The sequence below is a fragment of the Desulfatitalea tepidiphila genome (assembly GCF_001293685.1).
GTDB lineage: Bacteria > Desulfobacterota > Desulfobacteria > Desulfobacterales > Desulfosarcinaceae > Desulfatitalea > Desulfatitalea tepidiphila.
Map to the genome: position 1 here is coordinate 346,029 of NZ_BCAG01000005.1, position 57,671 is coordinate 403,699.

43 protein-coding genes (2 of these 43 cut by a window edge) are annotated in these 57,671 nt (G+C 58.9%); 24 read left to right on the top strand and 19 right to left on the bottom strand.

What is annotated here, in order from left to right; translation table 11 throughout:
• The 8 genes from asnB to glnE form a co-directional block, all read right to left on the bottom strand.
• A protein-coding gene (gene asnB, locus DFT_RS19285) for an asparagine synthase (glutamine-hydrolyzing) (protein ID WP_054032893.1) crosses the window boundary here: on the bottom strand, positions 1–67 show its 5' portion. It extends 1,922 nt beyond the left edge of the window; only the first 67 of its 1,989 coding nucleotides appear in the window; its start codon is at positions 65–67; the stop codon falls past the left edge of the window.
• 332 nt (positions 68–399) lie between these two features.
• Positions 400–1,812: a type I glutamate--ammonia ligase gene (glnA, locus tag DFT_RS19290; protein WP_054032894.1), complete on the bottom strand. Its 1,413-nt coding sequence runs from the start codon at positions 1,810–1,812 to the stop codon at positions 400–402.
• A gap of 134 nt (positions 1,813–1,946) precedes the next feature.
• The gene (locus tag DFT_RS19295) at positions 1,947–2,285 is read right to left on the bottom strand and encodes a P-II family nitrogen regulator (RefSeq protein WP_054032895.1); all 339 of its coding nucleotides are present in this window, start codon (positions 2,283–2,285) and stop codon (positions 1,947–1,949) included.
• 42 nt (positions 2,286–2,327) lie between these two features.
• Entirely contained in the window at positions 2,328–3,620 is a 1,293-nt protein-coding gene (locus DFT_RS19300) for an ammonium transporter (protein WP_054032896.1), read from the bottom strand.
• A 60-nt stretch (positions 3,621–3,680) separates the two neighbouring features.
• The gene (gene glnD / locus DFT_RS19305; RefSeq protein ID WP_161807209.1) at positions 3,681–6,320 is read right to left on the bottom strand and encodes a [protein-PII] uridylyltransferase; all 2,640 of its coding nucleotides are present in this window, start codon (positions 6,318–6,320) and stop codon (positions 3,681–3,683) included.
• A 361-nt stretch (positions 6,321–6,681) separates the two neighbouring features.
• Positions 6,682–8,085: an ammonium transporter gene (locus tag DFT_RS19310; protein ID WP_439950915.1), complete on the bottom strand. Its 1,404-nt coding sequence runs from the start codon at positions 8,083–8,085 to the stop codon at positions 6,682–6,684.
• A 102-nt stretch (positions 8,086–8,187) separates the two neighbouring features.
• Entirely contained in the window at positions 8,188–8,526 is a 339-nt protein-coding gene (locus DFT_RS19315; RefSeq protein ID WP_054032897.1) for a P-II family nitrogen regulator, read from the bottom strand.
• Between the two features lie 444 nt (positions 8,527–8,970).
• Positions 8,971–11,934, bottom strand: coding sequence for a bifunctional [glutamate--ammonia ligase]-adenylyl-L-tyrosine phosphorylase/[glutamate--ammonia-ligase] adenylyltransferase (gene glnE, locus DFT_RS19320; protein WP_054032898.1), 2,964 nt, complete (start codon positions 11,932–11,934; stop codon positions 8,971–8,973).
• A 337-nt stretch (positions 11,935–12,271) separates the two neighbouring features.
• Here glnE and DFT_RS19325 point away from each other — a divergent pair, with 337 nt between their 5' ends.
• The 12 genes from DFT_RS19325 to DFT_RS19380 all read left to right on the top strand — a co-directional run bounded on the left by DFT_RS19325 (position 12,272) and on the right by DFT_RS19380 (position 27,172).
• The gene (locus DFT_RS19325; RefSeq protein WP_054032899.1) at positions 12,272–13,402 is read left to right on the top strand and encodes a class II glutamine amidotransferase domain-containing protein; all 1,131 of its coding nucleotides are present in this window, start codon (positions 12,272–12,274) and stop codon (positions 13,400–13,402) included.
• Entirely contained in the window at positions 13,366–15,000 is a 1,635-nt protein-coding gene (locus DFT_RS19330; RefSeq protein ID WP_054032900.1) for a glutamate synthase-related protein, read from the top strand. Before DFT_RS19325 ends, DFT_RS19330 begins: the two co-directional genes overlap by 37 nt.
• Positions 15,001–15,184: 184 nt before the next feature.
• A complete protein-coding gene (locus DFT_RS19335; protein WP_054032901.1) occupies positions 15,185–17,527 on the top strand; it encodes an FAD-dependent oxidoreductase in 2,343 nt (780 codons plus the stop codon).
• 129 nt (positions 17,528–17,656) lie between these two features.
• Positions 17,657–18,826 carry a glutamine-hydrolyzing carbamoyl-phosphate synthase small subunit gene (gene carA, locus DFT_RS19340; protein ID WP_054032902.1) on the top strand — a complete coding sequence of 390 codons (1,170 nt, stop codon included), beginning with the start codon at positions 17,657–17,659 and terminating at the stop codon, positions 18,824–18,826.
• Positions 18,827–18,853: 27 nt separating this feature from the next.
• Positions 18,854–22,132, top strand: coding sequence for a carbamoyl-phosphate synthase large subunit (gene carB / locus DFT_RS19345; protein ID WP_054032903.1), 3,279 nt, complete (start codon positions 18,854–18,856; stop codon positions 22,130–22,132).
• Positions 22,132–23,604, top strand: a complete 1,473-nt coding sequence (gene purF, locus DFT_RS19350; RefSeq protein ID WP_439950916.1) for an amidophosphoribosyltransferase — start codon at positions 22,132–22,134, stop codon at positions 23,602–23,604. Before carB ends, purF begins: the two co-directional genes overlap by 1 nt.
• 227 nt (positions 23,605–23,831) lie before the next feature.
• Positions 23,832–24,404: a cyclic nucleotide-binding domain-containing protein gene (locus DFT_RS19355; RefSeq protein WP_054032904.1), complete on the top strand. Its 573-nt coding sequence runs from the start codon at positions 23,832–23,834 to the stop codon at positions 24,402–24,404.
• Positions 24,404–25,405: a radical SAM protein gene (locus DFT_RS19360; protein WP_054032905.1), complete on the top strand. Its 1,002-nt coding sequence runs from the start codon at positions 24,404–24,406 to the stop codon at positions 25,403–25,405. The genes DFT_RS19355 and DFT_RS19360 overlap by 1 nt, the downstream gene beginning before the upstream one ends.
• Before the next feature lie 331 nt (positions 25,406–25,736).
• The gene (locus tag DFT_RS19365) at positions 25,737–26,024 is read left to right on the top strand and encodes a hypothetical protein (protein ID WP_152972088.1); all 288 of its coding nucleotides are present in this window, start codon (positions 25,737–25,739) and stop codon (positions 26,022–26,024) included.
• A 119-nt stretch (positions 26,025–26,143) separates the two neighbouring features.
• On the top strand, positions 26,144–26,398 hold the full coding sequence (locus DFT_RS19370; protein WP_054032907.1) for a hypothetical protein: 255 nt from the start codon (positions 26,144–26,146) through the stop codon (positions 26,396–26,398).
• Positions 26,399–26,474: 76 nt separating this feature from the next.
• Positions 26,475–26,846, top strand: a complete 372-nt coding sequence (gene dksA, locus DFT_RS19375) for an RNA polymerase-binding protein DksA (protein WP_054032908.1) — start codon at positions 26,475–26,477, stop codon at positions 26,844–26,846.
• 56 nt (positions 26,847–26,902) lie between these two features.
• Positions 26,903–27,172, top strand: a complete 270-nt coding sequence (locus DFT_RS19380; RefSeq protein ID WP_054032909.1) for an HU family DNA-binding protein — start codon at positions 26,903–26,905, stop codon at positions 27,170–27,172.
• Between the two features lie 76 nt (positions 27,173–27,248).
• Here the strand turns inward: DFT_RS19380 and DFT_RS19385 are convergent, their stop codons facing one another.
• A complete protein-coding gene (locus tag DFT_RS19385; RefSeq protein ID WP_054032910.1) occupies positions 27,249–28,043 on the bottom strand; it encodes a thioesterase family protein in 795 nt (264 codons plus the stop codon).
• A 148-nt stretch (positions 28,044–28,191) separates the two neighbouring features.
• Here DFT_RS19385 and DFT_RS19390 point away from each other — a divergent pair, with 148 nt between their 5' ends.
• Together DFT_RS19390 and DFT_RS19395 are read left to right on the top strand one after the other, a co-directional pair.
• Positions 28,192–28,515: a cupin domain-containing protein gene (locus tag DFT_RS19390; RefSeq protein WP_054032911.1), complete on the top strand. Its 324-nt coding sequence runs from the start codon at positions 28,192–28,194 to the stop codon at positions 28,513–28,515.
• Between the two features lie 589 nt (positions 28,516–29,104).
• A complete protein-coding gene (locus tag DFT_RS19395; protein ID WP_054032912.1) occupies positions 29,105–29,380 on the top strand; it encodes a DUF5818 domain-containing protein in 276 nt (91 codons plus the stop codon).
• A gap of 192 nt (positions 29,381–29,572) precedes the next feature.
• On the opposite strand, the gene amrA is transcribed toward DFT_RS19395, so the two are convergent.
• Positions 29,573–30,181, bottom strand: a complete 609-nt coding sequence (gene amrA, locus DFT_RS19400) for an AmmeMemoRadiSam system protein A (RefSeq protein ID WP_054032913.1) — start codon at positions 30,179–30,181, stop codon at positions 29,573–29,575.
• A gap of 50 nt (positions 30,182–30,231) precedes the next feature.
• Positions 30,232–32,199: an LOG family protein gene (locus DFT_RS19405; protein ID WP_054032914.1), complete on the bottom strand. Its 1,968-nt coding sequence runs from the start codon at positions 32,197–32,199 to the stop codon at positions 30,232–30,234.
• Between the two features lie 263 nt (positions 32,200–32,462).
• Here DFT_RS19405 and DFT_RS19410 point away from each other — a divergent pair, with 263 nt between their 5' ends.
• Positions 32,463–33,572, top strand: coding sequence for a hypothetical protein (locus tag DFT_RS19410; RefSeq protein ID WP_152972089.1), 1,110 nt, complete (start codon positions 32,463–32,465; stop codon positions 33,570–33,572).
• Between the two features lie 237 nt (positions 33,573–33,809).
• Positions 33,810–38,189 (top strand): acyl-CoA dehydratase activase, encoded by a 4,380-nt coding sequence (locus tag DFT_RS19415; RefSeq protein WP_076750795.1) that lies wholly within the window; start codon positions 33,810–33,812, stop codon positions 38,187–38,189.
• Between the two features lies 1 nt (position 38,190).
• On the opposite strand, the gene DFT_RS19420 is transcribed toward DFT_RS19415, so the two are convergent.
• Complete coding sequence (locus DFT_RS19420; RefSeq protein WP_054032917.1) at positions 38,191–38,418, bottom strand: hypothetical protein; 228 nt, start codon at positions 38,416–38,418, stop codon at positions 38,191–38,193.
• Positions 38,419–38,612: 194 nt separating this feature from the next.
• On the opposite strand from DFT_RS19420, the gene DFT_RS19425 reads away from it, so the two are divergent.
• Positions 38,613–39,764, top strand: a complete 1,152-nt coding sequence (locus DFT_RS19425; protein ID WP_054032918.1) for an inositol-3-phosphate synthase — start codon at positions 38,613–38,615, stop codon at positions 39,762–39,764.
• Between the two features lie 388 nt (positions 39,765–40,152).
• On the opposite strand, the gene DFT_RS19430 is transcribed toward DFT_RS19425, so the two are convergent.
• From DFT_RS19430 to DFT_RS26340, 3 genes are all read right to left on the bottom strand, one after another.
• A complete protein-coding gene (locus tag DFT_RS19430) occupies positions 40,153–41,592 on the bottom strand; it encodes a diadenylate cyclase (RefSeq protein ID WP_054032919.1) in 1,440 nt (479 codons plus the stop codon).
• A 25-nt stretch (positions 41,593–41,617) separates the two neighbouring features.
• The gene (locus DFT_RS19435; RefSeq protein ID WP_083453656.1) at positions 41,618–42,043 is read right to left on the bottom strand and encodes a DUF2914 domain-containing protein; all 426 of its coding nucleotides are present in this window, start codon (positions 42,041–42,043) and stop codon (positions 41,618–41,620) included.
• A 197-nt stretch (positions 42,044–42,240) separates the two neighbouring features.
• Positions 42,241–42,387: a hypothetical protein gene (locus DFT_RS26340; RefSeq protein ID WP_161807210.1), complete on the bottom strand. Its 147-nt coding sequence runs from the start codon at positions 42,385–42,387 to the stop codon at positions 42,241–42,243.
• Between the two features lie 337 nt (positions 42,388–42,724).
• On the opposite strand from DFT_RS26340, the gene DFT_RS19440 reads away from it, so the two are divergent.
• Complete coding sequence (locus DFT_RS19440; protein ID WP_054032920.1) at positions 42,725–44,089, top strand: MFS transporter; 1,365 nt, start codon at positions 42,725–42,727, stop codon at positions 44,087–44,089.
• A gap of 185 nt (positions 44,090–44,274) precedes the next feature.
• Positions 44,275–46,539 carry a hypothetical protein gene (locus tag DFT_RS19445; RefSeq protein WP_054032921.1) on the top strand — a complete coding sequence of 755 codons (2,265 nt, stop codon included), beginning with the start codon at positions 44,275–44,277 and terminating at the stop codon, positions 46,537–46,539.
• Between the two features lie 55 nt (positions 46,540–46,594).
• Here the strand turns inward: DFT_RS19445 and DFT_RS19450 are convergent, their stop codons facing one another.
• A complete protein-coding gene (locus tag DFT_RS19450; RefSeq protein WP_054032922.1) occupies positions 46,595–48,568 on the bottom strand; it encodes an ASKHA domain-containing protein in 1,974 nt (657 codons plus the stop codon).
• Between the two features lie 174 nt (positions 48,569–48,742).
• Between DFT_RS19450 and DFT_RS19455 the strand changes: the two genes are divergently transcribed.
• Positions 48,743–49,570: a 4Fe-4S dicluster domain-containing protein gene (locus DFT_RS19455; protein WP_054032923.1), complete on the top strand. Its 828-nt coding sequence runs from the start codon at positions 48,743–48,745 to the stop codon at positions 49,568–49,570.
• A 19-nt stretch (positions 49,571–49,589) separates the two neighbouring features.
• On the opposite strand, the gene DFT_RS19460 is transcribed toward DFT_RS19455, so the two are convergent.
• On the bottom strand, positions 49,590–50,441 hold the full coding sequence (locus tag DFT_RS19460; protein ID WP_054032924.1) for a histidinol-phosphatase: 852 nt from the start codon (positions 50,439–50,441) through the stop codon (positions 49,590–49,592).
• 624 nt (positions 50,442–51,065) lie between these two features.
• On the opposite strand from DFT_RS19460, the gene DFT_RS19465 reads away from it, so the two are divergent.
• The 4 genes from DFT_RS19465 to proB all read left to right on the top strand — a co-directional run bounded on the left by DFT_RS19465 (position 51,066) and on the right by proB (position 56,627).
• The gene (locus DFT_RS19465; protein ID WP_076750796.1) at positions 51,066–52,418 is read left to right on the top strand and encodes a 4Fe-4S dicluster domain-containing protein; all 1,353 of its coding nucleotides are present in this window, start codon (positions 51,066–51,068) and stop codon (positions 52,416–52,418) included.
• Positions 52,400–53,743 (top strand): acyl-CoA dehydrogenase family protein, encoded by a 1,344-nt coding sequence (locus tag DFT_RS19470; RefSeq protein WP_054032925.1) that lies wholly within the window; start codon positions 52,400–52,402, stop codon positions 53,741–53,743. The genes DFT_RS19465 and DFT_RS19470 overlap by 19 nt, the downstream gene beginning before the upstream one ends.
• Positions 53,744–54,123: 380 nt before the next feature.
• Positions 54,124–55,422: a glutamate-5-semialdehyde dehydrogenase gene (locus tag DFT_RS19475; protein WP_054032926.1), complete on the top strand. Its 1,299-nt coding sequence runs from the start codon at positions 54,124–54,126 to the stop codon at positions 55,420–55,422.
• A 74-nt stretch (positions 55,423–55,496) separates the two neighbouring features.
• Positions 55,497–56,627, top strand: a complete 1,131-nt coding sequence (gene proB, locus DFT_RS19480) for a glutamate 5-kinase (RefSeq protein ID WP_054032927.1) — start codon at positions 55,497–55,499, stop codon at positions 56,625–56,627.
• Positions 56,628–56,642: 15 nt separating this feature from the next.
• Here the strand turns inward: proB and DFT_RS19485 are convergent, their stop codons facing one another.
• Entirely contained in the window at positions 56,643–57,371 is a 729-nt protein-coding gene (locus DFT_RS19485; protein WP_054032928.1) for a phosphate ABC transporter ATP-binding protein, read from the bottom strand.
• Positions 57,368–57,671, bottom strand: the 3' end of a protein-coding gene (locus DFT_RS19490) for a PstA family ABC transporter permease (protein WP_235506279.1). Its footprint extends 578 nt past the window's final position; only the last 304 of its 882 coding nucleotides appear in the window; its start codon lies off the right edge, out of view — the gene reads right to left on this strand; the stop codon is at positions 57,368–57,370. Before DFT_RS19490 ends, DFT_RS19485 begins: the two co-directional genes overlap by 4 nt.

The following is a 57,671-nucleotide window of genomic DNA, read 5'->3' on the forward strand; positions in this document are numbered from 1 at the left end:
TGCGATCGAGCAGGGGCACCCGATCTTCGCGCGCGCTAAAATTGACGATGCCGGCAATGCCACACATGAATCACCTCTGGACGATGTCGATCACAACCCCCATTTGAGTAACAATTACAGGGTAAGGTGCCATTTTTCCCAGTCAAACGCAACATGGGAATGGGAAGAACAGGGACTCTAACTGAATGCGATTCATTAAACTCGGCGCGGGAGGGGCAGGCGGCCGATGCCACACACCCCGCCCACGCCTGCCGAGATGAAATACTTTCAGTCCGAAATGCAGTGGCAACCGGAGCCGTCGAAGCGTTTCGGGGTCTCCGAAGTGAAAGACCGGGCCGGCACGAAGCCGGACCCGGCCAGGAATTGCACAGGTGCCCACCGAAACTATCGGCGGCGGTACTATATGTCGAAGTAGAGGGCGAACTCGTGGGGATGCGGCCGCAGTTTGACCGGGTTGACCTCTTTCTCGGTCTTGTACTTGACCCACATGTCCAGAGCGTCCTCGGTGAAGACGTCGCCCTTGGTCAGGAACTCCTTGTCCTCGGCCAGGGACTGCAGGGCCTCTTCCAGGGAGCCGGGGGCGTTGGGAATCAAGGCCAGTTCCTCGGGCGGCAGGCCGTAGATGTCCTTGTCCAGCGGATCGCCCGGATCGATCTTGTTCTCGATGCCGTCGATCACCGCCATCAGCAGGGCCGAGAAGGCCAGGTAGCCGTTGCACGAGGGATCCGGGGTGCGGAACTCGAGGCGTTTGGCCTTGGGCGAAGCAGAGTACATGGGGATGCGCACGGCCGCGCTGCGGTTGCGGCTGGAGTAGGCCAGGTTCACCGGTGCCTCGAAGCCGGGCACGAGCCGTTTGTAGGAGTTGGTGGTCGGATTGCTGAAAGCGCAGATCGCTCGGGCGTGTTTGAGGATGCCGCCGATCGCGTGCAGGCCCATCTCGCTCAACCCGGCATACTTGTCGCCGGCGAACAGGGGGTTTCCGTCCCTCCAGATGCTGATGTGGGTGTGCATGCCGGTGCCGTTGTCCTCGAAGAGCGGCTTGGGCATGAAGGTGACCGTGTGGCCGTTGCGATAGGCGACGTTCTTGAGCACATACTTGAACCACTGCAGCTGGTCGGCCATCTGCAGCAGGGGCTTGAAGCGCATGTCGATTTCGCACTGGCCGGCGGTGGCCACCTCGTGATGCTGGGCCTCGATGTCGATGCCCAGATCGATCAGGGTCAGGGCCATTTCGGCACGCAGATCCTGGAACTTGTCCATAGGCGGCACCGGGAAGTAGCCCTCTTTCTGGCGCGGCTTGTAGCCCAGGTTGGGGCACTCGTCGCGGCCGGTATTCCAGACGCCCTCGATGGAATCTATTTCGTAGAAGGCGTGGTTGCGTCCCGAATCGAAACGAATGTCATCGAAGATGAAGAATTCGGCTTCCGGACCGATGAAGGCGGTGTCTCCGATGCCGCTGCTCTTCAGATACGCCTCGGCCTTGGCGGCGATGTGGCGCGGATCACGGCTGTAAGGCTCACGGGTGATAGGATCGGCGATATTGCAGATCATCACCAGGGTCGGATCCTTGAAAAAAGGGTCCATCTTGGCGGTTTCCGGCACCGGGATCACCAGCATATCGCTGGCGTTGATCGGCTGCCAGCCGCGAATACTGGAACCGTCGAAGCCGAAGCCCTCTTCGAAGCTGCCTTCGTCCAGTTGCGAAGACGGCACCGAAAAATGCTGCCACAACCCGGGGAAATCCATAAAGCGCATATCGATCATCTTCGCGCCGGTGTCCTTGACCATCTTAAGTACGTCTTTGGGTGTCATGATTGCTCCTTTCACATCACATTCAAGTCGTTATCCAATTAAAAACGGTTCGTTCCTCGGCCGCTGAAACACTTCTGATTGCCGCTGATATCGGCCCCGCGGCGGCATCCACGGGTTTTGCTTCGATGCCCGACCTACAGGGCGTCGTTGCCGGTTTCGCCGGTACGCACGCGGATCGCCTGCTCGACCGGGAAGACGAAGATTTTTCCGTCGCCCAGTTTGCCGGTGTGGGCCGAAGACTTGATGGTCTCGACCACCTTGTCCACCCAGCCGGATTCGACCACAATCTCCAACTTGATCTTGGGGATGAAATCCACCACGTACTCCGCACCGCGGTAGATCTCCTTATGACCCTTCTGGCGCCCGTAACCCTTGACTTCCGAAATGGTCATGCCCTGGATGCCGATCTCGTTCAACGCTTCCTTGACGTCATCCAGTTTGAACGGTTTGATAATGGCTTCGATCTTTTTCATATACTCCTCCTATGATAATCCGTTGTTCGGCGCCGCAGCCGGTCACTGAATCTCGAAACCGCGCTCACCGTGAAATGCGCCATCCAGACCCACAATCTCACTTTCGGGGTCGATCCTCAAGGGGCCTGTGACCAGCCGCGTCAGACCGATCACGATCAAGGTGGCCACGGCCGAATAGGCGGCCGTGCCGATGATCGAAAGGAATTGGATCCACAGCTGCCTGGGGTTGCCGTAGATCAATCCAGTTCCCAGGGTGTTGACCGACGGGTTGGCGAAGATGCCGGTGGCCAGCGCACCCCAGATGCCGCATATGCCGTGCACGCCGAAGGCATCCAGCGAATCGTCATAACCGAACCGACGCTTGAGTTTGGCGACGAACACGAACCCCAGCACACCGGCCCCGATGCCGATGATCAAGGCCGCGCCCAGACCTACGAAACCCGCCGCCGGGGTGATGCCCACCAATCCGGCCACGGCCCCCGAGGCCATACCCAGCAGGGTCGGTTTCTTCTCCATGGACCACTCGGCGAGCATCCAGGCCAGGGCCCCCACGGCCGCGGACGTATTGGTAACCAGGAAAGCCGAACCGGCCAGACCGTCGGCCGCCAGTTGGCTGCCGGCGTTGAATCCGAACCAGCCGAACCATAGCAGCGCCGCGCCCAGTGCGGTGAGGGTCACGCTGGAGGGAAACATGGCCTCTTTGCCGTAACCGATGCGCTTGCCCAGGACCAGGGCCAGCACCAGTCCGGCCACACCGGCGTTGATGTGCACCACCGTGCCGCCGGCGAAATCGAGAGCCCCCATTTTGGCCATCCAGCCGCCGCCCCAGGCCCAGTGGGCCACCGGGCAGTAGACCAGGGTGACCCATAACACGGAGAAGACGATCCAGGCGGAAAATCGCAGGCGGTCCACGATGGAGCCGATGACCAGGGCCAGGGTGATGCCGGCGAAGGTCATCTGGAACACGATGAAGACATATTGGGGAATCGATCCGGACAGAGAGTCGACGCCGATGCCGGAGAGCAGAAAATAATCCCATCCGCCGACCATCCCGGCCTTGTCGGGGCCGAAGGCCAGGCTGTATCCCCACACCACCCACACCACACTGGCCAGGCAGTATGCCGCAAAGGTCATGGCATAGGTGTTGAGCAGATTTTTATAGCGGGACATCCCGCCGTAAAACAGGGCCAGACCGGCTGGGGTCATCATCATCACCAGTGCCGTGGAGACGATCATCCAGGCCGTGTTGCCGGTGTCCAACGCGTCGGATGCAAATGCGGGCGCCGCCGTGAAAAGCGTCAAGGGAACGAAAAACTGCAGCAATTTTGAAAACATGAGCCTACTCCTCCTTCAATCCTCGCCTGAGTCGTTCGGTTTGCACAATGTTCGCCGGCGCTATTGCAAGATCGCGCCGATGGTCTCGCGGATATGGGATTCCTCTTCGGGAGAATCCACCTTCTCGCCATCAAAACTGCGGACGTAAAAAACATCAACCACCTGATCCACCTGGTTGGCGATCTTGGCCACCCAGATATCCAGCCGGCACCTGAAGATCGCGTCGGTGATGCGGTAGAGCAATCCTGGAAAATCCCAGGCGATCACTTCGATAATGGTAAAGAAACTGGAGGTTTCGTTATCGATGATCACTTTCTGGGGGCGCTTCTTGGTCATCTCCTTGGCCTGAAGGGTGCGAAAGCCGCCCTGCTTGCTGGCCAGTTCGGAAGAGAGGTCCAGTTCGTCGTTCAAAGCCGCCAGCAGGTGACGTTCGGCGCGCTGCCAGCGCTCGTCCTCGAAAATCAGGTCCGGCGGAGCCTGCACATCGAAAATGTCCAGGGCCACGTTGTTGCGCCAGGTAAAGATCCGGAAATCCAGAATATTGATACTGTTCAGGGTCAACACGCCGGCCACACGCGACAGCAAGCCGGGCCGGTCCTTGGCGCACAGGGTGATAGTGCGCGTCTTGCCGTCGGCCGATTTGTCGATTCGCCACACGAAAGGATGCTCTCCGAGCCGGCCGAACAGCTCGATATGCTGCGGAATCTCCTGCGACGGGGTGTGCAGCAGGTAGCGCGGCGACATGAACTCCATCAGCCGCAGGTTGTCCTCTCGCTCCTGGGCCGATCGGGAAGCGACGAGAATGCGCTCCTTCTTCTCCGCGATGATGCGAAGCGCTTTTTTGGAGACCAGCTCACCCTTTTCCATGACATTCAAGGTTCTCAAAAAGAGCGATCGCATCAACGAGGCAGTCCAGTCGTTCCAGGCCTTGGGGCCGGTGGCCATGGCATCGGCCACGCTGAGCAGGTAGAGCATTTTCAACCGCTCGGGCTTGACGATACGCCGCGCCACATAGAGCGCCGTCTCTTCGTCGTTGATATCCCTGCGGGTGGCGGTTTCAAAAAGAGTGAGATGCTCGCGCACCAGAAACGCGGCGGTTTCCACGTCGCTCTCCGCGATGCCCCGCTCAGTGAGCATGCGGGCCGCCATCTCGGCGCCCCGTTCTGAATGGCCGCCGGCTGCCTCGGCCTTGCCGATATCGTGCAGCAGGGTCGCCCACAGCAACGCTTTTTTGTGCCGGATCTCCTGGTAAATTTTGGGTCCCAGGGGATCGCCCGATCCGTCTCCCCTGGCCGTGACGATGTGTTTGAGGTGGCGGACGCTGAGCAGCAGGTGACGGGCCACCGGATAGAGATGGTATTGATCGAATTGAATCCGGTTGGTCACCCCCTTGAACTCGGGGATGAAGTGCGCCAGAAAGCCGGTTTCCAGCATATCGTTAAGGACATTGAAGCCGGACACGGGACGGGCCAGCACCCGTTCGAACGCCTCCACCACTTCAGGGGAATGCCGGAACCCGGGTTCATCGACCATGTGGCCGAACTCCTTGATCAGACGGCGGGCTTCAGCGCTCAAGGGGGCCTTGTGCACCGCGCTCTCGACAAAAATGTAGATCAACAGCAGCGGATTTTTTAAAATTGCCTCGGGCGACACGAAGTTGAGCAGCCCCCGGTTGAATTTGAGACCCGGAACGAGCGTGTCCTTGAGGGCCTTGTTCTTGCGTTTGAGACGCTTGCGCTGGTCCAACTCATAGATGAACATCCGGTAGCACTGCTTGATGAACTCCATGTGTCCGTGAAGGTCGCCCATCAACATCTCCACCGGCAGGTGACCGTTCACCGGGGCCACATTCATCACCTCGGCCAGCCGGGTCTGGTGCTCCAGGTGAAGTTGGTCGAGCTTGCGCCCCATGAACAGGTGAAGCTGGTTGCGCACCGACCAGACGAAGGAGAGCGAGCGCTGCAGCTCGGTATATTCGTCGTTGGAGAGGTATCCGTAATACTCCAGGTCCCGGGACGACTTCGCATCCGACTGAATGCGGGCCACCCAGAGCATGGTGTGGTAGTCGCGCAGACCGCCCTGTCCCTCCTTGAGATTGGGCTCAAGCAGATAGGCGCTGTCGCCGAAACGCTCGTGGCGCCGCTGGTTGGATTCCACCAGCGCGGTAATCAGCTTGGACGGGTTGACGCTGATCAACTTGTGGCGCAGTCGTTCCATCAAGCGGTGAAACAGCGGGGACATGCCGCAGATGAAACGGCCGTCCAGCAGCGCGGTCAGCACCTCGAGATCCTGGCGCGCCAGCTGGATGCACTCTTTGATCGACCGGGTGGCATGCCCCACCTCGAGGCCCATGTCCCAGAGCGGATAGATGATCTCCTGCACCAGGGCCTCAGCCTCGGCCGGCACCTTGTTCTCGAAGAGAAAAAGCAGGTCGATATCCGAATAGACGCATTGTTCGCCGCGACCGTACCCACCCAGGGCGATCAATGCGTATGGGTTGGTCATGATGCCCATTTGGGGCCCCACGGCACTCTGGGCAAAACTGGATCGAAAGTACTCGTCCACCGCCGCGGCAAGGGATTCGAGAAACTCCCGGGCATCGACGGTTTTCACGGTCTCGAGCAATTGCGCGCGGCGCGCTTGAAATGCCCGGGTCGGTTCATTGACTGCTTTCGTATCGGGTAACGGTATCGTTGCCATGGGGTTCCTTTGGGCCGGCTGTCGGGCGGCATGCCCAGACCTCAACCAGCGGCGCTTTAGATATGAGTTAAACGCAACAGGTGTGCCAGACATTTAAAGGTGAATTTTTACCAATATATACAAATAGATTATAAAATAGAACGATTTTTTTATTTCATATTGGTACTTACATTTTTGTACGATGTTATTCCATAATAAATACAATCTTGTCACAAATTCCACCCGGGGTCCCGACCCGCGATCGGTACCCCATGGCCTTCCGGCAAAAAAATCGGCCGGAGGGGGCCCGCGCCACCTTCCGGCCTTGAAAATGGGTCACACATGAATCCGAACGGTCAGGGTCATGCCACCGCCCGGCCATCTACTCCTGGTTGACCGGAATCCCGACCCGCACGGCGCCGGGGGTCATCGGTCCACCGCCCAACGGGGCGATACCGCCATGGGTGGAGGCCACGCCGAAGTCAGGATAGGCCACGCCGCCATGCTCGGTCAAATCCAATCCCTCCAGCTCCTCTTCCGGGGAGACACGCAACCCCACAATTTTGTCGATCAACTTGAACATGGTGAAAGCCAACGTAAAGGTCCACACGAAGCAGGCGGCCATACCCAGCAACTGCACGCCGATGATGGCCATGCTCGTGCCGCCCATGTTGAACAGGCCGGCGGCCAGCGTGCCCCAGGCCCCGCAGACACCGTGCACCGAAACCGCGCCCACCGGATCATCCACCCGGATACGATCGAAGAAGACCACAGAGAGCACCACCAGGACACCGGCCACGGCGCCGATGATGATCGAACTGCCGGGCGATACGTTGGCACATCCAGCCGTGATACCCACCAATCCGGCCAGGGCGCCGTTCAGACTCATGCCCACTTCCGGTTTGCCGAACTTGATCCACGAGGTAAACATGGCCATGATACAGCCGGCGGCAGCAGCCAGGTTGGTGTTGACGAAGATCATGGCAATGCTCTTGTCCGCCGTTGTGGTGGAGCCGGGGTTGAAACCGAACCAGCCCAGCCAGAGGATGAAGACGCCGAGAGCCGCCAGGGTCATGCTGTGCCCCATGATCGGCTTGATCGATCCGTCTTTTCCGTACTTGCCCATACGGGGTCCCAGAACGAGGGCGCCGGCCAGGGCCGCCCAGCCACCCACGGAGTGCACCACCGTCGACCCGGCGAAATCGATGAAACCCAAACCTTCCAGCCAGCCGCCGCCATTGAACAGACCGCCCCAGGCCCAACTGCCGAAGATGGGATAGATCACGGCACTGACGATGGCGCTGTAGACCAGGTAGCCGACAAATTTGGTCCTTTCGGCCATGGCGCCGGAGACGATCGTGGCGGCCGTGGCCGCGAAAACCACCTGGAACATCCAGAAGGCCAGGACCCACGGATCGCCATCCGGTGAAAAATCACTGAAAAAGAACCCCGATGTGCCGAACCATCCGGTTTTGGTGGCGCCGAACATCAGGCCGAAACCGACGGCCCAGAAAGCGATGCTGCCCATTGAGAAGTCCATGAGGTTCTTCATCATGATGTTGATGGCGTTCTTGGCCCGGGTAAACCCCGTTTCGACCATGGCGAAACCGGCCTGCATGAAAAACACCAGACACGCCGCTACAAGGGTCCACATGTAGTTGGCATGGGTCTGCACCAGATCGATAGCCTCCTTGTTGCTCATCGGCGTGGGCTCGTCAGCCCAGGCGCCGGCCAGACCGCCAAGCAAAAAGATCAACCCCAGTCCTATGATTCGCATTGATTTCATCTTTCCCGCTCCTTTCGATATGTCCACATTTCGAATAAAATGGCATCCTTTGAATTATTGCCGATTCAACAGAGCAGATCTCTGGATGGTCATTAAATAGGGTCAAATTGCATCCTTGCCCGATTCCCCGGTTCTGATCCGCACCGCCTGCTCCAGCGGCAGGACGAAAATCTTACCGTCGCCCACCTTCTGGGTGTTGGCGTTTTCGGCGATCGTCGCGACGACCTTGTCGACCATCTCCGCTGCGACGACGATTTCGATTTTCACTTTGGGTACGAAGTCGACCTGGTATTCGGTGCCGCGATAGACCTCTTTATGGCCCCGCTGGCGTCCGAACCCCTTGACTTCGCTGATGGTCATACCGGAGACCCCCAGCCGGTTCAGGGCGTCTTTAACCTCATCCAGGCGAAACGGCTTGATGACTGCTTCGATTTTTTTCATCTGCATACTCCTCAACGTGATTGGATGTTTACCATTCGAGCTCGTTGTCAACGTATTGAGCAAGGGGCATGCCAGAGGGCCGTTGATAAAATAAGTATTTGTTATTTTAATATATTTAATATCTTTCAGTAAATCTATATTTATAATTCTATATAACAATTTTGTTTGCTTAATACTATTTTAATACAAATTTGTAATTTGTGCGGCGCCATCCTCTCGCGGCATGACGCTCCGCCGACGGAGGCGATCCCGCCCCCGACATATCCTTAGGAAATACTCAAAAGGGGGTGGCTTACTTAGTGTCCATCCACAAATGTCCAATTTGCCCGATATCTGCGTTGCGCAAAAAATTTAATCCTCGGAATATCACCTAATATGCCTGCGGTTAAATTTTTCGTGCGCCTTGATCTCGACCCAATTTGCCTATTTGCGGACGGACACTACTTAGGAAAAGGTGATTTCCGGAGGAGAGAGAAAGCGGTTCCAGACCCCGATAATGAAACGGCGCGACCGCTCGAACCGATCCCGGCCGACCCTGGCCGATTGCTGCCGCAGATTGAGCCGGTGGGCCGTGGCCCTGTATATAAGGTAGGCGCGACGCAATCGAAAGGCCGTCTCGCCGTCCAGAATGCCCGCCTCGTTGAGCGCCTGGAGCAACCGCACGTTATCTGTCCAGCGGATGATCTCGGGGTGGCGGTGGGCGTTGGCCAATATGAGATACTGCACCAGAAACTCGATATCGATGATGCCCCCCGGGTCCTGTTTGATATCGAACTCGGTGGGTTTCCAGTCACGCTGCTCGCGGCGCAGACGCGCCCGCATATCGGACACCTCGTGCCTGAGTTGTTCCGGGTCCCTGGGTCGCGTCAGGATATCCCGACGGATGACCTCGAAGTGCTCCCGCAGGGCCTGATCGCCGGAAATGAAGCGGGCGCGGATGAGCGCCTGGTGCTCCCAGGTCCAGGCATCGTCACTCTGGTAGGCGGCAAACCCGTTGATATGACTGACCAGCATGCCTGAATCGCCGCTGGGCCGCAAACGCATGTCGGCATCGTACAACGTCCCCGCGCCGGTGTGGGTGGTGAACATGTGCAGCACGCGCTGACCCAGCCGGGTGAAGAACTGTGCATTGTCCAGCGTTCGTTCCTTGCCCTGGGTTTCGCCCGGCTCGGCGGCATGAAGAAAGACCAGGTCCAGATCCGACCCATAACCAAGCTCCAGGCCGCCCAGCTTCCCGTAAGCGACCACCGCGAAGCCACGTTCGCAACGGCCCTGTTCGATATGGCAGACCGGTTGCCCATACCTGGCCTTCAGCCGCTCGAAGCACAGATGCACCACTTGGTCGACCACCACCTCGGCGATGTCCGACAGATGATCGCTCACCTTCATCAAGGGCAGCACATGCATGATGTCCGAGGCAGCCACGCGCAGCACGTTGACCTGCTTGAAGACGCGCAGCACCTCCATCTGGTATTCCAGGTCCTCGGCATCCACACCGGCCAGCCGCTGCCGCAGTTCCTGCTCGAGTTCGGCCCGGCGCGGGGGCCGGTAAAGGGTCCTGGCGTCGAGCAGTTCGTCGAGTAAAACCGGATGGCGCCCGAGAAACGAAGCGATCCAGGGGCTGGCACCGGCCAGATCGACCAGATGGGTGATGGCCAAGGGGTTTTCATTGAGCAGGGCCAAATAGGAAGTGCGGCGTTGAATGCTCCGAATCAGTTCCAGCACCCGACCCAGCACCAGGTCGGGTTGTTCGGCCTGCCCCACCGCCTGAAGCACCATGGGCAGCAGCCGATTCAGCCGTTCTTGCCCCACCCGGCTCAGCGTCTGAAGCACGCGATCCTGCTTCAAGTCCTGGAGATGCCGGAGCGCCGCCTTGGGGTCTTGGTATCCCAGCCGGACAAGCAGTTCGACCCCTTGAGATTCATCGCCCACCCCCTGCCACAGGGCGGACAATTTTGCCAGGTCTTCTCTCCCAGGGTCTGCGGCGGCATGCTCCGCGCCGTTGGATGCCAGCAATTCGTTGAAATGGGCGTGAACCCGATGGCGATGGCGGTCGAGCGCCGACTTGAACGCCTCCCAATCCGCAAATCCCATGGCGGCCGCCAGGCGCACTTTTCCCGCGTTATCAGTCGGAAGGGCATGCACCTGCTGATCGGCCCACTGCTGCAGCCGATTTTCCACCTTGCGCAGAAACAGGTAGGCACTGTCCATCACCTCTGCAACCGATTCGGGGATATACTGTTTGCCAACCAGAACGGTCAGCACCTTTCGGATCGGACGAATCTGCAGGGGCAACTCGACACCCCCGCGAATCAACTGAAACATCTGGCCGAAGAATTCGATCTCCCGGATTCCGCCCGGTCCCAGCTTGATGTTGTCCTGGAGCCCCTTGCTTCGCACCTCCATGGCGATGCGCCCCTTCATGTCGCGCAGACTGTCGAAGGCCCCGTAGTCCAGGTAACGCCGGAAGACAAAAGGCTTGAGTCGTTCGAGCAGGCGCCGGCCGGCGGCCTGATCGCCGGCCACCACGCGCGCCTTGATCATCGCGTACCGCTCCCACTCACGCCCTTGCCCCTGATAATAATCCTCCAGGCGATCGAAGGTCATGGCCAACGGTCCCGACTCACCATAGGGCCGCAAACGGGTGTCCACCCGGAAAACGAAGCCGTCTGCGGTGGCGGCGCCGATGGCCTGGATCAGCGCCCGGCACAGACGGGTAAAAAACGCTTCGTGGGTGTCGCTGCCCTTATCGCCCCCTGCGGTCCGCCCCTCCGAAGCGTAGGCGAACATCAGGTCCACATCAGACGAAAAATTCAGTTCGTTGGCCCCCAGCTTGCCCAGACCGATCACCACCAGTTGAACGGGCCGTCCGTCCTGGTCACAGGGCGCTCCCCAATGCGCACACTCATGGCGATACAGAGCCGCCAGGGCAGCACCCACGGTGGCGTCGGCCAATGTCGAAAGGTCGGCCATGGTCTCCTCCAGCTCGGACCAGCCGCAGATATCACGCAAAGCGATGCGCACCATCTCGCGCCGACGGAAACCGCGCAGAAACTGCATGAGCGCATCCCTGGAGACGGCCGGCGATGCCACCGGCAGGACCTCACCCGCGTCGGACAGTGCAAGCGGCTGCGAAAAACGCTGTTGCCACATGCGTTCCAGACGTGCCTGCATGCCATGGGGACCGTAAACGGCATGCAGATCGCCGCTGGAAACCAAGTCGGGCAACAATAGAGGGTTGCGTATGAGCTGTTTGGTGATAAAATCAGAAAAAGTCAGCGCCTCCGCGACGACCCTGTTCGTTTCCGCCCAAACGGACGGATCGATCCCATCTCGTGTCATGGCTTCCAATACGGCGTTCCATCTCGATGCGGTGTCGGCCTTCAGTTCAGACGGCAGGAGAAACATGGAGGTCCTTTTTGACGTATTCTGTGGGTGATAGCTCTGTCAAAGGTCGTTGCCGGACGGTGTCGTCATCAATGGCATGTTTTATGAATAAACTGCCCGTGCGTGCAGACGATTGCTATCTTTGATATCAGAAAACAGAAGACAGGCCAAGAGATCGGACCAGCAGCGAATTATTTCACGATTCGGTCGACTTGGAAGCTAGGGCCAGACGCCCTGAAAGCCGGTAAAAAAGGGCACCGTCGAGGCCGTTCACAGCAAAAAACAAGACATTTTTGTCGTTTTTCAGTCCAAAAAATTACATAAATGTTGTTATGCGACCAGGAAGGAAAGGTAGACCATGTGTCGTTTATTTGCCATCACCAGCAAGACCCCATTGTCGCCCATGATCGCCATGGAGGCCATGGATGTGATGCGCGAAGGGCATGACGGCTCGGGGGTCGGCCTCTTTTTACGGGACCTGGCCGGTCCCTTCGAGGAGATGAAAGACGCCCCGATCCTGTCGGGGATCTTCACCGATGCCGGCATCAAACGCCTGGACCGCTACATGATGGATCTGGGTTTCATGACCAAATACAAAATCTCGATCAAGGTGCCCAAGGTCAAACTGCCCGGCACACCCAAGCGCGATGTCTACTTGATTCGAGCCTATGAATATCCTGAAGAGTGGGAAGCGCTACCCAAACAGGAGGTCGACAACCGCCTGGTGAGCATCCGCCTCCAGTTGCGGGCCATGGGCGAGGAGGAGCAGGATATGATCGTCTTCTCCTTCTGGCCCGATGTGATCATGATCAAGGAGATCGGCGATCCCATGCAGGTGGCCCGGCACTTGAATTTCGGCCGCCAGGAGCTCAATGCCCGCGTGATCATGGCCCAGGGGCGCCAGAACACCAACTACGCCATCAACCTGTACGCCTGCCATCCGTTTTTCATCCAGGGGTATGCCACGATGACCAACGGCGAAAACACGGCTTTCGTGCCCATCCGGGAGTATCTCCTGTCGCGACAGGTCCTCGGCTACACCGGCTATCAGTCGGACTCCGAGGTCTTCACCCACATCCTGCACTACACGATCCACCACCTGGGGCTGGGGTTGGAGACCTACAAGCACATCATCACCCCGTTGCAGAACGAAGCCCTGGAAAAGCATCCCAGCGGCGCGTTCCTAAAGCAGCTCAAACACAGCTGCCGCCAGTTGACCATCGACGGCCCCAACTGCGTCATCGGCTGTCTGCCCGACCATTCGCTCTTCATGGTCCAGGACCGCAAGAAGCTTCGCCCCGGTGTGGTAGGCGGAAAACCCGGCTGCTGGGCCTTTTCATCTGAAATCTGCGGCCTGGATGCCGCCATCCCGGACCGAGACAAAAGCAAGGACTTCCAACCCATGCATCTGGACACGACCATCGTCGGTCCGGATCGCCAGGAGATCGCCATATGCTCCCAGACCGACCCATTACCCCTTCCACGCTGAGCGTCAAGGACCTGCTCTGGCAGGTTCTGTGGGACAAAGACAAATGCACGCTGTGCGGCCGCTGCACGGCCGTGTGCCCGGTCAACGCCATCGAACTGGGTGTATTTCGCAAACGCGAGTTCACGGCGTCGCTGGAACCGGAGCGGCCATCTACCAACGTATACAAGGTCTATCACGGCATCCGCCAGAAGACCGATCCGGCCTACGCCTGTGTGGGCTGCGCCATGTGCAACCAGGTGTGCCCCAATGATGCCATCATTCCCATACGTTCGGACGAGGCCGACAAACTGCGTTTCCACATCAACCGGGGCGGCCAGCCGCGCAGCCGGGGCGGCCGGCGCAACGTGCCCGGCGGGTTGCTGGATCAGATCAAATTCATCCGCATCTCCATGCTGACCGATCCGGCCCTCGACGCCGGCCGGCACGAATTCGAGCTGCGCACACTGCTGGGGCGCATGCTGCCGCCCGAGGACAACATCCGGTTCTACAAGGAAAACGGTTGGATACCCCCGGTGCGCGAAATCTATCCGCTGATCATCGGCAGCATGTCCTTCGGAGCCCTGTCGCCCAACATGTGGGAAGGACTTCAACTCGGCGTGGCCTACCTCAACGAAGAGTTGGGCATGCCCGTGCGCATGTGCACGGGCGAAGGCGGATGTCCTCCCCGCCTGCTGCGCAGCCGCTTCCTGAAATACACGATCCTGCAGATCGCCAGCGGCTACTTCGGGTGGGACGAAATCATCCACGCCCTGCCCGACATGCAGGAGGACCCGTGCGCCGTCGAGATCAAATATGGCCAGGGCGCCAAACCGGGCGACGGCGGGCTGCTCATGTGGCACAAGGTGAATAAATTGATCGCCGCCATCCGGGGCGTGCCGGTGGGAGTCAGTCTGCCCAGCCCGCCGACCCACCAGACCAAATACTCCATCGAAGAGGCTGTGGCCAAGATGATCCAGTCCATGTACATGACCTGGGGCTTCCGCGTGCCGGTATATCCCAAGATATCGGGCACCTCGACGGCCATGGCAGTGCTCAACAACCTGACCCGCAACCCCTATGCGGCCGGCCTGGCCATCGACGGTGAAGACGGCGGTACGGGGGCGGCCTACAACGTCTCCATGAACCACATGGGACACCCCATCGCCACCAACATCCGGGACGCCTACTTCAATCTAGCCAAGCTGGGCAAACAGAACGAGATTCCCCTGTTCGCCGGCGGTGGGGTGGGCAAGAACGGCAACCTGGCGGCCAACGCCGCGGCCCTGATCATGCTGGGCGCCAGCGGTGTTCAGATCGGCAAATACATCATGCAGGCGGCGGCCGGCTGTTTGGGATCGGAAAGCGACCGCTGCAACATTTGCAACATCGGCCGCTGCCCCAAGGGCATCACCTCCCAGGACCCGAGACTGTACCGCCGCCTGGATGTGGACATGGTGGCCGAACGGGTGGTGGATGCCTTTTTAGCCTTCGACATGGAGCTGAAAAAGATCGTGGCGCCCCTGGGCCGCTCGACCACCCTGCCCATAGGCATGTCCGATGCCCTGGGCATCGGCGACCATCATGCGGCCGAACGGCTGGGGATCAAGTATGTCGTTTAATCGGGATCGGGCCTGCCATTTATCGAAATCCCAACTGGCGGGCACGCGTCAGAAAATGGGAAAAAGTTTAAAGTTGGAAGTTTGAAGTTTAAAGCGAAGCAAAGCGTCATTCAAAAATAGACCACCTACCACCACTTAAAACTTAACACTTTAAACTTAAAACTGATTTCACAGGATTTTCACAATGAACACCACCCTCAAAAACTATCATATCATCCCCGGCCGCGACGCCAACGGCAACCGCATCGAATCGCGGGTGTTGGAAGAGAACATCCAGGCGGCCGTTGCCCAGGGACAGACCCGTTTGCGAGTGGACGCCTACGGCCAGCATGGGATCGGCGGCCGCTTGTGGCGGGCCGGGGACCAGAAGGTGCACGTCCACATCGAAGGGCCGGCCGGTCAGCGGGTCGGCTCGATGGGATCGGCCAACACCCGCATCGACGTCATGGGGCCTGCCTCGGATGATGTGGGATGGCTCAATGCCGGGGCCGAAATCGTGGTCCACGGCAATGCCGGCAACGGCGTGGCCAATGCCATGGCCCAGGGCAAAGTCTATGTAGCCGGCAATATCGGCGCGCGCGGCATGACCATGACCAAGCAGAACCCACGTTTCGAGCCCCCGGAGTTGTGGGTCCTGGGCTCGGTGGGGGACTACTTCGGAGAATTCATGGCCGGCGGCGTCGCGGTCGTTTGCGGCCACAACGCCCAGAATCCCAAAAACGTGCTGGGCTACCGGCCGTTGGTGGGCATGGTGGGGGGCAAGGTCTTCTTTCGGGGACCCCACATGGGCTTCAGCCAGACCGACGCCCGGCTCGCCCCCATCGATGCCGAGGAGTGGCAATGGCTCGTGCAGGGGCTGCGGCGGTTTCTCGAAGCCATCGGGCAGCATGAATTCTTATACACCCTGATGTCGGAAAAGGACCGGTGGCAGTGCCTCAAGGCCCGCACGCCCCAGGAACGCATCGCCCGGACCAAACGCCCCATGCAGGCCTTCCACAAGGAGGTGTGGGACAAGGAACTGGGCAAAGGCGGATTGGTGGGCGACCTCACCAGCCTGGACCGCAACCCCATTCCGCTGACCACCCGGGGCGATCTGCGACGCTTCGTTCCGGTGTGGGAAAACTATAAATACAAGGCCCCCTGCGAAGCCAGCTGCCCCACCGGTATACCGGTGCAGGAGCGCTGGCGGCTGGTGCGTGAAGGGCGGATCGACGAGGCGGTTGACATGGCCCTGGCCTATACCCCCTTTCCAGCCACGGTGTGCGGCTATCTGTGCCCCCACCTGTGCATGCAGTCGTGCACCAAAAACGCCGCCTTCATGACTCCGGTGGACGTGACCCAGTTGGGCAAGGCCAGCGTGGCCGCCCGGACGCCCGAATTGCCGCCCTTGTCGGGCAAACGCGTGGCCGTGGTCGGCGGCGGACCGGCGGGCCTCTCGGTGGCCTGGCAGTTGCGCCTCAAGGGGCACGAAGCGGTGGTCTACGACACAGCCGCAAGGCTCGGCGGCAAAATCAGCGCGTCGATTCCCGACAGCCGGATTCCCAGGGATGTGCTGGAGAAAGAGATCGACCGCATGGCCGAGATCATTCCCCACGTCCATCTGCAGCAGCGCCTGAGAAAAGCGGACACCGATCAACTGATCGCCGATTACGATTTTGTCGTTATCGCCGCCGGCGCCCAGAAGCCGCGCACGCTGCCCATTCCGGGCAACGAACGGCTGACCACGGCACTCGATTTCCTCCAGGCGGCCAAGAAAGGCAAGGCGCGGGCAGGCAAGCGGGTGGTGATCATCGGAGCCGGCAACGTGGGGTGCGATGTGGCCACTGAAGCAGCCCGCCTGGGCGCCGAACAGATCCTGCTCCTCGATGTTCAGGAGCCGGCCTCGTTCGGCAAGGAGCGCGAGGAGGCCGAACGGGTCGGGGCCAAATTCCGCTGGCCGGTCTTCACCAGGGCCATCACCAGGAAGGGGGTCGAACTGGATACCGGCGAAGTGATTCCGGCGGACTCGGTCTTCATCTCCATCGGCGATGCACCGGACCTGGAATTTCTGCCTGACGACATTGCCGTCGAGCGCGGTTTCGTCAAGGTCGACGAGAATTATCAGACCTCCCATCGCAAGGTCTTTGCCATCGGTGATGTGGTGCGTCCGGGGCTGTTGACCGATGCCATCGGCGCCGGCCGCCGGGCGGCGCGGATCATCGATGATGTGGCGGCCGGCCGAAGACCGACCGCCGATCCGCGCACGGTGATCGATGCCCAGCGGGTCAGCCTGGAATATTATGACCCGCGCGTCGTCACCTACGAGAACATGGACCACTGTGGCAGCCAATGCGCCTCGTGCGGCCAATGCCGGGATTGCGGCATCTGCGTGGCCGTCTGCCCGGAAAGCGCCATCAGCCGGGTTCAGACCCCGGACGGCAAATTCGAATACACGGTGGCCGCCGATCGATGCATCGGATGCGGCTTCTGCGCCGGGGCCTGTCCATGCGGCATATGGAATCTGATCGAAAATGCGCCCCTGGAGTAGCACGCGGTCCCCATCCTGATAAAAGGAGGCTCTCGGGTTGCGCCTTTGCCGTCCGGATGCATATCTTGAGTTGCTTTTTGAGGCCCGAATAGGTTATTGGGCGCAGTTCAAAAAAAGGGTTTGAGGCATATGAGAGCGATTTTGGCATTGGAAGACGGCCGCACCTTCGATTGCCGTTCGTTCACCGGTCCCGGTGAAACCGGCGGAGAAGTGGTCTTCAATACCGCCATGAGCGGCTACCAGGAGGTGTTGACCGATCCCTCCTACAGCGGCCAACTGGTCACCATGACCTATCCGCTGATCGGCAATTACGGTGTCAACCCGGAGGATATGGAATCCGACCGGGTGCAGGTGGCGGGCTTTATCGTCCGCGAGTATCAATCCGCATACAGCAACTACCGGGCCAACGCCAGCCTGGCCGATTATCTGACCCAAAACGGCGTGTTGGGGGTCGAGGCCCTCGACACCCGCGCCCTGACCCGCCATATCCGCAACACCGGGGCCATGCGGGCGGTGATCTCCACCGATGTGTCGGACCGGGAGGCCCTGGTGGCAAAAGCCCGTGCATTGCCCAGCATGGCGGGGCTCGACCTGGCCGGCACGGTCACAGGGAAGCATCCCTATCGATGGACCGACGGCCGGCCCACCCCCATCGACGCCCGGCACGACCCTCTGGACGAGCGCATCTGGCGTCTCCGTAACACACGGCGGTCCGTGGTGGCCATCGATTTCGGCATCAAGTACAATATCCTGCGCTGCCTGGCGACCCACGATCTGGAGATCGTGGTGGTGCCCGCCTTTACCGACGCGGAAACCATCCAGGCCATGGCGCCGGACGGCATTTTTCTTTCCAATGGCCCGGGCGATCCGGAACCGGTGGCTTACGGCATCCGAACCGCCCGGGCGCTCATGGGCTATCGCCCCATGTTCGGCATCTGCCTGGGCCACCAGATTCTCGGTCTGGCCGTGGGCGCCCGGACCTACAAGCTGAAGTTCGGGCATCGGGGCATCAACCATCCGGTCAAGAACCTGCTCACCGGCAAGGTGGAGATCACCTCCCAGAACCATGGATTCGCGGTCGACAGCCGAACCCTGGACCCGGACCTGATCGAGGTGACCCACATCAACTTGAACGACAACACGCTGGAAGGTTTCCGCCATCGGAGATTGCCCATGCTGGCCGTGCAGTACCATCCCGAAGCCTCTCCCGGACCTCACGATGCGCGCTACCTGTTCGCCGAATTCAGCCGCATGATCGAGCAGGTGCGGCAGATCCCAGCGGTGCCCCGAGTCAACTGAAACCATAGGATCAATTAGCGACGCAACATGCCCAAACGCACCGACATCCACAAAATTCTGATCATCGGGGCCGGCCCCATCATCATCGGCCAGGCCTGCGAATTCGACTATTCCGGCACCCAGGCCTGCAAGGCCCTGAAGGAAGAGGGGTATGAGGTCATCCTGGTCAACTCCAACCCGGCCACCATCATGACCGATCCGGAGACGGCCGATCGCACCTACGTCGAACCGGTGACCCCGGAGACCGTGGCCAAGATCATCGCCGTCGAGCGTCCCGACGCCCTGTTGCCCACCCTGGGCGGCCAGACAGGCCTGAACACGGCCGTCAAGGTGGCCGAAATGGGGGTCCTGGAACAATATGGCGTGGAACTCATCGGCGCCTCACTGGAGGCCATCCGAAAGGCCGAAAGCCGCGACCAGTTCCGCCGGGCAATGGAACGCATCGGCCTGCGGCTGCCGGAGAGCGGTTTCGCCACCACCATGGAAGAAGCGCGCACCATCGCGGAGCAAATCGGCTACCCGCTGATCATCCGCCCCAGCTTCACCCTGGGCGGCACCGGCGGCGGCGTGGCTTACAACCCCGAAGACCTCGAGGTGGTGGCCAAGTCGGGCATGGATGCAAGCCTGATCCACCAGGTGATGCTCGAACAGTCCGTGCTGGGATGGAAAGAGTACGAACTGGAGGTGATGCGCGACCACAACGACAATGTGGTCATCATCTGCTCCATCGAAAACTTCGACCCTATGGGCGTGCATACCGGCGACAGCATCACCGTGGCGCCGGCCCAGACCCTGAGCGACCGCGAATACCAGACCATGCGCAACGCATCCCTGGCCATCATGCGCGAAATCGGGGTGGACACCGGCGGCTCCAACGTGCAGTTCGCCGTGGACCCCAGGAACGGCGAGATGATCGTGGTGGAGATGAACCCGCGCGTCTCCAGGTCGAGCGCCCTGGCCTCCAAGGCCACCGGATTTCCCATCGCCAAAATCGCCGCCAAGCTGGCGGTGGGGTACACCTTGGACGAGATTCCCAACGACATCACCGGCGAGACCCTGGCGTCGTTCGAGCCCACCCTCGACTACTGCGTGGTCAAGATCCCGCGCTGGACCTTCGAAAAATTCCCCGAAACGCCTGACCTGCTCACCACGGCCATGAAATCGGTGGGCGAGACCATGGCCATCGGCCGCACATTTAAAGAAGCCCTGCAAAAGGGGCTGCGTTCACTGGAAATCGGCCGCCACGGCCTGGGCGCCGACGGTAAGGACCCACAGGATGTGGACGAGGCCGTCCCGTCTACCGAAGAGATCGACCACAAATTGGCCACGCCCAACTCCCGTCGCATCTTCTACCTGCGTTATGCCCTGCAGGCCGGACGCAGCATCGACGAGATTTTTCAACTCACCGGCATCGATCCATGGTTCCTTTATCAACTCAAGCAGATCGTGGATATGGAGCGCCGCCTGGGCGAACTGGGGCAATCGCGGTCGGACGGCCACGGCGGCAAAAAGGCGCTGGAAGCCGCGATCACCCGTGAAGAGCTGTGGCAGGCCAAAGCCAACGGTTTTTCCGATGTCCAGCTGGCCCACCTGCTGGGCGACGACCCTGATGGCATCGCCAGATTCCGCAAGGCCAAGGACATCCGGCCGGCCTACAAGCTGGTGGACACCTGCGCCGCCGAATTCCGCGCCGCGACCCCTTATTACTATTCGACCTACGAGGTGGAGTGCGAGGCACGGGTCTCCGACCGCAAGAAGGTGATGATCCTGGGCGGCGGCCCCAACCGCATCGGCCAGGGCATCGAGTTCGACTACTGCTGCGTGCATGCCTCTTTCGCCCTGCGCGAAGAGGGGGTGGAGAGCATCATGGTCAACTCCAACCCCGAAACCGTGTCCACCGATTACGATACCTCCGATAAACTCTACTTCGAGCCGCTGACCCTGGAGGATGTGCTCCACATCGTGGAAAAGGAGCAGCCCTTCGGCGTCATCGTGCAGTTCGGCGGCCAGACGCCCCTCAACCTGGCCACGCCGCTGGCCAGGGCCGGCGTCCCTATTCTGGGCACCCTGCCCGAGAGCATCGACCGGGCCGAGGACCGCGAACAGTTCCAGGCCATGCTGCACAGACTGGGGCTGGTGCAACCGGCCAACGGCATCGCTATGAGTTTTACCGAGGCACGCCGCATTGCCGTCGAGATCGGCTATCCGGTCATCGTGCGCCCATCGTTCGTGCTGGGCGGCCGGGCCATGAAGATCGTCTACACCGAACCGGAACTGGAAAACTTCACGCGGCTGGCCATCCAGGCCTCGCCCGGCCATCCGGTGCTGATCGACAAGTTTCTAGAAAACGCGGTGGAAGTGGACGTCGACGCCATCAGCGACGGCCATACCACCGTGATCGGCGGCATCATGGAACATATCGAGGCGGCCGGCGTCCACTCGGGCGATTCGGCCTGCGTTCTGCCGCCTTACAGCATTAGTGATGACCTGATCGCCGAAATTACGGCGGCGACCAAGGCCATGGCCGCCGAATTGAACGTCGTCGGCTTGATGAACGTGCAGTACGCCATCCGTCAAAATCGGCTCTATGTCATCGAGGTCAACCCGCGCGCCTCGCGCACCGTGCCCTTTGTCAGCAAGGCCACGGGCGTACCCCTGGCCAAACTGGCCACCAAGATCATGCTGGGGCGAACGCTTCAGGAACTGGGCTTGACCGAGGAGGTCGTCCCCAGACATCTGTCGGTCAAGGAGGCCGTGCTCCCCTTCGACCGTTTCCCGCTGGTGGACACGCTGCTCGGACCCGAAATGAAGTCCACCGGCGAGGTGATGGGGATCGGCAACGATTTCGGATCGGCATATGCAAAGGCCCAATTGGGCGCCGGCCAGAAACTGCCGACCCAGGGAACGGTGTTCATCAGCGTCCAGGACGAGGACAAACCGGCCATCGCAGACGTGGCCAGGGCGTTCGTCCGGATGGGCTACGGCATCCTGGCCACCAGCGGCACGTGCGGCTATCTCAACGACCTGGGGATCGCCGCCCAGCCGGTCAACAAACTCAAACAGGGACGGCCCCATGTGGAAGACGCCATCAAAAACAACCAGATCGACCTGGTGATCAATACCGGTTCGGGAAATACATCGAGCAAGGACGGCTACGTGATCCGGCGGGCCGCGCTGAAATATGCCATTCCCTACGTGACCACCGCGGCCGGTGCACTGGCCATGAGCAAAGCCCTGGCCGCGATCAAATCCCAGGTCTTGGGCGTACGCTGCCTGCAGGCCTACCACACACCGGAGAATTGCTGATGTCATCCAAACTCGACATGCGATCATCTTGCCCGACCAACGCCGAACCGCTGGACATCATGGAAGGGGACCATCCCCGGGAAGCGTGCGGCATTTTCGGCGTGTACGGACACCCGGAAGCGGCCAAACTCTGTTACTTCGGACTCTACGCCCTCCAGCACCGCGGCCAGGAGAGCGCGGGGATCTGTGCCGTGGACAACGGCGTGCTTAACGAACACCGTGACATGGGCCTGGTGTCCGATGTCTTCGGCAAGGAACAATTCGACCAGTTGCCGGGTCCCAGCGCAATCGGACATGTGCGCTACTCCACTACGGGCAGCTCCATATTGGTCAATGCCCAACCGTTTGTGGTGCGCCACCGCCACAAGACCTACGCCGTGGGCCACAACGGCAACATCGTCAACGCCCACGCCCTCAAGGAAGAACTGGAAAGGAGCGGCTCCATCTTTCAGTCCACCATGGACAGCGAAATTTTCCTGCACCTGCTGGTGCGCAACCTGCACCTGGGGTTCGACGAAGCCCTGCGCGCCTCGGCCGCGCGATTGGAGGGGGCCTTTTCCATGGTCGTGTTGACCAGCCGCGGGGAAGTGATCGGCCTCAGGGACCCCTATGGGTTTCGGCCCCTGTGCCTGGGCCGTCTCAACGGCCACTGGGTGCTCGCCTCCGAAACCTGCGCCCTGGACCTGGTGCAGGCCGAATTTGTGCGGGAGCTCGACCCCGGCGAGATCGTCATCATCGATGAAAAGGGACCGCGCAGCCTCTATCTTCCCCAAGCACCGCGCCACGCGTTTTGTATTTTCGAGTTCATCTATTTCGCCCGCCCGGACAGCACGATAATGGGGCACAACGTCTATCAGATGCGCAAGGCCCATGGACGCCGGCTTGCCGAGGAGAGGCCGGTGACGGCCGATCTGGTCATGCCCTTTCCCGATTCAGGCACCTATGCAGCCCTGGGCTACTCCGAAGCCTCGGGCATTCCGTTTGAAATGGGCATGATCCGCAATCACTACGTGGGACGCACCTTCATCCAGCCGACCCAGAGCATGCGCGACTTCGGGGTGAGGGTCAAACTCAACCCCATCAAAGAGCTGCTCAGGGGCAAGGATATCATCATCATCGAAGATTCCATCATCCGCGGTACGACCGCCCGAACCCGCGTGCGGGCGTTGCGCGAGATGGGCGTCAAGAAAGTCCACCTGCGAGTGGCGGGACCGCCACACCGCTTCCCCTGCCATTACGGCATCGATTTTTCGACCAAGGGCGAGCTGATCGCCGCCCGCATGTCGGTTCAGGAATTGGAACAATATCTGGGCCTGGATTCCCTTCACTACCTGAGCCTGGAAGGCCTGCTCGCCGCCACGGGTGTCAAGGACCCGGGAGAGCATTTCTGCAAGGCCTGTTTCGACGGCTGCTATCCGGTCACCTTCGATACCGGTCTGTCCAAGAACTGCCTGGAACTCGACCAACCCTGAAGATCCCGGCCAACCAAATCAAATATTGTTGGTGTTTGAAAAAAAATCGCATGCCAAAGCAGATGGCAGGCGTATGTGGCCCTGGCCACCTGTTCCACCCGCGCCGGGTTTAATGAATCGCATTCTGTTAGAATCCCTGGCCAATTGACTTTGGGCTTGCCTTTTGGTGCAGCCGGGGTCTACAATGCATTTGGCGATTTTGTCACTACCGCCGCAGGAGCATATCGATGATCGAATCCAAGTATCTCAAGGAGAATATCGAAAATATCCAACGCCTGATGTCGATCCAGGCCTTGAAACATTTCGAAACCCGCAACCTGGGCAAGCTGTTGCGCCTGAGCAAAATCAGGCAATACGAAGATGGCGAGCAGATTATCCAGGAAGGGGACATGGACCCCTGGCTCTATTTTCTGCTCTCTGGAAAGATACGGATTACCAAAGAGGGAGAAGAGATCGGCGTTCTATCCCGAAAAGGCGAAATCTTTGGCGAGATGCGCATCATCGACGACCAAAGCCGATCGGCCTCCGTATACGCCGTCGGGCAAACCGTGTGCCTGGCCGTGGACACCTCGGCCGGCAATCGGCTCACCACCTCGGATGAAAAAGAGGCCCGCCTCGACTTCCTTCTGCTGCTCTACCGCATTTTTGCGGAATACATCACCGTTCGCCTCCGGCTGACCAATGAAGAGCTGGTCAAGGCCAAACGGGATGCCAAAAAAGGCTTCACATCCGCAGAGATGCCTGTGGAAGACGATCCCCCGAAAACAAACGATCATAAGCGTCACATCGAAAAGTTCTAATGTCCCCGACCGTCCGCTTCGCCAGAAACGCCGCCAATGTCTTTTTTCATATCCTGACCCAGTGCAATCTGAAGTGCCGCCACTGTTATATCAACCCCGGGCAGCACGGCCGGCAGACCCTCAGCCTGGACACGATCCGGTCCTGGCTCGAGACCCTGGCCCGACGCGCCCCTATGGCCGACCTGATTTTTTTGGGCGGGGAACCGACCCTGCACCCGGACCTGGCCGAAGCTATTCATGCCGCCCGCCGGCTGGGATACCGCTCGATCACCATCGACACCAATGGATATCTCTTCCATGACATCCTGGACCGCATCACCCCTGAAGCGGTCAATTTTATCAGCTTCAGCCTGGACGGTGCATCTTCGGAGACCAACGATGCCATCCGCGGCAAGGGCTCGTTCGAGGCCTGCACGGCCGGCGTCCGCAATGCCATCCAGAAGGGATTCCAGACCAGCCTCATCTACACGGTCAGCAGCCTCAACCTCCATGAACTCAGTTCCGTACCTCCCCTTTTACGCCAATTGAAGATCAATCGGTTTTTCATTCAAGTGATCGGCCTCCGGGGGCAATCGGCCACTTGCGCCGAGCGCCCCTTGGAAGATCTTCAGGTCACGCGCGACCAGTGGCAAGACCACGTCCTGCCCGTGGCCCGTCAAGTGGCGGACCAAGGCATTCGCGTCACCTATCCAAAAGTTTTCCTGGAACCGGACGAGCCGTTCGAATGTGCCGGGCGCGTGGCCGATAACTATTTCATCTTTCCCAACGGCCGCGTCTATCGCTGCCCCCTGTGCGAAGATTACCCCTTGCACAGCCTCGCCTTCGAAAACGACCGGTTGATCGAAATGTCCCCCATCAACGAAGCGGACCTCTTCAAACTCGACATTCCAGAGGGATGTGTCATGAACAAGCTGATCCAACCACACAACATCACCTACCTGCCGGACGGCTCGCCGGCCCATAAAATCGCCTGCTGCCTACTGAAAGAAGAATTAGTATAAACCACAAATAGTTATGCAAAGCATCGCCTGTTTTACAGTAATAAATCGGAACCTTGAATTCCCTTTTCCAAGAAACCGGAACGGTTTTTTCCTGTTTAATTCTCTTACTATTTCAAGGAATTAAAAACTAACCGCCGCGCAGGGAGCCGATTTTGACTGCGCACCTGAGCTTTCACAGGATCCCACCTGAATTTTATCTATCTGAAATATTAAACCATTCAGTATTTCTCCGATATTGGCACAACGATTGCTCATAAACCCGGAAAATGCCTGAAGACGGCCCGAATTGGCCGATAAATATTCGAAACATCGTTAACTCAAGGAGATCCCTATGAATCAAGCAAGACGCCACGGGTGTACAGCTGTAATGGTAATCCTGACCCTGCTGGCCCTCTTCGTCGGCCAGGCGCTGGCTGGGGAAAAAACCCTGGTCGGTGAGATCAATGACAACTATCAACTGATCGTCGGAAACCAGACCTACGATATCGCCGATACGGCCGAAGGAAACGAACTGGCCGAAAACCACATCAGCGAAAAGGTGGAAGTCACTGGGACCGTAGAAGAAAGAGACGATATCAAAATCATCACCGTCATCTCTTACAAGGTCTTGAGCCAATAACGAGACGATATTGCCGACACATCGACAAGTCTTCCCGATGCAGCCTGCAGGACCGATGGATTTGCTTCACGTGGTTGTCCTTCACGATAGTCACACCGCAGGCATTGAGGAGATGACCTATGCCAAAGAAAAAGACGCCGGTATCCAACGAGACGCTCGTCGGCATCATCACGCCGGTCGAGTGGGATGTTGATGATCGCATCACCGCCGTCGCCTTGAGCGCCACGGATGATGAGGCCTACCTGATCGAAAACGGAGACAAATTCATTGATCTGGTGCAAAAATGCATCGAAGCGAGCGGCCAGATCAAGCGTGATCGGAAAAGCAGCCGAAGTATCACCATCAAGCGGTTTAACATCATCGACAACCCTTAGCGCCTGAACGGCCGGAATCAACGGCATAACGCGGCCCCAAGCGACATCCCCTTATCCGTCAAGAGGCAGTAGACACATGGAAATATTGCTCCCCGAAGATAAGGCCTTTTTTAAGGAACTCCTGACCCGACAATTGGACGAGTTGCTCAATACGGCGGAAAAGACCGTCGGGTCCCTGGTTCTTTGCGATACGCAGGCCGCGGACCCTTTGGATCAAGCCTCCCTGGACAATGATCGCAATTACACACTTCGCATCCGGGACAGGGAGAGCCACCTGATCAAAAAAATTAAAACCGCTTTGGCCAAACTCGAAGACGGATCGTTCGGCATCTGCGATCGATGCGGTGAAGAGATAACGATTGCGCGCCTGAAGGCGCGGCCGGTCACCTCGTATTGCATTCGCTGCAAGACGCAGATGGAGGCATTTGAAAAGGTTTCCGGTTTCTGACAGCAGGCGGTACAACACCCAACGACACCCAAAATGGGAAGGAGCGGAGAAAAAGAATGAACAAAAGCGATCTGATCAATGAAATGGCCAACGCCCTGGAGAGCAAGAAGGTGGCCGAGGCAACTTTGGAAAGTCTCCTCGATGCCATCACCCAGGGATTGAAAAAAAACGGTAAGGTGACCCTCACCGGCTTCGGCACGTTCAAGGTATCCAAGCGCAAAGCACGCACCGGCCGGAATCCGAGGACCGGTGAAGCGATTAAAATCAAGGCCCGTAAAGTCCCCCAATTTACGCCGGGAAAGAACTTGAAGACAGCGGTCGCCTGACAGAACGCCAACAGTATGCCGTTAGTTCGAAGGCGGCTCTCGAGCCGCCTTCGGCATTGACGCCAAGGCGTCCGTATTACAAGCGATACTGCGCAATCTGACGACTGATGGCAATCAGCTCCCCGCCCTCATCCCAAACCTCGCCATCTTCCTCCAACAGCCCGCAGGTAATGAATCGGGTATGGAAGAAACACTTTAACCATCGGGACGAGGGGATCTTGCGGATATTGACGGAGAGTTCGATGGTCGGCACCCATGCGCCCAACCCGAGACTGGCATACGCCGGCGGCGGAAAACAATCGGCCGCCAGCAGCAGCGCCAAGGCGTCGTAGGGCCGGCCATCCCTGAACTGAATCCAACCCTTATGCTCGGATCGATCCGCCAACTGCCCGGTGGTCATCCACCCGGCACAAGAGGGGTCCAATCGCACCTCCACCTGGTCGAAAAGTGTGAAATTGGGGATGGTGGGGATGGACACACATTGATCCAGCGGCGCCAGGGCCGGCACACCGGCCTCGTAGCGATCCACCCGGCACACCATCTGGTCATCCATGAACGTGGCGATCGCCGCCACCGCCACCCGGTCTTCCTGCAGCAGCCGCGCGCCGAAACGTTCGAACTGGGCTGTCTCGGATATCCGTTCCAACGAGAGCCGCACAGGTCCCGGAGCCGTTCTCTGGATATAGTTGGCCGTCACGATGGCCATCCGCTTTTTGTTTCGCTTCTGCTCCATGGCCCTGGCCAGGAGCGCCATGAGATACCCACCGTTGGGAAGTCCGTTGATCGCCCAGTTGGGAGAAATCTCGGCCGCAAAATCAAAAGGCATCCCGTCTATCGGTCGGCTCTCGATATCCCGATCGAATGCAACCATCTGGTATTCCCTTCGTGCAAAGGACGTTGATTTTCGTTGTCTTTTTTAAAAAAATGCCCTTTTATCACACCGGAGATGGAATTTCATCCCTATTCAGTCGGGCGACGGCAAGGCTCGGCATCCACATCAGCCATTCAGAGGTAAGAAGATGTTTACACAACACGACACGGGAAAAAAGCGGCATATGCTGGACGGCATCGACATGACCACGCTTGCATGGGGTGAAAAGACCATCATGGTCCGGTTCGATCTCCAAAAAGGCAGCCAATTGCCATCCCACCACCATGTCTATGAACAAACCGGTTATCTGGTGTCGGGCCACATTCGCCTGACCATCGCCGATCAAACGGTGGAAGCGCATGCCGGCGACAGCTGGTGTATTCCACCGGATGCCCCCCACGAGGCGATTGCCCTGGAAGATAGCGTCGCCCTGGAAGTGTTCTCGCCATTGCGTCCGGACTATTTACCCTGATCGCCATCTCCCTCCCGTCGGGTCGGCCACCCTCCAGCAGTTCTAACTGAATGTGATTCACCAGACGGGCATGATTCCAGAAGTTATTTGAAAAAAATCGCATAAAAACGGTCATGGCAGGCGTGGGTGGGGCAGATGGCCAGGGCCACGTGAGCCAGCGGTCGATAGTGCCGGTTGAATGCAAACGGCGGATAAGCGGCCCAGACTGTTTGAGCGCAGCGAGTTTCTGGGCCGCCCGCCGTACATTTTACCGGCACTTGACCGCTTGGCGCGTGGCGTCGGCCACATGCTCTTCCCACGCCGGATTTAATGAATCGCATTGAGATAGAATTGCTGGCCGCCTTCCGGATTGAGGCGGGCGACCCCATCGTCCCGTGCGCAATTTTTGTACCCCTCACGCCGCAAGTTTGCACCGCCCGTGACCGTTAGTACTTCTCAATTAAAATAATTTTACTTATAATTTCAATGACATTTGCTTTGGCACGTGGATTGCTTTTATATTTGGCAATCGCCGGTGGGATCTCAATACTTCGGGGGAAGGGAGGCTACCCGGCGGAAACCAGTTCCATCATAGAGGGAGGAAAGAGAAATGAAACGTCATCGTATGAGATGGATCGCCGTCATGCTGGTCATCGGCTTCTTGACCGCTGCCGTCGCCATTGCCGGTGATCAAAGCATTACCGGTACGGTGGAGAAAACAAAACAGGGCATCGTCATTTCGGCAGACGATGGCGCCACCTACATGGTCCAAGGAAAAGACCTGTCCGAAATGGTCGGGAAGACGGTCAAAGCCACCGGCACGCTGGCCGAAGGAAAATCCGGCAAGACCCTGACGGTCATCAGCATCGAACCGGTTAACGAATAAGCCCCAACCCTGCCGGCCCGGCGTTTCCGGTTCACCCCAATGCTTGCCGGATAAGACGGGCCGGCAGATCCCAACCCCTCCGTGGCCGTCGGGACACTCCTTTCTTGGAGCCCGTTCCCGTCCACAAAGAGCTTCCACCCCTTCGTGACGCCCGGTGCACCGCCGACGCTCGTTGGCGGTGCACCGGTTTTTTTAGCGCCCCGCTTCCCTGTGCTCCTCGAAGGATTGGACCTGGTAGGTTTCGACTTGCAAATCCCCCCGCCGCCAGGCGTCGGCAGACAATCCGGCCTTCATGCACAAGTGGGAGAGAAACACCTCGGGTAGCGGCAACTGATCCCATACCTGGGGCAGAAACGTGGCTTGGGCGAAGCCTTTACGGATGGTCACCCCTTCGATACGGGGCTTGAGCTTGGCCAGCAGATCATCGGCATCGGTGTAGGAAAGGGGCTGGGATTCCGTCAGCACGCTGATCTCTATGTCCACCTCCTCCAGTTCGGCTCGACCCAGAGGCTTGAACCGCGGGTCGTGAAACGCGGATTGAATCGCATGATGGCGAACACCTTCGACAATGGACTCATGTCCTACCAGGCTGCCGATACAGCCTCTCAGTTGGCCGCCGATCTTCAGTGTGACGAAGGTGCCGCTGTGGCGCTGCATGGCCGGAGCGGACAACAGTTCGTCCTGCAGACCCCCATCCAGGCCCGGATCTTTTCCGGTCAGCCTGGCCGTCAGCGTTCTGCGGGCCAGGCGCACCAGCGCTTGCCCCTGGTCGTCATCGAGTTCAGACACTTGGATTGACATGTTCCACTCTCCATTGAACAAAGATATCATCAAGAACCAATGGCCACGTCTCAAAACAGCTGCAGTTGTTTGAGGTAGGCCTCGATGACCACTGCCGGATCGTCCGTGATCACCAGATGATCGTTGATCCAGGCCGGTGCCCGCTGATGCTGGACCATGGTGGCGATCTGGCGGCGCATGCTGTTCCAGAAATCACGCTCACCTTCGGTGTCGAACAGGATAATGGGTACCCTCTCAATGATCGACAACTTCATATTGCACAGGGTGATGCCCAGTTCCTCCAGGGTACCCAGGCCGCCCACGTTGAAAATCGGAAACGAGGCGATCTCGAACCATTTCTGGCGGCTGTGACGGCAGGTGGCCTGAAATACCTGGCAAAAATCCACGTCCGTGGTCATGGCCTGGTCGGTGATGTCCAAAAAATTGGCACCTGAAAGGATGCCGCGCTGTCGGGCCATGGTGTTGGCCGCCTCCATCACCCCGCTGCCGCCGCCGGTCACGATGCCGATGCTCTTCCCCCAAAATGCGACCAGTGCATCCATCAGCTTCCCGAGCCGTTCGGTGGCGACCGGGGAGAGAGGCAACGTTGAGCCATAAAATGCAAAAAGCATGGACTTATGAAAATCGGCCAGCCGATCCGTGGCCACGAAATAGCCTTTCCCGTCACGCATGGTATGGACCATCAACCGTTGGTTCAAGCTGCAGATCCAATACACATCCACCCCAAAGGCGTGGTACTCTTGCAGGCGGGAGTGGTCCTCCTGGGAGAGAAAGGGTCCGAATTCACATGAGGCTTCGAAAAAATATAGCGCGCGGACCTTCTCCCTGACCACCAGGTTGATGATGTCGCGATGCTCGACCAGATTGGGAAAATACTTCAACACCAGAGCTCCGGCGGGCTGCTGAGGGTCCGGATGGATGCGCGACGTGGCGTACTGGTGGCAACAGCGGCTCCGCGTAGAAAAATCCACCCTTGCCGTCGAACATTGTGCCTTGGAGACCGGGCATTTCTCCTTGGGACCGTTGGCGAAGAACTCGACCTTTTTCAATCCCTGGGAAGGATCGACCATGGCCACGGAACGATCCGTAAAATAACAAGTCCCTTTCGGACGCGCATCCAGTTGGGCTTGCAACCGCTTCAGGTCGGCCAGGCTCAAGCCTTTGGGGCCCGATGGCGATGTCTTGCGCCGCTCCCCGGTCCTTTTTTGAGGGGTGCCGTATACCCGGGCGCTGATCAGGGGATTCACGATCGTATGGCGCGTCCCGTTGATGATTTCCAGGTAGATGCATATCCCCCGCGTCTTGATCGGATCGAGAACCGTGGCCGGTAGGTTGCGTCCCAACGAAAATCCACTCTGCAAGACGACATAATGCTCGTTCAGGTACATGGAGCAGGTCGTGATCACCCCTTCGCCGGGGGGAATCACCAGATGCGGCACCTTTTTCTGAAGCTGATAGCGGTTGAGCATTTCACGGCCATCTTCGCGCAGCAGGATTCTGCCGAAGGTCTCCTGGTCCACATCTTCGCGCAGCGTGCACACCACCCGGTGGGGTGCGATCACGATACTGCCGTCGCTGGAAATAGCCGCAGAGGCCGGTAGCTTGAGCTCGGCGCGGTCGACCGCGGCCAGTACCTCCTCGGATGTGAGTAGGGCGTCGGGATCGCAAAACACCATGCGTCCCACCGGAAGACCTTCGTCGAAGAACATCCCCAACTGGTCCAACCCCGGATAGCCGGGAATGGCGGCCGATGCGGTCTGGGTCAACACCAGCAGGTCGCCATCGAGATGGTCGATGCACGGCGGATCGGAGGTGATCTGCACCCCAAGCCGCGCGATGCGCGAACGTTCACTGAAGACGATGTGCTCCGGGTTTTCCTTGAGTTGCCGGATCATGTGCTGGGACAAGCCGAATGCGCTCTGGAAGGTGATACGCCGGCCATCGTTGGACAACACCTTGATAATGCAACCATCGTCAGACTGTAAAATTCCCCTGAAGGATCGATTGTCTCTCATCATAAGGATCTGTCGGATACTCCCCCTGCGACTTGACTGTTAAAAGATTGAAAACCTTTTGCCACGAATTGTCACATGCGAGCCCTGCGGCGTCCCCCCCTTTTCTGCCGGTGGAACACCGCGTCCGGTGGTCAACCCGCGACCTGCACCATTTTACTATGATGATTTCCAAACCTGATTTCAACACTTTATTGCCGGCACGGTTTTTGCTTAAGCTCTTTTTGACGTATTGTAACGGACTGCAACCGCCATGAACGAGGCCCAAGATGAGATGTCCTAAATGCGGATACGAGCGACAGCCCAACGACAACAAGTTCGCACCGGCGACAGAGTGTCCCGCCTGCGGCGTGGTTTACGCCAAATCAGCCCCCGGCGAGACGGTAACACCTGCTAATCCAGGGCCTGCAAAAAAAACCAGCCCGGTTCACGAAGCATCCCTCAAGCGGGCTCGCGAGCGCGTTGAAAAACGACTGCGGCAGCGAATGGAAAGCGGCCGTCAAAAAGATGAACGAACCGAAAAAACCCTCCAGCGGGCTCGGCGTCTGGCTGCCGAAGGCGTACGCCAGCGTCAGGCGGAATGGAAGCGTCGTCAGATGGAAGAAAAAAAGGAACCGGACGACCGGACCATGGCCGAAGCGGCCATCCGGGTCAAAGATCCGACGATTGACCTCGACGGCTTCAAAAATGGAAGGCTGACGATGTTCGGCGTCGTTCGTCCCGAAATGGGCGGTGATGCCTCGGAACATGCCCCGGACCAAGATCGGCTTTCCAGGCGCAAGAACAAGGCGACCGTTTCGGTGACCGACGCGCTTGCAAAAATGGCCCCCGGTGACAACCTGTTTTCGGAAAAACAACCCAGAAAGGATACCCCGCCGACGATGCTATCCGACCCACCGACAATGGCAGCCGCCAATCTGGAACCCTCCGATCCAATGACGATCGAACCGACGGCAGAATCAGAGGCGCACGATACGGCTTGCCAAAGCATGACCGAGAACGATAGCGACAGCATGCCCCGGGATCTACCTGAATGGACCGCTTACGCGGCTCAAAAGGCCCATCTCCAGCCCGGCATCTCGCTGATGCGCCTGCTGCCCGGCGCCGCGTGGCTCGTGTTGATCGTGGGCCTGACAGGGGCCGTACTGTCATGGATCACCCTCAACGATGTCCATGCCGACGTAGAGGCGGCCATCACTACCAGCAACGGACCGGTTCCCATCGCCCTGCTGCTCGGCTTCGCCTATCTGGCCACCGGCATCCTGGGATTTGCTTTTTTCTGGGTAAGCGCCACCATCGGGGGCCAACTCAAGCAAATCCAACAGGAGCTGCAAACGAGAATGTCTTGCCAGGAGGATAGGAAAGATACTCAGAAGTAGCTGCCCTGCCTGCGAAAGCGCAGCCGTTGCCCAGCCGCCTCCCTCTGGGCACGTGCCCCTGTTACATCCTGTGTGAATGCCCCTGCACCTCAAAGGTCTTGACCACGGCCGTCGATGGTGCAAAATTAGGCATGACGATCATCAATCGATATTCCACATATTAGCGCATTGTACCCCCTTCAACGGATCGGCCGTAACGTCGTGATGGATGCAACCCGCCACGGCCGGAGGTCTGAGATGGATAAGCCAATCGTAGCATTAGGTTTGTGTATGGGCGCATCCTCGGTCTCCCTGGTTCGCCTTGAACTCGATCGAACGACCGAATCGTCCCGAAAAATAAATGGGCGCCCGGTCATCATCGACCACATCGTGAGACCGCACGATGGCGACCCGAAGCAGACCCTGTTTAAACTGATGGGAACGATGGATTGGAACGGCATCGACCGGGTGGCGGCAACCGGCCGCAAATTCCGCCATTTTCTCAACCTCTCCTCCATTCCCGAACCCCAGGCGGTCGAGTATGCCTACGACCACCTCAAACCCGCCGATGTCAATTGCCCGGCGGTGATCTCCGCCGGCGGCGAAACCTTCATGGTCTACCAGCTCAATCCAGCGGGCAGGATCACCAATGTGCTCACCGGCAACAAATGCGCCGCCGGTACGGGTGAATTCTTCCTGCAGCAACTGCGCCGCATGAATGTGACGCTGGAAGAGGCAGGGCAATGGGCCGAAACCACGGAGCCTTACCATGTCTCCGGGCGCTGCTCGGTCTTTTGCAAATCAGATTGTACCCACGCAACCAACAAGGGCGTTCCCAAGGCACGCGTCACGGCGGGACTCGGCCAGATGATGGCCAACAAGATCTTGGAACTGCTCAAAAAAGTGGACCGTCGCGATCTCATGCTCGTGGGCGGCACGGCCCGCAACCAGATGATGGTGCGGTATCTGCGCGACGCCATTCCGGGGCTGATCATTCCAGACGAGGCCCCCTATTTCGAGGCACTGGGTGCGGCACTGTGGGCGCTGGAGAATCAACCCCAGCCCTTTCCCGGCGTGGATCGGCTCTTTGGCCAACAGCAGAACCGTTTCGATATCCTGCCGCCCCTGGCGCAGTTTCAAGACCAAGTCACCTTCAAGCAATTGACCCATGACACGGTGCGCGATGGAGATGTCTGCCTGCTCGGCCTGGACGTGGGCTCCACGACCACCAAGGCCGTGCTCCTGCGCCAGAAGGACCATGCCCTGCTGGCCTCGGTCTATCTGAGGACCAACGGCGATCCGGTGGGCGCATCGCGTCATTGTTACCGCGCCATTCTCGAACAGGTCCAAAGCCGGGTCAACCCCGATCAGATCGAAATTATCGGGTTGGGGGTGTGCGGATCCGGACGCCAGATCGCCGGCCTGCACGCCCTGACCGATGGCGTGATCAACGAAATCATCGCCCATGCCACGGCATCGGTCTATTTCGACTGGGACGTGGATACCATATTCGAAATCGGCGGCCAGGATGCCAAATACACCTACATCACCAACGGTGTGCCGTCCGATTATGCCATGAACGAGGCCTGCTCGGCAGGCACCGGATCGTTTCTGGAAGAATCGGCCCTGGAGACCCTGGGCGTGCCCATGGACCAAATCGCACCGGTGGCCCTGGGGGCGCGACGGCCTCCCAATTTCAATGATCAATGTGCCGCATTTATCTCGTCGGACATCAAAAACGCCATTCATGACGGCATTGCCCATGAAGATATACTGGCCGGCCTGGTCTATTCGATCTGCATGAACTACAACAACCGGGTCAAGGGCAACCGCCCCATGGGTCGAAAGATCTTCATGCAGGGGGGCGTCTGCTACAATCAGGCCGTTCCCCTGGCCATGGCCGCCTTGACCGGCAAACCCATCATCGTTCCCCCGGAACCCGGCCTGATGGGCGCCTTCGGGGCCGCCCTGGAAGTTCAAAAACGCATCACCAACGGATTGATGAAACCAGGCCGTTTCGACCTGGCCGTGTTGGCCGATCGCGAAACCCAATACGGAAAGTCATTTATCTGCAAGGGTGGCGCCGGAAAATGCGATCGCCGCTGTGAAATCACCCGCATCATCATCGAAGGCAAAACCTATCCATTCGGCGGCGCCTGCAACCGCTACGACAACATGCGCCGCAATCAGCGGTTCGATGTGGCCAAACTCGATCTGGTCCGCGTGCGCCAACAGCTCGTCTTCGGCAAGTACGCGCCTGTTCCGCCCGACCCGTCAGCGCCACATTACCGCGGCCGGATCGGGTTGAACCGCAGCTTCCTGGTCAACACCTATTACCCCCTGTACGCCCACTTTTTCAGCCGCCTGGGATTTACCCCTGTGCTGCCCGACACGGCCGATCCGGCCGGTATCGATCAGCGCAATGCGCCATTTTGCTATCCGTCCGAGCTGGCCCACGGCTTTTTCCACGATCTGTTGACCCGCCATCTACCGCTGACGGCGATCTTCATGCCCCATTTCAAATCGGTGCCGAGACTCGACGATACGCTCAGCGCCCAGGTCTGTCCCCTGGTCCAGGGCGAGACGTTTTACCTGCAGTCGACTTTCAAACCGCTTATCCAACGCCTTGAATCCGAGGGCACCCGAATTTTCGCGCCGCTGATCGAACTGGGAAAAGGCCTGGAGGATGCGCGCAAGCCGTTGGTAGGTACGGCGACGGCCATGGGAATATCCAAATCCATGGCGGAACAGGCATTTGAAAAGGCCCTGGCCGTCATGGCGGCCTGCCAGGCGGAAATGGAGGATATCGGCCGCCAGGCCCTGGCGGATCTGGCAAATGACACGCGAAAAATCGGCGTGGTCATTTTCGCAAGGCCCTACAACGGTTTTGTGGAAGAGGCCCACAAGGGCATCCCCCACAAATTCGCCAGCCGCGGCATCATGGTGCTGCCGCTCGATTTTCTCGATCTGTCCGGCCGACCGACCAAACGTCACATGTACTGGGGCATGGGGCAACGCATCATGGCCGGTGCCAGGCTGATCAAATCCCATCCCCAGCTCTTTGGCACCTACATCACCAATTTTTCCTGCGGCCCCGATTCGTTTCTGGTCGGCTATTTCAGAAACCTGATGGGTCGTAAGCCCTCGTTGACCCTCGAACTGGACAGCCACACGGCCGACGCCGGGCTGGAGACACGCATCGAGGCCTTTCTCGATATCGTGCACGCCTATCGCCAACTGGAGGCAACGGCACCCGATCGACCCTCGGACGCCGAAGACTATCGACCGGCCCGCACCATGGTTCACGACGGCGTTTTCAGCGTCATCGACGCACAGGGCCGCACGCTGCCCTACACCGACCCCCGGGTGAAGCTGCTCTTTCCATCCATGGGCGACCTGGCCACCCGGGCTATCGCCGCCGTCTTTGCCGGCAGTGGGTTTCACACCCACGCCCACGCGCCCAGCAACGAAGCGATCCTCAAGCTGGGCCGCGGCAACACCACCTGCAAGGAGTGCCTGCCGCTGATTCTCACCACCGGCACCCTGCTCGATTACCTGCACCACCAGAAACAGCCGGACGAAGTGGTGCTCTACTTCATGCCCACCGGCTCGGGGCCATGCCGCTTCGGACAGTATTACATCTTCATGGAAGATCTGGTGCGCAAACTCAAAATCCCCGATGTGGCCATGTTCTCCCTCTCCTCGGACGACGGCTACGAAGGATTGCCCACCAGTCTGCACCGCAAGGGATGGTGGGCGGTGGTGATCTCCGATATCTTCGAGGATATCCGTGCCATGCTGCTGGCCAACGCTCAGGCCAGGGACACGGCCACGTCCCTGTTCGAGCGGCAATACGCGCTCGTACTGGAAGCCCTCCGCAAGGGACGCTTCGAGGTCCTGGAACGTACCCTGGCCGAGGTAGCCGCCCGATTGGCGCGCATTCCGCTGAAGCGGCCGATGGAAGAGGTGCCGGTGATCTCTTTGATGGGAGAGATATTCGTACGCCGGGACGGCCTCTCCCGGCAATATCTGACCGAACAACTGGCAGACAAAGGGTTTGCCGCCGTGTGCGCACCGGTGGCCGAATGGGTTCACTATTCTAATTACCTGGTCAACAAGGGATTGAGTGATCGGGGGCCCATCGGCTGGCGCAACAAAATCGGCGCCCGTATCAAGCAGCACTTCATGCATAAGGACGAACGGCGGATCAGGACGATTCTGGCCTCCTCCGGTCTGGTGGCATCCCATTCGGCGGACATCGAAGACATCATGGATGCCGCCAGGCCTTATATTTCACCCCATCTGGCCGGTGAAGCCATTCTTACCGTGGGCAGTTCCCTGAAAGAGGTGGCTTCGGTCTCCTGCGGTGTCATCGCCATCGGCCCGTTCGGCTGCATGCCCAATCGCCTGGCCGAATCGCTTTTGAACGAGGCCATGAAAGGTGAAGATAAACTGGCGTCCGAACCCCATAATGAAGAACTCATGGCCGCCTTGACCGATGTGCACGATCTGCCGTTTCTGGCCATCGAGAGCGATGGATCGCCTTTCCCACAGCTGATCCATGCCAAGCTCGAAGCCTTCTGCCTGCGGGCGGAACGCATGCATCTGCGGATGCTCTCGGCCAAACTGCGAAACTGATTTAGCTGTTTTCCGCATCGACCTTGCGGCGATCCGGGCGCTTGCGCCGATCATTCCGGGTGGAGAGCGTCACCACGACGCCATCCCGCACGCTCTGGCGGCGATCGGTCCGGTTCTGGCGGCGATCCCGCTGCCGGATCGCTTTGGACGGCTGAGGTTGGCGCCTCTTCTCCTGTTGGTTCGGGTCGCTGTGCACGGGTGCAACCGTGCCTACGATGATATCCACCATAACGGGTCACCTCCTGATCACTTCATCGGCACCTGTGACGCGATACTTTAGCAAATGAACCGTACGCTATTGCCATCAGCTGCAACCTGTCCAATATTAGTTTCACTTTACGCAGATGAACAGCATGCCATTCTAGCTTCAAGGCACGGCAAAGAACGACGATTCGATCGACAGGCGCAGGGAGAGACGACCTCATGGAAAAAATCAAGATTGCCATCATCGGTGTTGGCAATTGCTGCAGCGCCCTGGTGCAGGGACTGGCCTATTATGGCAATACATCTTCCGAACAGGCCATTGGCCTCATGCATTGGGACATGGGCGGTTACACCCCCCACGACATCGAGATCGTGGCGGCCTTTGACGTGGATCGACGCAAGGTCGGCAAGGATGTGAGCGAAGCCATTTTTGCCCAGCCCAACTGCACCGCCACATTTTGTAAGAATGTCCCGGCCAGCGGCACCATCGTGCAGATGGGACGCGTCATGGATGGCATCTCCGACCACATGCGGGACTATGACGCGCAGCGCACCTTTCTCGAAGCGGACCTGCCCCAGCCGGACAAAGCCGACATCGTCAGGACACTCGTTGATAGCGGCGCCGAAGTGTTACTCAACTACCTGCCGGTAGGTTCCGAGCAGGCCTCCCGATTCTACGCCGAGTGCGCTCTCGACGCCGGCACGGCTTTCATCAACAATATTCCGGTGTTCATTGCCAGCGACCCGCTGTGGTCCGGTCGATTCAAGGAAAAGGGGCTGCCCATTATCGGCGACGACATTAAATCTCAACTCGGCGCGACGATCACCCACCGCGTCCTCACCGACCTGTTTAAAAAGCGAGGGGTAAAACTCGAAAGAACTTATCAACTCAATACCGGTGGCAATACCGACTTTTTGAACATGCTCAACCGAGAACGACTCTCTTCCAAAAAAAAATCAAAAACAGAAGCCGTGCAGTCGGTGACCGCCGAACGGTTGACCGATGAAAATATCCACGTGGGACCAAGCGATTATGTGGCTTGGCAGAAAGACAACAAGGTTTGCTTTATCCGCATGGAAGGCCGTCTGTTCGGCGATGTCCCCATGAATCTGGAACTGCGCCTGTCTGTTGAAGACTCACCCAACTCGGCCGGCGTCGCCATCGATGCCATCCGGTGCGCCAAAATGGCCCTGGCTCGGGGCGAAGGAGGCGTTCTGGAAGGCCCTTCGGCCTATTTTTGCAAGCATCCTCCGCGGCAGGTGAATGACGATGAGGCCTATCGACTGATCGAAGCCTTTATCCGACAGCATCCAAAACAGGTCGAGGTCCGTCAAGTCAAACCGTTGCGTGCTGCCCAAAGCGGCAGCTGACCCTCGCTGCAGATATCCCTCATGTTAAGCGAATCATGCGTTGGCCAGGGATTCTAACTGAACTTGATTGATTAAACCCGGCGTGGGTGGAACAGGTGGCCGATGCCACACGCCAAGCGGTCAAGAGCCAGTAAAATGCACGGCGGGCGGCCCAGAAACTCGCTGCGCTCAAACAGTCTGGGCCGCTTGTCCGCCGTTTGCATTTAACTGGCTCTAAGACCGCAGGCTCACGTGGCCCTGGCCACCTGCCCCACCCACGCCTGCCATCTCGATTGCCATGCGATTTTTTTAATCAAAAAACTTTGGGAAGCGCACCCTTAAAGGTGAATCGCATTCAGTTAGAATTGCTGTGTGTTGGGGTGTCTTAATACGCCGGTGGGGCTCTGTCCTATGCGTCGCGACGGCGGATGGTATACCGCACGGTCACCTTGCCCTGGCCGGGGGAGTCGCCAGCCAGACGCACGCCCGTTTTGGTCACCACCGGCACGTCGACCTGGCCCGATACGGTGAGCCGGTCCAGTTTCACCTTCTCTGTGTAGAGGGTGCTGATCTTCTCGAGTAGCCCCTTGGTGCCGATGGCAGCCAGGCGATTCGGCGTGACCGAGACGCTTTCGAGAATCAACCCGTCCGGCAAGGCACCGACCCAATCCACCTGGACCGGAAGTTCCTTCCGGGTGGGCACATCCAAGGCCACCTGCACCTCAGGCGGCTCGATGCGGTTCAACCGCACCCCGGGCGGCAGCGTGATGTTGTCCCTGGAAAGACTGAAAAGATTCATTCCATTGACCGCCGTGCTCAGATCCAGCTTGGCCTTGACCTGGTCGGCACGCAACGATCCGATCAAGGCACTCGAACCGCTCAAATGCAGCCGCACGGTATTGACCGATGTGGAAATGATCTGCATTCCCGAATCACGATTGGAATACTCCAGCGGCACCTCGACGCTGGTCAATGTCTCCATGCCCTTGGCAATGCTGAACCAGACCCCGGCCATGCACAAAAAGCATATGGCTGCGGCCACGGCCAGCTCCCGGCGCTCGCGCTGAATTCCCTGGTTGTTGGCGCCCCCCGCGCCCACATGCGCCGCCAGGGTCTTTTTGAGGGACAAGTTGTCATAAATCGGAACGAAAGTCTGCCCCTTGGCCGCTACCACCTGTCCCCGCTCTTCGGAAACCACGATGACCAACGCGTCGGACTGCTCGGCCATTCCAACCGCCGCCCGGTGACGGGTCCCATAGTATTGGGGCAAATCATCCCTCAAACTCAATGGCAGGATGGCCCCCACACGGGTCACCCGGTTGTTCTCGAGGATGGCGGCGCCATCGTGGACGGGATTCCCGTTGTAAAAAATCGAAAGGAGCATCTCCTTGGAGATGAGGCCGCCCCATGTGACACCGCCCTGGATGATCTCGTCCAGGTCATCTTTGCCCGGGATCACGATAAGCGCGCCGGTGCGGGTTCTTGCCAATTCATAGACCCCTTCCACGATGCTGTCGATGGGGGTCCGCACGGTTTTGTGGGGAAAATCCCACAGCAGGGCCTTCAAATTCTTGGCCTGGAGGACGTTCCTGATCTCGTTGCGAAATACGATCACGATGATCAGCGCCGCACCCGCGATGATGCCTTGCATGGCCCAACTGGTCACGATCAAGCCCAGGGTCACGGCGATTCGCTGGAATATCCACAAGAGGGCGATGCCGACCAACACACGCATGACGTTGGTGCCCCGAAACAGCACATAGAGACGAAACAGGATATATCCGTTCAACAGGATATCGACAATATCCTGCCACCGGATGGAGTGGAAGAAAGCAAAGAGGAAGTTCATAGCAGGCAACCACAAAACGCTGGGTTCAATCAACGACACTGAATCGCAATGTCTGGATCAGTTCGTCCTCGGCATCCAGGATCTCAACGCGCCAGGGCCCCTTGTCGTCATCGCGCAATTGAACGCTGCTGTAAGTCGCCCAGCTGGGTGGCTTGAGTGTCAGGCGCTTGGCAGTGACCAGTTCATCACGCCGAAACCATTTGTGCTGAACAAAGGTGGTTTGAGCAACGCCCGCAAAAGCGCTGTAGCAGGAAATTCTACCGACATTGATGGAAAAAGCCGCGGCAACGTGTTTGGGTTCGTATCCCTCGATCGATTCGCACATGGCGGCCCGCACGAGTCGAAACGGTTTGGCCTGGGCGGCAAAATCATCGTCGGCCGCAAAAGCCTTCGAAAACCCGGCGAAAAGAAAAACCAAAACGATCCAGCAACCAACATATCTGCGTTTCATCGCGATTTATCTTCAGGTCCTGTAATTAAAGGTTTAAAAAATTCCTTCTAACGGAATTGCCGACTTTTGCAAGGAAAAAGCATCCCGCGATCCATTTCGGACTAAAAACCATCAGGCTTTCGGGATGTCAGGAACAAGGAAAAATGCGGGGGAGGAGAAGGCGGGCGGCAAGACAGAAAAGATACAGCTCCGTGGGGTCAGGGCCGCCGCAACAGATCGGCCAGCGTCTTTTCCACAATCACCTCCTTGTTTTCGCTTTTATCGTGGATCATCTGGATCATGGCCTTGTCAACGACCCATCCAAAACCAAGCTCGTCAAAAAAAATGATCTCTTTCTTTTTCACGGCAACCCCCTTCTGTAGGTAAGGTCCATCCCTCTCCGCAACACGATGGGAACACAGCCTCGGGCGCGGCTCGGTACCCTTAATATCGCCAGGCGCCGATACGAGCTTTAGTCGTTTTTGAATGCCCTGCAGCATCGGCCACCTGTTCTATACTCGCCGGGTATAATGAATCGCATTCAGTTAGAATCGCTCGGCACCGCCGCTATCACTTGTGGCGCCTGGGGGTGGCATGCTAATATCGCCCCCTGATTTTGCCCTCCACAATTACAGGTTGTGCATGACCATCGACGACCGTTCGTTCCACCATGATACGGAGATGTGCTCAAGGAGAAACTGAATGAACACACCGCACCACGGACAGCACCAGGACCCGCATGAAAAACGGACGATATGGGGATGGGCGATTTACGACTGGGCCAATTCTGCTTTTGCCACGACGGTGATGGGGGTCTTTTTCCCCGGTTTTTTCAAGCAAGTGTGGAGCCAGGGGGTCGATGTCAATCTCAGCACCGCACGCCTGGGGTTGGGCAGTGCGGCGGCCAGCCTGCTGGTGGCGCTCATGGCCCCTATCTTGGGCGCCATTGCCGACCGCAGCGGCCGACGCAAGCGTTTTATGGTCGGATTCACCTACTTGGGCGTGGCATTGACCGCTGGTTTGGCCCTTATTCCCCAAGGGCAATGGACCCTGGCGTTGGCGTGCTACGCCCTGGCCTATATCGGTTTTGCCGGGGCCATCGTCTTCTACGATGCCTTGCTCCCCCAAATCGCACCGGCCCAACGCCTCGACCAGGTCTCCAGCCTGGGGTACGCACTGGGCTATCTGGGCGGCGGCCTGCTGCTGGTGTTGAACGTGATCATGGCCACGAAACCGGAGCTTTTCGGCATCGCCGATCCGGCCCTCGCCGTGCGCCTCTCGTTCGCCAGCGTGGCCATCTGGTGGGGCCTGTTCGCTCTGGTCACCTTTGCCTGGCTACCGGCTGACCCGACCGGGCTTCGCCCGCCACTGGCCCAACAGATCACCTCTGGCTGGCGGCAATTGGTCGTCACCTTCAAAAAGATCCGCCAATTGAAAACCGCATTTCTTTTCCTGCTGGCCTACTGGTGCTACATCGACGGCGTGGACACGATCATCAAAATGGCGGTGGACTTCGGCATGTCCCTCGGATTTGAATTCAAAGACTTGATCGGCGCGTTCCTCGTGACCCAATTCATCGCATTTCCATCGGCCTTGCTCTTCGGACAGCTCGGACGTTACTGGGGCGTGCGCCGCTCGATCTATCTGGCCCTGGGCGTCTATGTGCTGGTGACCATCTGGGGCGCCAACATGACCCGGGTCTCTGAATTCTATGTCTTGGCCGCGGCCATCGGTCTGGTGCAGGGCGGTATCCAGGCCCTCAGCCGATCCTATTATGCCCGTTTCATTCCCCAACGCCAGAGCGCCGAATTCTTTGGCTTTTATAACATGCTGGGCAAGTTTGCGGCCATTATGGGTCCGGCGCTCATGGGATTCACCGGTCTGGCGGTCAAACGTTTCCTGCTGCCGGCCAATGCCACCGTAGAGCAGATGGCCCGCACGAGCCTGCTGGCCACCCGCACCAGTATCATCGCCGTGCTGGTGCTGTTTCTGCTGGGCGCGGTCCTGCTCTATTTCGTGGACGAGGAAAAAGGGAAATTAGACGCCGCCCGTTTCGACATCCCCTGATCCAGTCACTCCAACCCGCCCTTTTTGCCGAAACATATTAATCCTTTTCGCATTTGGGCCGATATTACACGATGATCCCTATATCCGATCCTCGCGTGCAGGGATCGGTCGGTGCAAACACAAAAAATCGTTAGGGCGGGCGCCCGCATCGGGCCCCGCGCGGTGTGGCAATACAAGAGGGTGGCATGATGGAAGAAGAGAGAGACATCGAGCTGGACCCGGAGGCCCAGCAACTGTTTGAACAATTCGGCGGACTGCAGGCGCATCAAAAATTCGGCTCCCCGACGGGCATGGAGGATCTGGCGCACAGTCTGCTGGCCGAACAAAAACGACACGATGCCGTTCGCATCCTGATGATCCAGGCGACCTACCTGCTCAGCCGGTACCTGGTCAATGAGGATTTTTCCGCCGACCACAACCAAGAGGGCAAGGTGTTCGAACAGCTATCGGCGGTCCTGGGCAAAATGGGCCGACTGCCCGGGCACCTGGGATGCATGCTGATTCGCTATCGAGGCGCCCCGCCCCAGAGTGATATTCCGGACAAATTCGACTATGAAGTGGTCTTCGGCCATCATGTGGTCGACAGCGCCATCGCCCCGAACGTGGCCCGCCGCAACAGCCCCAAGTGGTCCAAATTGCCCGACCAACTGCTCGAAGCATCCACTTTGTTGGCCGACTACGGGGTCAACAATATCTTCATCCGCCTCTCCGATCGCCTTGCCGACGATCTGCCCGACTACCGGCTGTGCCTGAAGATTCTCTCCGGATTCCGTCAGTCGCGGCAGACCGGCCAACCCATCGGCGTCGATGACCATGGGCAACGCCTGATGGTCCCCATCATCAACGACGAAAACCTCTATCCAGACCCCAATCTGACCCTGATGGCCGGCCTGAACCGCCTCGGCGCCAAATCCATGGAGCGCCTGGTGGACAAGGTGGATCAATGGATGCGGCAACAGGTCGCCTCCGCTAAAGTCAGGCGCTACACCGGCGTCTACAACGCGGCCCTGGAACTGCCCAAAGTGCGGGCCCAGGTCAAATCGCCGCCCATCGAGCTGAACAATATCAAATGGCTGCTCGGCGAATCCGAAAGCCAGATCGTTTCACCGGAAAAACTCCGTATCGCCCAGTTGGCCCTGGAACTGGCCGGTGCGTCGCCGCAAAAAGTGGCCAAGATGATCAAAAGCGTCTATGCCGACGATTTTGCCAAGATCAACACCTTCCTGCTGGGAGAGCGTCTCCACCTGTCGTCGGATCTGCTCCATGCCGCCGGGCAGGGAAACAAGGAGCCCCAACTGACCCAGGAGCTTCTCGGAAACCTGCAAGTTCGCCTCGATCAGGTCAAAGACCATGTCATTGACGACATCCATGTGGTCGAGGACACAGGGACCGAGCGTTCGGCCGGCAAGACACCGCCCCGGGAGGCGGTGGACAGCCGGATCTATCGCATGGTCTCCTTTTACAAAGGGCGTTCGGCCACGCGCAAAAAAATGGTCGGCATGGTGCACCACCCGATCCAGTTCACGGACCAGGATTACCAGATTCTGGCCAAGGATTTCCGCATCGCCCGGGAGGAAGCCGAGGCGCTGGTGGTAAAATTGAAGGGGTGCTTCAGCTTGGAGGGGCGCTTCAAGAAAAGCGCTTTTGCCGAGGCGGTGCCGCTGTTCCGCCAATACGAACAGAAAATCTTTCAATTCCTGTGGCACCATATGAAAGACGTGGTCGTACCCCAGGATCGAAGTGCCTTTCTCAACGCATTGCAGGGTCTGACGACCCAAATGAATCAACCCAAACGCGCCTTGAAGATTCTCCTGGAAGACCTGAGCAGCGATTCGGCCACGGTCCAGTACTCGGACAACAAGGCGATCATGCTGGCCAACCTCATCGTGCACAGCGACAAGTCACTGACCGACTATGACATCACCCCCGAGGATATTGTGCTGAGCCGCCATAAGATCGACACCCTGATGGCCGAGTACGCCGCCTGGCGGATCGAGAAGGACCATGAAGCGTTTTCCACCAAAATTCAAACGATCCACAAAAAATTGATGGAAGCGCTTCAGCTCGGCGAAACCAGCGGCCAGCGCATACCGGCCGCCATGCTGCTCAATCTGGAAAGAGAACTTTATATCTTTCTCTCATTGGTGGGTGGCGACACCAGCAAGGCGATCCTGCGCTCGGCCGCCTTCGAGTACGGCGACCCCCGGTCCGAAATTTTCGGGCACAAAGAGAGTCCCAATTGCATGGGCCCCCTGATGCAAAACCTGCGGGTCGCGTTGCGAGGTGTGGGCAGCCTGGGCACCATGGAGGATGTACCGCTGATAGAATCGATCAAGACCCAGGAAGAGACCTTCGGACGGCTGAAAAACGACCGCCAGCACCGCGCCCAGGTGCGTCACATCACCGAGTGGGTGGATGAAGCGGTCAAACTTATCAAATTCCGCAGCTAGGGCTCACTACAAATACCCAATTGGCCGATTTGTGGACAGCCCACAGGCAAGTGGTTTACTTTCCCTCCCCTGCGCGTATCCGGGCGATCATTTCACGCTGCTCCTGCAGGCGTTTGGTCAGTTTCGGGAACCGGTTCAAATCCGTGTGGGGCAGAAACAGCGCCGCGTAGTAATGGTCCATGTAAGAGTGGGTCTCTGAAAGTTCGAAGCTGGTCATCATGTTGGTCACGCTGACCACCTCCTGACGCACACTGTTGGTCAACGCGCTCATGCGCGCACCGAGCAGCGAACTGTTGCCCACATAGACTACCTTCTCGGGTTCGACCTCGGGCAGCAGGCCGATCACCATGGCCCGCCCAAGGTCCACATAGCTGCCGAATCCGCCGGCCAGAATGATCTGCTCCACGTTGTCGAAATCCATGCCGACTTCGCTCAACAGCGTCATGCAGCCACTGAAGATGGCGCCCTTGGCGCGAATCAGGTTTTCGATATCGATCTCGTTGATCACGATGTCGCGATCGATCTGGGTGCTCTCCTGGTAGGCCAGCACATATTCATAGACATTGTTGTTTTCGCGGATACGATCGGTTTTCAGATCACGATCGAACTTACCCTGATTGTCGATCACGCCGTTTTCGAACAGGGTGGCCACGATGGTGATCAGGCCCGATCCGCAGATGCCCTTGGGCCGGACGTTGCCGATGGTGGCGATCATGGGTTCTAGGGTCTCGGGGTTGATGGAAAAGTCCTCGATGGCGCCCTTGGCGGCCCGCATGCCGAATTCGATGCCGCCCCCTTCGAAGGCCGGGCCGGCGCTGCAAGCCGCACAGGCCATCCAATCCTTGTTACCGATGACCACTTCGGCATTGGTGCCGATATCCATGAACAGGGTCAACTTTTCGGTGCGGTACATGCCGCAACCCATCACGCCGGCCACGATGTCGCCGCCCACGTAACTCGACACCTGGGGGTAGACCAGGGCGGTCACATGGGAATCCAGATCAATGTCCAGATCGGTGGCGCGGATGGGCGGATAGATGGTGGCGGTGGGCACGTATGGCGATCGCCGAATATAACGCGGCTCCACGGCCAGGAGCAACTGGGTCATGGTGGTGTTGCCGGCCAACGTGATCAAGGAGATGTTCTCGCGCGTCACCTTGGACTGCTTGACGATCTTAGCGATCACCTTGTTGACGGTGTCGATGACCACACGGTGAAGGGTCTGCAAGCCATCCGGCCCTTTCTCGGCAAACATGATGCGCGTGATCACATCCTCGCCATAGCTGATCTGGCCGTTGAATTCACCATGCTCGGCAAGCACCTCGCCGGTGTTCAGATCGACCAGTTGCCCGTAGATCGTCGTCGTGCCGATGTCCATGGCCACGGCATAATGTTGTCCGGTGGTGTCGCCGGCCTGTACATTGATGATCTGGGTCTTTCCCGATTCACGCACCGGCCGGGCCAGGGTCACGGTCACCTTGAAATCCTGCTCACGAAAAGCCGACGGTATCTTGCGGATCACCGGCAGCTCGACTTCGAGGCCATGCTCGTCATGGTGGATCCGCAGATGGTTGACCAGGCGGGTGACGTCGGGCAGGTGATCCTGTGCGTCCGGCGGAGTCAGTTCCAGGTAGCGTTTTTCTACGGCTGGCACGAAAAGGCCCTGCTCCTTGATCTCGGTGAATCCGATCTGTCGGACCGTTGCGGTCTGACGGGGCGACTTGCGCAACAAGGCCGATATGTCGACGGCCGACTCCACCGGTATCCGTACCCGGACATCACCGGTGACACGGGTCTTGCACGCCAGCCGATAACCGCGCGCACGATCTTCCGGGGTGATTTTTTCCGTAGGCTCGCTCTCGGTCGGCCCTTCTTCGATGATCACCCGACATTTCCCGCATATGCCTTCACCGCCGCACGAGGCATTGATATGGACACCAGCAGCCATGGCGGCCCGCAGCAAAATTTCTCCCTGTGGGACTTCGATGGTGATGTCGTTGGGCAAGAATGTGACGCGAACGTTACTCATGACAAGCTCCTTATGATTCATCACGGTGCAGACCGCCCGAAGAGGTATTCTTTTTTAACGTCTCTTCACCATAGCGAATAATTCCTGGAGTTAAAACTACATTTTTATGGACAACGGTGCCATAGAGCTTAGATTAGTAGCCGTGTTCCAAGGGGAAACAGAGGATATAGAAAAATGAAGTGGACTCCAGAGGCCGAAGCGGCCATTCAGAAAGTGCCCTTCTTCGTAAGAAAACGCGTTCGCGCGCGTGTGGCGGAAGAGGCGCGCCAAACCGGCAAATCCATTGTCACTCTGGCCGAAGTGAAGGCCAGCCAGAAGCGTTTTCTGTCCGGCATGGCCGCCGAAGTCAAAGGCTACCAGTTCGACGTCTGCTTCGGACCGTCGGGGTGCCCGCACCAGATCGGGACGTCCGAGGCCCTGGCCGAGCGGATCGAGCAGGTGCTGAAATCGGCCGATCTGCTCGCCTTTTTGAAATCCAAAGGCATCGCGAATCTCAAGTTCCACCATGAACTGCGCGTGACCATGGCTCACTGTCCCAACGCCTGTTCCCAACCCCAGATCAAGGATATCGGCATCATCGCGGCCGCCCTGCCCGCCATCGGAGACGAGGCGTGCAGCGGATGCGAGGCATGCGTCACCACATGCCGCGAGGCGGCCATTCGTCTGGGGCCGGACGGCGCCCAACCCGTCCTGTCGGACGACCGCTGTGTGGCCTGCGGCCAATGCATCGCGGTCTGCCCCACCGGTACCCTGATCAAGGCCTCCAGTGGGTTCCGTGTACAACTGGGCGGCAAACTGGGCCGCCATCCCCAGTTGGCCATGGAGCTGCCCGGCATCTACCCCGAAACGGCCGTCATCGATGTCGTCGCCGACTGCATCGACATTTACAAAGCCAAGTCCCGGCATGGCGAACGCTTCGGCGAATTGATCACGACCCAGGACATAGAGCAACTGGCCCGACGTTATGCGGAGGTCAATCTGGCACCGGGAAAAAGATTCTGACGGTGAGCCGTGGATGCCGTCACCGGGACGGGCGCACCGGCTTGCGCCAGCGGGTATTGAAGCCCCTCTCTGCCAATACCCGTATACCTTCATCCAGATGCAATCCAACGGTGGCCACCCCATGGGAATCGTCGCCCGGCACCACCGGAATCCGCAGGTAAAATGCCTGGTTGAGGATCGGCTGGCTGAGGTAGGGTTCAAACGCACCTTTTTTCAAGGCCGCGACATTGTAATCGAGAATCAGCCCTAAGTCGCGGATCAATTCCAGGTTGCACTTGATGCGCTTCAACACTTCCGGATACATCAGGTTGCGCCGATACATCGGATCGAAAAGACGAATCAGATCAAAGTGCCCTACCACCTGGGGTTTCAACCGCTCGATGAGCTCGTGCTGCCGATCGAAGTAGGCGCAGTAAAGCGCTTCCATGCCGCCGAGTGCCTCGACGGCCCGCCTGTATTCGGCTTCGCTGTAATCGAAGGGGATGCCCTCCACGTGGTGAACGCTGCCGACGATGTAATCCGGCGCATACACTACGATCAGTTGCTCAGCCAGTGTGATCGCGCCGGGAGTGGCCTCGGTCTCAAAACCGACCAGAACTTCGATGCGATCGGCATAGAGCCGCTGCAGGCGTCGGGCCTCGTCCATATATCGGCCAAAACGCTCGGTCATGGCCGCCGCCGTCAACCCGGCCTGCCGCTCCTCGGGATAAAGATAGGCATCCGCGCTAGGCGGCATGTGCTCGGTCAACCCCACCCACGCGAACCCCTGGTCGGCATAGGCCTGGACCACCTCCTCCAGTCGGTCTTCGGCGTGGCTGCAGAACTCGCCGCTATGCCCCCCATGTATGGATACCCGTTCAATCGTTGCCATGATGTTCGCCCTTTCAGCGCTGGCATGTTACCGCGCCATGATGGATCCCATGGCCGCATCGCCCGCAGTGGTTCGCAAATGCGGCATCCGTGCTCGATTTTCATCAGCAGGCACCATAGAGCCGAGCGGGTTGCTTGTCAATTTCATCCGCTCTCTGTCGGGGATTCGGATAGACGACACGACAGCAGTTCTAAGTGAATGTGATTCACCCTGAAGGACATGCTTCCCAAAAGTCTTTTAAAACAATTCGCATGGCAACGGAGATGGCAGGCCCGGGTGGGGCAGGTGGCCAGGGCCACGCGAGCCACACGGGGTAGTGCCGCTCGAATGCAAACGACGGACAAGCGGCCCGGACTGTTTGACCCAGGCGCAGGCCGGGGGAGTTTCTGGGCCGCCCGCCGTGCATGTTACCGGCACTTGACCGCTTGGCGTGTGGCATCGGCCACCTGCCCACCCGGGCCGAGTTTAATGAATAGCATTCAGTTAGAGTCCCTGACGACGCGACAGGATGCTTGCCACCCCTGCCTCGCCCTGTTATACTTTGTTCACGAAATCAACTCTCCATGGTCCACCCGAAAGGCAAGCAACAGGATTTCACTCCGCAGACACCGACGCGAGGATGCCATGGCATTGGAGGCTTCCTTTTCAGGCTACCAGAACTTGGTGGAACGACTGAACCGGTTCCCCCAGGGCGCTCCGCCTTCCGAGCAGCTTTTCCGTATCCTAAAACTGCTCTTCAGCGAAGAAGAGGCTCGGTTGGTCGCCCTGTTGCCCATCCGGGTCTTCACGGCCGAGCAGGCCGCGCGCGCCTGGGGTCTGGATGATGCCACCACCCGGAAAAAGCTCGACGACCTGTGCGATCGGGCCCTGCTCGTGGATTTCGAGGAGGCGGGGCGAACCACCTACTGCCTGCCGCCGCCCATGGCCGGCTTCTTTGAATTCTCGATGATGCGGGTACGCGGCGATATCGACCAGAAGGCTCTTGCCGAATTGCTCTATCGCTACATCAACGTCGAGGAGGATTTTGCCAAGGCCCTGTTTGCCCGGGGGCAAACGCAATTGGGTCGCGTATTTGTCGATGAGGGTCAACTGCCCGATGCCTTCACTCTCGAAGTGCTCGATTACGAACGCTTGTCCCGCGTGATCGACACGGCATCGCACATCGGCGTCAGTTTGTGCTACTGCCGGCATAAAATGGCCTACCTCGGCCATGCGTGCGACGCCCCGCGGGAAATTTGCCTCACTTTCAATCTGGTCGCCGCATCCCTTATCCGGCACGGCAACGCGCGACCGGTGGACGTGATCGAGGCGAAGGATATGGTGCAGCGCGCCCAGGCCCACCACCTCGTTCAGTTCGGCGAAAACGTCCGCGAAAAAGTCTGCTTCGTCTGCAACTGCTGCAAATGCTGCTGTGAAGGCATGATCGCGGCACGCCGCTTCGCCACGTTTCATCCGGTCCAAACAACCAACTATTTGCCCGCCATCGATGCCGGGCAATGCACCGGCTGCGGCCAATGCACGCAATGGTGTCCGGTGGAGGCCATCGTCCTGACCCCGGACGAGGCCGACAATCGCAAACGGCCCAAAGCGGTGCTCAACAGCGACATCTGTCTCGGATGCGGTGTCTGTGCCCGGGCCTGCCCGTCCGACGCCATCACGATGATGGCCCGGTTCCGGCGTGTGGTGACGCCGGTCAACACCGCCCACCGGGTGCTGCTCATGGCCATCGAACGCAACACCCTGCCCCATGTACTGATCAGCAACCAGGTGATGCGAAGCTATCGCTCCCTGGCCGCATTTCTGGGCGCCATCTTCAGTCTGCCACCGACCAAGCGCCTCCTGGCCGGCCGACAACTCCAGTCCCGCTACCTGGCCGCCATGATCGAAAAACTCCATTGGCAACCGTCCATAACGACACCAAAGGAGTCAACCCAAGACCCAAAGGAAGGACAACCGAAATGCTCGACTTTCGCCTGACCCCCGAACAGGAAGAACTTCGCGAGAAGGCCCGCCGGTTTGCCCGGGAAGAGGTGCTGCCGGTGGCCGCCTATTATGACGGCATCGACCAGACCCCCTTGCCTGTGATTCAAACAGCCTATGACGCCGGCATTATCAATCTGAACATCCCCAAGCAGTACGGTGGGCAGGGACTGGGACTGCTCGAGGCCACCCTGGTGGTCGAAGAGATCGCCGCCGCCTGCGCCGGTACGGCCACGTCGCTCTTCGATAACTCCCTGGGCATGGAACCGCTCCTGCTCTCGGACAACGAGGCCCTCAAGGAGAAATACCTGCCCCGGGTGGCCCATGAGTTCAAAAAGATCTGTTTTGCCACCTCCGAGCCCACCATGGGATCGGACGTCTCCGGTATCCGCTGCCGGGCCGAGGAGGATGGCGACGACTATATTCTCAACGGCACCAAATACTGGATCACCAATGGCGGCCTGGCCGACTACGCATCGGTGTTCGCAACGATCGATCCAAAATCCAAACACAAAGGCATCTGCGCATTCCTGGTAGAGATGGACTGGCCCGGGGTGACCGTGGGCCGTCCCATTCCCAAAATGGGGCAGCGCTGTTCCAACACCGTGGGCATCCACTTCAAAGACGTGCGCGTGCCCAAAGCCAACGTGCTGGCCCCCCCGGGCAAGGGGTTCGTGCTGGCCATGAAGACCTTTGCCCGAACCCGGCCCACCATCGGTGCTTTCGGCGTGGGCGCCGCCCGATCGGCGATGGAATTCGCCATTGACTATGCCAAGCGGCGCCAAGCCTTCGGCATGCCCATCAGTGGTTTTCAGGGCATCCAGTTCAAGCTTGCCGAAATGTACCAGAAAGTCGAAACCGCCCGGTTGCTCACCTGGCGATCGGCCTGGGAGTCGGACCAGGGGCTGGACGCCAACATCAGCGCATCGATCGCAAAAATGTACGCCACCGAATCGGCCCTGGAAGTGGCCGACGAAGCCCTGCAGGTGTTTGCAGGCTACGGCTACACCAAGATGTTTCCGGTGGAAAAAATCCTCCGGGACGTCCGCCTGCTGCGCATTTACGAAGGCACCAGCGAGGTCCAGCGGGTGGTACTGGCCGGCTACCTGCTCGGGAGCTATGAACCGGTCATGCCGGCACTGGAAGACCTGCCCATTCACCGCGAACAGAATCCACTGGAAGCCGAAGAGGGCCAGAAGGTCTGGCGCTGCCGCATGTGCGGGTATATCCATTACGGAGACGAAGCGCCGGAAGCATGCCCCTACTGCTTCTTCCCTCAGTCGGCCTTCAAAGAGGTCGGCGCCGCGAACCAGCAGTCCTAACTGAATGTGATTCAACCTGAAGGGCATGCATTCCAGTGGTTGTTTGATAAAAATTCGCATGGCAATGGTTGTGGCAGGCCTGGGCGGGACAGGTGGCCAGGGCCACGTGAGCCAGCGGTCTTAGAGCCGGTTAAATGCAAACGGCGGACAAGCGGGCCAGACTGTTTGAGCGCAGCGAGTTTCTGGGCTGCCCGCCGTGCATTTTACCGGCTCTTGACCGCTTGGCGTGTGGCATCGGCCACCTGCCCCGCCCGGGCCGGATTTAATGAATAACTTCCAGTTAGAATCGCTGGCCGAGAACCATTGACTTTGAAATTTTGCCTGTTTCGTTGTATGTAGCCGGCCTGTTGACAAAAACAAGCTGCGCAGAGGTCATAAACATGGATATTCAGGAAGTCGCCCGACAAGCCAAGGCCGCGGCCATCGGTATGGCGGCGCTCGATGGAACGGTCAAGAACAATGCGCTCAAGGCCATCGTCGAGGCGTTGGCGGCACATCGCCACGCCATTGTCGCCGCCAACCAGGAAGATGTGGACCAGGCTGAGAAAGAGGGGCTGGCCGCACCACTGCTCAAGCGATTGCGTTTTGGTGAAGATAAAATCAAGGAAGCCTGCACCGGACTGGAGAGCCTGATTCAACTGGAGGACCCGGTGGGCGTCACACTCAGCGCCCTCGAATTGGATGAAGGGCTGGAACTCTACAAGGTCAGCCGGCCCATCGGCGTCATCGGTGTCATCTTCGAATCGCGACCCGATGCACTGGTGCAGATCTCGTCCCTCTGCCTCAAGAGCGGCAACGCCGTGCTGCTCAAGGGCGGCAGCGAAGCGGCCCGCACCAACCGCATTCTGGCCGACACCATTGGCGAAGCCACTGCGGAGGCCGGTCTGCCGGCCGGTTGGCTGGGCCTGCTGGAAACCCGTGCGGACGTCACCGACATGCTGGCCCTGGATGATTTTATCGATCTGATCATCCCCCGCGGCAGCAACGCCTTCGTACGCCACATCATGGACAACACGCATATCCCGGTGCTCGGACATGCGGACGGCATCTGCCACGTTTACATCGACAGGGAGGCTGACCTGCAGCAGGCGATCCGCATCACCGTGGACAGCAAATGCCAATACGTAGCCGTCTGCAATGCGGCCGAAACCATCCTGGTTCACGAGGCCGTGGCCGAACAGGTGCTGCCGGCCCTTCAAAAAGCCTTGACGGCGAAAAATGTCGAAATCCGGGGTTGCGACACCACCCGCCGCATCATCGACGTCAAAGCGGCGAACGAGGCCGACTGGGCCACGGAATACCTGGATCTGATCGTCTCCGTCCGGGTTGTGCCCAGCCTGAACGCAGGGGTCGAACACATCAACCGCTATGGATCGGGCCACACGGATGTCATCGTCACCCGCGACCGGCAACGTGCGGTGTGGTTCATGGATCACGTAGACTCGGCCGATGTCTTCTGGAACGCCAGCAGTCGTTTCAGCGACGGTTACCGCTTCGGCCTGGGCGCCGAAGTGGGCATCAGCACCAACAAAATTCACGCCCGCGGCCCCATGGGCATGGAAGGCCTGCTGATCTACCAGTGGCGGCTCATGGGCGACGGTCACATCGTCGCCGATTATGCCGGCGACCACCCGAAACCCTTCACCCACAGGAAATTGAAAAAACGGTTCAACCGTTGAGAAATCCGTCGACCGGCGCGCCATCGCCAACTTTTTGTTCAACGCCGCCGGCCGGGTAGAAACACCCTACGCCTATGCCGATTCAACGTCTCAAATCCGCAAGAAGGGTGGTCGTCAAAGTGGGCAGCAATGTCCTGACGGCCGCCGACGGCCTCAACATGGCGGCCGTCGCATCCCTTTCCTCTCAAATCAGCGCCCTCATCGACCGTGGCTTGGAAGTGCTGTTCGTCTCCTCCGGCGCCATGGCCTCGGGGCTGCGCAAACTGGGGCTCACCAAACGGCCCGACGAGATTCCCAAGCGCCAGGCCATCGCCGCAGTGGGACAGAGCGGCCTGATGAACGCCTATGAGAACGCCTTCGCCGAACACGCCAAACGCGTGGCCCAGATCCTGCTGACCAGCGACGACCTGAGCAATCGTAAACGCTATCTCAATGCGCGCAACACCCTCAACACCCTGCTCGAATGGAAGGTGGTCCCCATCATCAACGAAAACGACACCATCATGGTCGAGGAGATCAAGCTGGGGGACAACGACAACCTGGCCGCCATGATCGCCCTGTTGATGGACGCCGATTTTCTCATCAGCCTCACCGATATCGACGGCCTCTACACCAAGGACCCGCGCACCCAACCCGATGCCCGCCTCATCCCGCATGTGTCGGTCTACAACAAAGAAATCGAACTGTATGCCAGCGACATCCCCGGCGCCTTGGGCCGAGGCGGCATGCTGAGTAAAATCAAGGCGGCCAAAAAGGTCAACGCGGCCGGCGTGCCCATGATCATCGCCAAGGGCGACAAACCCGATATCCTGCTGAAGCTCTTTTCGGGCGAGGCGCACGGCACCTATTTCGAGCCACGCCGGAAAAAGCTGAACCGCCGCAAATGCTGGATCGCCTACACCCTCACGCCCAAAGGCGCGCTCACCATCGACAGCGGGGCCGAACAGGCCGTGCACCATCGCGGCAAGAGCCTGCTGCCCAGTGGCATTGTCTCGGTCACGGGGGATTTCCGGGAAGGTGCGCCGGTGGCCATCAGGAATTCAAGCGATGAGACCATCGGCGTCGGATTGGTCAATTACAGTGCGGCCGACATCCGGGCCATCCAAGGCATGAAGACCCAGCAGATCAAGGCCCGCCTCGGCGGAAAGCCTTACGACGAGGTGATCCACCGGGACAACCTGGTGATCACGGCCGGCGACGAATAGGCGATATGGACGCGGTCATGCGGCGTCTTGGGCCAGCAGCCGTCCGTTTTCCATGACCATCACCCGATCGGCGATCCGCCGCACCTGCTCCAAGTAGTGCGAAACCATCACCATCGTACACGATTCCTTCAGGTGGGCCAGCAGCGCCTCGATAACTTCACATGCCCGCCGGTCCAGGGAAGAGGTCGGCTCATCGAGCAGCAGCACCTCGGGTTTCAAAATCAGCGCCCGGGCGATGCACAGACGTTGCTGCTGGCCCCCGGAAAGCTCACGAGCGTCCTTGTGCAGACGATCTTTGACTTCGTCCCACAAGAAGGCCTGCCGCAATGCCGCCTGCACCCGCTCTTCCATCCGATGATCCCGTTTTTCGCCAGCCAGCTTCAGGGGAAAGGCCACGTTCTTGTAAATGCTCATCGGCAATGGATTCGGGATTTGAAACACCATGGCCACGCGGCGACGCAGCCAGGTCAGGTCGTAAGGATCTTTATAGATGTCCACCAATCCACCATTCAAATGGATGCGAACTGTTCCGGCCAACTGTCCAACGGTTGGCCGGTCCTCCTGCCACAAACGATTGAGCGTCATCAAGAGGGTCGTCTTGCCCTGGCCGGATGGCCCGACAACCGCAGTAATGCAGTGCGCGGGAAAATCGGCGGTCACACCGTTCAGAATCGGTGCGCCGCCATAATCGAACCGCACGTTTCTCAATTCGACTTTTACAGCAGGCACCTCGCTCATCTTCATACTCGCTCGAACATGCGTTGGGACAATCTGCGTTGCAGCCAAAAAGCGATACCGAATAAAAAGGCGCACAACAACAGCAAAATAATGGCGGCCCCGTATCCGCGGGTCAGCTCGTCTGCGTCAGCGTATTGTGCGGACACATAATAGATATAAAAAGGCAAGGCTTCGAAATTGCCCCAGAGTGATTTCGGTATACCGGCCGAAACCACCACGCCGGTGAGCATGATCACGGCGGTGTCTTCGGCGCAACGGCCAATGGCCAGAAGAATCCCCGACAAAAGACCTTTCAAAGAATGCGGC

What these genes read in the sequence shown, in the direction of transcription:
- glnD (WP_161807209.1), bottom strand. Translation starts at nt 6,320, where the DNA reads ATGGCAACGATACCGTTACCCGATACGAAAGCAGTCAATGAACCGACC.
- DFT_RS19425 (WP_054032918.1), top strand. Translation starts at nt 38,613, where the DNA reads ATGGAAAAAATCAAGATTGCCATCATCGGTGTTGGCAATTGCTGCAGC.
- DFT_RS19395 (WP_054032912.1), top strand. Translation starts at nt 29,105, where the DNA reads ATGAAACGTCATCGTATGAGATGGATCGCCGTCATGCTGGTCATCGGC.
- proB (WP_054032927.1), top strand. Translation starts at nt 55,497, where the DNA reads ATGCCGATTCAACGTCTCAAATCCGCAAGAAGGGTGGTCGTCAAAGTG.
- DFT_RS19465 (WP_076750796.1), top strand. Translation starts at nt 51,066, where the DNA reads ATGGCATTGGAGGCTTCCTTTTCAGGCTACCAGAACTTGGTGGAACGA.
- DFT_RS19310 (WP_439950915.1), bottom strand. Translation starts at nt 8,085, where the DNA reads ATGAAATCAATGCGAATCATAGGACTGGGGTTGATCTTTTTGCTTGGC.
- DFT_RS19475 (WP_054032926.1), top strand. Translation starts at nt 54,124, where the DNA reads ATGGATATTCAGGAAGTCGCCCGACAAGCCAAGGCCGCGGCCATCGGT.
- DFT_RS19355 (WP_054032904.1), top strand. Translation starts at nt 23,832, where the DNA reads ATGATCGAATCCAAGTATCTCAAGGAGAATATCGAAAATATCCAACGC.
- DFT_RS19445 (WP_054032921.1), top strand. Translation starts at nt 44,275, where the DNA reads ATGATGGAAGAAGAGAGAGACATCGAGCTGGACCCGGAGGCCCAGCAA.
- DFT_RS19485 (WP_054032928.1), bottom strand. Translation starts at nt 57,371, where the DNA reads ATGAAGATGAGCGAGGTGCCTGCTGTAAAAGTCGAATTGAGAAACGTG.
- DFT_RS19360 (WP_054032905.1), top strand. Translation starts at nt 24,404, where the DNA reads ATGTCCCCGACCGTCCGCTTCGCCAGAAACGCCGCCAATGTCTTTTTT.
- DFT_RS19440 (WP_054032920.1), top strand. Translation starts at nt 42,725, where the DNA reads ATGAACACACCGCACCACGGACAGCACCAGGACCCGCATGAAAAACGG.
- carB (WP_054032903.1), top strand. Translation starts at nt 18,854, where the DNA reads ATGCCCAAACGCACCGACATCCACAAAATTCTGATCATCGGGGCCGGC.
- DFT_RS19295 (WP_054032895.1), bottom strand. Translation starts at nt 2,285, where the DNA reads ATGAAAAAGATCGAAGCCATTATCAAACCGTTCAAACTGGATGACGTC.
- DFT_RS19435 (WP_083453656.1), bottom strand. Translation starts at nt 42,043, where the DNA reads ATGAAACGCAGATATGTTGGTTGCTGGATCGTTTTGGTTTTTCTTTTC.
- amrA (WP_054032913.1), bottom strand. Translation starts at nt 30,181, where the DNA reads ATGTCAATCCAAGTGTCTGAACTCGATGACGACCAGGGGCAAGCGCTG.
- DFT_RS19385 (WP_054032910.1), bottom strand. Translation starts at nt 28,043, where the DNA reads ATGGTTGCATTCGATCGGGATATCGAGAGCCGACCGATAGACGGGATG.
- DFT_RS19415 (WP_076750795.1), top strand. Translation starts at nt 33,810, where the DNA reads ATGGATAAGCCAATCGTAGCATTAGGTTTGTGTATGGGCGCATCCTCG.
- DFT_RS19380 (WP_054032909.1), top strand. Translation starts at nt 26,903, where the DNA reads ATGAACAAAAGCGATCTGATCAATGAAATGGCCAACGCCCTGGAGAGC.
- DFT_RS19335 (WP_054032901.1), top strand. Translation starts at nt 15,185, where the DNA reads ATGAACACCACCCTCAAAAACTATCATATCATCCCCGGCCGCGACGCC.
- DFT_RS19330 (WP_054032900.1), top strand. Translation starts at nt 13,366, where the DNA reads ATGCTCCCAGACCGACCCATTACCCCTTCCACGCTGAGCGTCAAGGAC.
- DFT_RS19370 (WP_054032907.1), top strand. Translation starts at nt 26,144, where the DNA reads ATGCCAAAGAAAAAGACGCCGGTATCCAACGAGACGCTCGTCGGCATC.
- DFT_RS19390 (WP_054032911.1), top strand. Translation starts at nt 28,192, where the DNA reads ATGTTTACACAACACGACACGGGAAAAAAGCGGCATATGCTGGACGGC.
- DFT_RS19430 (WP_054032919.1), bottom strand. Translation starts at nt 41,592, where the DNA reads ATGAACTTCCTCTTTGCTTTCTTCCACTCCATCCGGTGGCAGGATATT.
- DFT_RS19300 (WP_054032896.1), bottom strand. Translation starts at nt 3,620, where the DNA reads ATGTTTTCAAAATTGCTGCAGTTTTTCGTTCCCTTGACGCTTTTCACG.
- DFT_RS19470 (WP_054032925.1), top strand. Translation starts at nt 52,400, where the DNA reads ATGCTCGACTTTCGCCTGACCCCCGAACAGGAAGAACTTCGCGAGAAG.
- dksA (WP_054032908.1), top strand. Translation starts at nt 26,475, where the DNA reads ATGGAAATATTGCTCCCCGAAGATAAGGCCTTTTTTAAGGAACTCCTG.
- purF (WP_439950916.1), top strand. Translation starts at nt 22,132, where the DNA reads ATGTCATCCAAACTCGACATGCGATCATCTTGCCCGACCAACGCCGAA.
- DFT_RS19420 (WP_054032917.1), bottom strand. Translation starts at nt 38,418, where the DNA reads ATGGTGGATATCATCGTAGGCACGGTTGCACCCGTGCACAGCGACCCG.
- DFT_RS19405 (WP_054032914.1), bottom strand. Translation starts at nt 32,199, where the DNA reads ATGATGAGAGACAATCGATCCTTCAGGGGAATTTTACAGTCTGACGAT.
- glnA (WP_054032894.1), bottom strand. Translation starts at nt 1,812, where the DNA reads ATGACACCCAAAGACGTACTTAAGATGGTCAAGGACACCGGCGCGAAG.
- DFT_RS19315 (WP_054032897.1), bottom strand. Translation starts at nt 8,526, where the DNA reads ATGAAAAAAATCGAAGCAGTCATCAAGCCGTTTCGCCTGGATGAGGTT.
- DFT_RS19365 (WP_152972088.1), top strand. Translation starts at nt 25,737, where the DNA reads ATGAATCAAGCAAGACGCCACGGGTGTACAGCTGTAATGGTAATCCTG.
- DFT_RS19455 (WP_054032923.1), top strand. Translation starts at nt 48,743, where the DNA reads ATGAAGTGGACTCCAGAGGCCGAAGCGGCCATTCAGAAAGTGCCCTTC.
- glnE (WP_054032898.1), bottom strand. Translation starts at nt 11,934, where the DNA reads ATGTTTCTCCTGCCGTCTGAACTGAAGGCCGACACCGCATCGAGATGG.
- DFT_RS19450 (WP_054032922.1), bottom strand. Translation starts at nt 48,568, where the DNA reads ATGAGTAACGTTCGCGTCACATTCTTGCCCAACGACATCACCATCGAA.
- DFT_RS19325 (WP_054032899.1), top strand. Translation starts at nt 12,272, where the DNA reads ATGTGTCGTTTATTTGCCATCACCAGCAAGACCCCATTGTCGCCCATG.
- carA (WP_054032902.1), top strand. Translation starts at nt 17,657, where the DNA reads ATGAGAGCGATTTTGGCATTGGAAGACGGCCGCACCTTCGATTGCCGT.
- DFT_RS19410 (WP_152972089.1), top strand. Translation starts at nt 32,463, where the DNA reads ATGAGATGTCCTAAATGCGGATACGAGCGACAGCCCAACGACAACAAG.
- DFT_RS19460 (WP_054032924.1), bottom strand. Translation starts at nt 50,441, where the DNA reads ATGGCAACGATTGAACGGGTATCCATACATGGGGGGCATAGCGGCGAG.